This is a genomic window from Pseudaminobacter sp. Soil_N_29, from assembly GCF_057656055.1.
On the sequence record NZ_JBDGLC010000001.1, the window covers coordinates 1 to 56245 of the forward strand.

Here is a 56245-nt window from a genome sequence, read left to right on the forward strand (position 1 = left end):
TAGTAGGCCAACAGAAGAAGAGAACGTCAATGCAACTTTCGTTCGTTGCTCCCCATTGTCAGGAGATGGCCTACCTTCCCCTGGACAGATGGGGGAGCACCGCAGTGACGCTGGAAATGCGAGATTGATGGAGTGAGACCATGAGGGGCATTCAGTCGATTGTCTTGAATAGGCTGAACTGCGCGAACAGGGACGGCGTACCACCCGTATGGATGAGCGCGGCCGGCTCATCCGCCGAGATGTGGGCGACGAGGTCCACGAAGCCACCGAAGGTTTCGGCCGTGTAGACATGTTCGATCAGGATGCCTTCGGCACGCGCCAGCGTGATGATGGCTTGCTCTGATGCCGGCGGGGGCTGGCCATAGCCGGCACCAAGATGGTGGTAGTGGACGGGCACGTGATCGAGGTCCCAGACACTTGGGCCCGTGTGGCTGCGCAAGTAGTCGTAGATCCGGATAACGCGTGCCGCCAGTTCCTGTGTATATTCCACCCTGACCAAGTGGATCTCGAATGGTGTTCGTCATCGAGGTGTTCGAACGGTGGGGGCAGCCGCGCGGACCGCCGGACACATCGGGACCGAACCAGGAGAACGCACCATGACCCGGCATGGCGTGATCCAGTCTTCCGCCGCAGGCACTCAGCCTCCGACAACGAACCCAGCGTGCTGATGGCGGTCATCGAGGCCGACAGGGCCGCGCCCAGCCCACCGCCGGGCCCGCAAAGCCGCACCGAGGAGCAACGAAGCGGTCTGTTCGCACCCAAGTCTGCGCTTCCCGACGGCGGTCGCGCCATCGCCGACACCAGCCCCAAACCAAAATCCCCATAGGCATCGCCCGTGGGCCGCGGGTTCCTTCCTCGGGGACTTTCGTACGCCTGCCGGCGCCCGAAACTCTTCACGGAAGCCGTCAGTCCGCTTTCGGGGACGAAGCGCGATAGGCTGCCATCCGGCTTCTGACACTATGGCCGCCAGACTGCCGTCGACAGGCGCACCATGTCGAGCGCGCGCGCGACCTTGGCGGCGATATCTGCCCGGGCAAGGCGCGGCCGACGCTGGTTCAGCCCGTAGGCGACGTTGCGCGCCACGTTCATATGCGGGAACAGCGCATATGCGCGAAGAGAAAGTGTTCAGCCGAACCGATTTTCGCCGACTCGCCGCTGTGGCACCGGTCGTCACGGCACTGATGCGGCAGCAGTGGAGTGGACTGGCGCAGGACTTTACCGCACAGAAGGTGGGGCGCCCCGAAATAACAGGACAGGGCCTCGATCGTCTAACGCGCCGCGAGAGTGAAATCGTCGCCTTCATTCTCAAGGGGTATTCGGCTGAGGCGACCGGTCAAGCGCTAAACATCTCTACGGGAACTGTCCGCATTCATCGGCGCAATATCTATGCCAAGCTGGGAATTTCATCGCAGCGCGAACTATTCTCGCGTTTTTTGGCGGGTGTCGTTTCTTGAGGCGTACAATCGGTTTTCATGACAAACCGCTCTGTTCCTCAAGCCGGGTACGCCCTTTGCATGATCGTCTGATCATTTTTCAGTGCAAGGCGTCCACATAGGCAAGTTGACCGCACTTGGCGCTTTGACTTTCCTAGTCGGCGTTCTGCCACAGGACCAACTGGATGTCATTGTCGCCCGACATACAGGCGCCTTCCCGGTTCCGCGTCTTTCGCGGCCTGATCCTCAGGCGATTCTTCGAAATTCTCAGGATTCCCGAACTCTTCCTGTGCGGATTTCTCGGGGTCTTCCTTGTCGGCAAGTTCGTTCTGATGCGAAGCGCTGCGACGGACACGTTCCTGATCGCCCTGGTGCAGCACGATGCCGCCATCTTGGCCGCCCTGCTTCTTCTCTATACGCTCAACCTCTATTTCCAGCCCGGAGCAATGACCCGTCACCTGGCTGCCGTGACAAGGGCAGTATTCGTCTCAATATTTGCAATCTACGTTTTCGACGTTTTTGCTTACTTCTTCTTTGGGACACGGCTCTACATCAGTGACGCGGTCACCTTTTCGGGAGAGATGAACTCTTTCGGAACGCTACTTAGAACCGGGCTGAGCACAACGTTTGCCAGAAGAGGGTGGATTGTAGCTGTCGCCGCTATCGGCTTCGGGGCGATTATCTATTTCAGCCTTGCGTTCGTGGGCGGTCGTTCGACCTTAAGGCCCCGGGCGCTGCCGATCTTGTCGGCGGCAGCTCTCCTCGTGGCCTTTTATCTCGTTCCACTGCCTTCTTACGTATACGCTTTTGGCGACAAGCCGCTGTTTGAGAATTTCGCCGAACGAAACGCCAGCTTTTTCAGGCAGACAACATTCAGCGGCGACTTTCGCCGGATGCTTCTGTCCAAGCCCGCGACGCGCAGTTGCCACCCAGGAGACGCGAGGGCCCTGAACGTGCTTGTGGTGATGGTCGAGAGCCTGTCTGCATATCATTCCAAATACTTCTCGGGGATCGAGGATTGGACGCCGCGTCTGGACGCGATCGCGCAGAAGGAGACGGCGCTTACCAATTTCTATGCCAATGGATGGACGACGATCGGCGGATTGATTTCGCTACTCACAGGAACGTTTCCCTTCGTTCCCGAGCAAGCGAAATTCAACGAATGGGGCTCGCCTCGCCTGGATGACTTCAGCCACATTCCTGAGACGCTGCCCGGGCAACTGGCAAAACAAGGCTATCAGACGACTTTCGTGGGTGCGGGCGACCTTACGTTCCTCGGCCAGGCGGACTGGCTTAGAGCGATTGGCCACGAGAGGATAATCGGAAACGATGACCCGCGTTTTGACAAACAGGTCGTGCGCGGCCCGTTCGATTCCGTGCTGGACCAACTGCTTTATGAGGTCGTGTTGGACGAGATGGCCAACATGCGCCAAGACCGTCCTTACTTCATCACGGCACAGACTTTCTGGAGCCATCGGCCATTCATGGCCCCAGATGGGAGCGCACTCCATACCGAAGAGCACGTCATTCGCATGACCGACCAGATGATCGGCGATCTTTACGAGAATCTCCTCGACGCCGGCTTCTTCGATGATGGCATACTGTTCATTACCGGCGATCACAGGGCCATGGAGCCATATAGGAAAACAGAGATTGACAGGTTCGGGGCATCGGCAGCGGCGCGAATACCCGCCATCGTAGCGACCCGGGCGCTCGACCTCCCGCATGTGATAGCCGAGAACTATCAGCAGCGCGACCTGCAGGCGTCGATATTGGCTTTGGTCGGCAACGAGTATTGTCTCGATCCCTTTGAGGGAACGATGCTGGGGACGCATCGCAGGCCTCCCGCTTGTGTGATGCATGCTCGCGGCGACGATCGTGACCTGATCCTGGTGAAGTGCGCCGACCAGGAAGGTGTGGTCGCTGTTGCCGCGGACGCTACCGCAATCGCCAGCGGCGCACTGCCCCATGAAGGCGCGATCATAGATGCCATCAATCGAAACAGACTGCGCATCTTGACGACACTGGCAGACGAAGAATCATTGGCAGGCCATTGAGCGAATTTGGACGAGGACGAGAAGATACCTGTTCGAAGTGACCGACCATCAGCCCCGAAACTGGGAGGTTTAGGTGAGGATTGCCAGGCATTACCCTTCCACGGAGATTGAATTGGACCATTCGCCCGCCAAGCCGGAACCTTCCGTCCTCGCCCGATTTCTGCCGAACGCCATCACCGCATCGGCACTGTGCGCGGGCCTGATCTCAGTCCGTTTTTCCATCGACGGGAAATTTGATGCGGCGCTTGCGGCTATCGTCGCAGCAGCGATCCTGGACGGGCTCGACGGGAGGGTCGCGCGCAAGCTCCACTCAGCCTCGCGCTTCGGAGCGGAATTTGACAGCCTTGCCGATTTCCTGAGCTTCGGCATCGCGCCGATCCTGCTTCTCTATTTCTGGAGCGGCGAACATATGAACACGGCCGCCAGCCTCTGTCTGATGGTCTTTGCTCTCGCTTCGGCATTGCGTCTGGCGCGCTTCAATTCCACGCTTGAGGAGAAAGCTCCGTGGCAGCGCGCCTATTTCACCGGAATGCCCACCCCAAGCGCCGCGCTGGCAGTCTTGCTCCCTCTTTCACTGACTGAGCCGGATCCGACATCTGTCAAGGCAATCGGGCCTTACGCAATCTTTATCGCGTTCCTGATGATCTCCACGATCCCGACATTCTCAGGAAAGACCCTGAAAGCTTACAGCCATAGCAGCAAGATTTGCATTGAAGCAGCGGTAATTGTCTCGCTCATCACTTTCATGGTTTATCCGCGCGAGATCCTGGCCCTTGCCACAGCGGCCTACCTGGCATCTATCCCGCTCAGCTGGTGGCAATACAGAGTCAAGTTTCGCAACGACGACAGCTGACCTGTGGAGACCAGCCATAGCTGGAATTTTCCCGTTGCGGGCTTCGCAGTTCTTGGAAGGAGTGTAAACGGGCGACGTTTGTTGCAGGCTGCGGCTATCCTTGTCCCGATGAGCAAGGCGCCGCCCCCCTGGAGGGCAGGCCGAACGGCAGGTTCGGCCTATCTGCTTTTCCAAACCCATGGAACGAAGGAGGGCTATCCTTCGAGCAAGGCAGGCAAGGGCCTCAGAAATTGAGATGCGCCAAGACCTCGTGGGAGCCGCGGTAGATCATCTCCAGCGCGACATAAAGGATGATGGCGAGGCCGGCATAGGCGATCCAGCGATAGCGCTGCAAAAGGCGCGCGATGTATGTGGCAGCCAGGCCCATCATCGCGATGGACAGGGCGAGGCCGAATACCATCACAGACAGATGATCACGCGCGGCGCCCGCGACCGCGAGGACGTTGTCGAGCGACATCGATACGTCGGCGACGACGATCAGCCATGCCGCCTGGGCGAAGGTCTTGCGCGGGGCGCCGGCCGCAATCTCTCCATCAAGGTTGATGTCGCGGCCTTCGAGTGCTTCGGCCACTTCCACTTCCTGGCCCTGGCTGGCCTGCAGTTCCCGCCACATTTTCCAGCAAACCCAGAGCAGAAGCACACCGCCGGCAAGCAGCAGACCGACGATCTGCAGCAGTTGGGTCGTAGCGGCGGCGAAACCGATGCGCAGCACGGTAGCTGCCATGATGCCGATGAGGATCGCTTTGTTGCGCTGGTCCTTCGGCAGGCCTGCTGCGGCAAGGCCGATGACGATGGCGTTGTCGCCGGCCAGAACCAGGTCGATGAAGATGACCTGAAGAAGGGCGGAAAGGGCTTCCGGGGTAAGAAGTTCGCTCATGTGGCACCCATTGTTCGTTGGGGCGCCCGAATGTGTGGATCGACAGCATGTAACAGACGCCCGATCCGGCACTTCGTGCCGAGGCGGGTTGAGCTGCGAAGGCTACGGTCGATGAAATTCCACGAACACCAGGCCACCTGTTTGGATATCCAGTCCGACATCACGGTTCAGGGGAACCGCCAGAGGGGCCCGGTCTGGTGTGTCCCGTTTAACTGCATGGCCGCGGAAATTCAAGAGTGTCCGCGCCGCCGCCCGGCGCGCCACTTTCTGCGTTGCCGCGCGGCGTCGTTGCGTACGCGAAAATCGATGGCGTGGTTGTTGGCAAATTGCTCTTGAAAGTCGATTGCGCCGCCCCCAGATGCGGGACCCGGGCCGGGCCGCGCGCGAGACGGGCCTGGATCGCGCCAAGACCGCATTCATTGAGGAACTGCCCATGTCGACTTCGCCCACCCTCCGATTTGCAACCCTGTTTGCGGGCCTGTTCCTGGCATTTTCCATGACAGCGATGGATCACGCGGAGGCGCGGCGCGGCGGCAGCTTCGGCAGTCGGGGCACGCGCACCTTCCAGGCGCCGCCAACCACACGGACGGCGCCGGCGCAAACCGCTCCGGTCGAACGGTCGATGACGCCCAATCCCGGAACCAACACCGCGGCCCGCCAGCAGCCGGCCGGCGCGCAGCGCCCGGGTTTCATGAACGGCTTTGGCGGCTCGCTGATGCGCGGCCTGCTGCTTGGCGGCCTGCTGGGTGTTCTTCTGGGACATGGTTTCGGCGGTCTGGCTGGCATGTTCGGCTTTCTCCTCCAGGCGTTGGTAATCGGCGGTGCGATCATGCTGGCTGTTCGCTTTTTCCGGCAGCGATCCGCGCACGCTCAGACGCCGGCCATGGCCGGAGCGGGTTTCGGACGCGGTGACACGCATCAACGCGATGCCAATCCCGCAATGTTTGGCATTCCCGGTATGGGCTCGGGATCGGATCGCGAGACCGAGACGGTCGCGTCGGAGGAAATCGCGCTCACCCAGGCCGATCGCGAAACATTTCAGCAGTTGCTGACGGAGGTTCAGGAAGCGTTTGGGCGTGAAGACCATGGTGCGCTGCGCCGATTGGCGACGCCCGAAATGGTTTCCTACCTGTCGGAAGAACTGGCGGAAAACGCGCAGAATGGACTCCGCAATGATGTGTCGGATGTCACCCTGCTGCAGGCCGATATTGCCGAAAGCTGGCGTGAGGACGGACGCGATTATGCAACAGCTGCCTTGCGTTACTCCTCACGCGACGTGACCCGAGAGCGCGCCACGGGCAAGATCGTCGACGGCGACGCCGACGAGCCGACCGAAACAACCGAACTGTGGACCTTTGTGCGCCAGAACGGTGCGGAGTGGAAGCTTTCGGCCATACAGGAAGCCTGAGGCTCTCGCGCGGCGCGTGACAGCGCGTCGCGCGATCAACAAGCGGGAACCTGTGCGGCGATCACGCCGTTGCAGTGCCGATGAGCAGGTCGTCGCCAGTTATTTTCACGACTGTCTTACCCGCGCTGGTCGCGACCCTGTTTTGGGCCGGCACGGCGAAAGCCAAGCTGCCGGTACTGCCGCAGAAGGCTCCTGTGCCAAAGGTCTTCTCGCCGCCCGCAGGCAATATTCCACCCAAGAGACCTGGCGATACGCCGGTTCCCGAACCGCGCCCGGACGGCCACGGCAAGGCAGGCGAGGCAACGGCGCCGCATGAGAAAGAGCCCGTCACTCCCGACAAAGCCCCCTTGCCCGAGGCAAGGCCGCCGCCTTCCGGCACGGAAGGAAAGTCCCGAGAGAGCGAGAAGGCAGAGCCGCCGGACCCGCGTTCAAACGCCCCACGCTCGGCCACCATGCCGGCAGACGAGGCCGCCTGCCGCGCGAGGCTGAGTGCACTTGGGGTCGGCTTCGAGGAACGCCCGCCCGAAAGCAGCGAATCCGGTTGCGCCCTGCCTTACCCGATCTTCGTGAATACGCTCGGCAAAGACATCGATCTGGCACCAGACGCGCTGATGAACTGCAACCTGGCCGAGGCTTTGGCGCGATTTGCGGCAAGTGTCATCGAACTGGCCGCACGGAATGTCTATGGCGAAGAGTTGAAATCGGTGTCCCAGGTCTCGACTTACGTCTGTCGCCCGCGCAACGGCACCGCCAAACTGTCCGAACACGCGTTCGGCAATGCTATCGACATCGGTCATTTCAGCCTTTCAAAAGGCACCGAAATCGACGTCGCACCCGCTTCGGACGAGAAGGCCACAAAATTTATTGCTGAGATCCGCAATGCCGCCTGCGGTCCGTTCAAGACGGTTTTGGGTCCAGGCAGTGACGCCGACCATGCCCGTCACCTGCATTTCGATCTCGCTCCGCGCAAGGATGGCAGCACGTTCTGCCAATAGACCTCACTCGCCGCACCCAGAGTTGATCTCGATCACCCGGGACAGGCGATCAGTGGTCGGAAAAGAGCGCGCGCAGGTCATCGCGCGGAGGAACGCGCCACCTTTCTCCCTGAGGCAGTTCCTGCTCGGCGATCGCGTAGAGGAGATCGAAAACTTCCCAGTCCGGCGTCCTGGCTGCGGAGAAGCTTGCCGTTTTCTCGGCCAGCGCCCTTCCCGCTTCGTCCAGCGCCGGTCTGGTCGTCGCCTCGAGCACGGCCACGATTACGGAGCCACCTTCCGCAGCGGAGAAGTCCTGGCTGAACACCTTGTAGTGCGGATTGGCGATCGAGACACCGATCTGGAACGATGTGATCCTGCCGGAAGAGAATTGCTTGCCCAGCAACTCTGCGAGAGCTTCGGCCTCGTTCCCTGGCGCTGACAGGGGCAGGACGAACGTGGCTGCCGCGCCTGCGAGCCCGCTACCGGCGGCTGCCACGCGGCGGCAGGGATATCTGCTAAAGCCGCTGAAGGAACGGCGCATCTTCGCCGACCAGCGTGTCGGCTCGTCGACGAGCTCGCGATAGGCCGCGCTTTCGAGGACCTGGAGCGACTCCAGCTCGTAAAGCGTGAAGAACCTGCGCTCCGCGCCGCCGCCACTTGCGTAGCGCTTGCCCGAGAGAAAACCCGGCACGCTGAGCCGTTCCGGCACATGCTCGAATGTGTGCCAGCACTCATATTCGTCCAGCAGCGCCGGGTCGAAGCCGTTCCACAGTGCCAGGAAAGCTGTACCTTGCGAAGACATCGGCTTCTCAATCCTGCTGATGATGAATGACGACCTTGGAGGCTGCCTTGCCCAAGGCCAGGGCAAAACCCTTCTCGGCATTTGCCAGATCAAAGCGGTGCGTGATCAGTCCGCGCACGCGGTCCTGGTTCGCCGAGAGATAGTCCAGAACGCGATACCAGGTTGCGACAGGAGAGCGGTAGGAGCCTCGCACCTGCTGATGGTTGCGAACGAGTTGCGTGAGATCGATCTCGACCGGCCGCGGATGAATGCCCGCGATGACCAGAATCCCCCTCTTTTTCAGACAGGCGAGCGCTTCCGGCACCACCTGCGGGGCGCCGGTCGCTTCGATGACCACGTCGAACTTGCCGCGCTCCAAAAACGGCCGCAACGCCTCCGATAGCGTGGTGCCGGCGGTGTCGACGGTGTTGGCGAAGCCGAGCTCGTCGAGCGTCTTCAGCCGCGCCGCATCATTGTGCCCGCAGATCACCACTTCGGAAGCGCCGGCTGCCTCACAGAACAGCGCGATCCCCTGTCCTATGAAGCCGGGGCCGAGCACCAGCACTCGGTCGCCCTTCTTTACTTCGCCGGTATCGACCGCTTCCGCGCAGACCGTCATCGGCTCCGTCAGAGCGGCGATCTCGAAATCGAGCCCTTCGGGCAGCGCCACGCAATTGGCGAAGGGTACCGCAACATGAGAAGCAAAGGCGCCGTTGCGCCCGATGCCGATACCGCGGCGCCCCGTGCAGTTTTCCTCATCCTTCGCGCGGCACGCGTCGCAATTCCCGCACACCACCGAAGGCCGTACGGTCACCCGCGTTCCGACCAACCGGCTATCGACGGCAGCACCCGTGGAGACGATCGTGCCGGACAATTCATGGCCGAGCGTGACCGGCATCGCCGACTGCATGGATTCGTATCCTGGCGTCCATTCGGCGATGTGCAGATCGGTCCCGCAAATGCCGGTCGCCGCGGTTCGGATCAGCACCTCTGCGGGCGAGATTTCCGATATTTCAGGCAGGCTGCGCAGCTCGATTCCCGAGCCGGGCCGCACCTTCTGCAAAGCCAGCATGTTTCGATACTCTCGGTTGCCGGCGGCGCGGTGTTAGCCGCGCCAGCCGAGGAAACGCTTCTCGACGAGGCCGATCAGCCAATTCAAGACCAGGCCCATGATCGACAGGATCGCCACGCCGGCAAAAAGCCGCTCGAGATCGTAGAGCGCGCCCGCCTCGAGAATATAGGAGCCGACGCCATATTCGGCGCCGAGCATCTCGGCGGCAACCAGCAGGATGATGGCAATCGAGATCGACACGCGCAGGCCGGAAAGGATAGCCGGGAACGCGCCGGGCAAGACGATCTTGCGGACGATCGACCACCAGGAAAGCCCGAAGCTCTGGCCCATCCTGATCAGGCTGCGGTCGACATTATCCACCGCGCCATAGGTGGCCACGACGGTGGGCGTGAACGTGCCGAAGGCGATCAGCGCGTATTTCGAGGCCTCGTCAATGCCGAACCAGATGACGAAGAGCGGCAGGAGCGCGATCTTCGGTATCGGGAACAGGGCGGCCACCAGCGGCACGAGGCCGGCGCGGACGAGGCTGAAAAGGCCGATCAGGACGCCAAGCGAAATGCCTACAGCGATGCCGATGAAGGCGCCGACGAAAAGCCTCTGGAACGAGGGGAGCAGGTGTTTCCACAACAGACCCGTCTCGTAAAGCTGGATGAAGGTTTGCAGCACGGCGGAAGGGCGCGGCAGTGACAGCGCGGAAATTATGCCGGAACGCGTGCCGATCTCGGCGAGGCCGATCAGCACCACGAATACGATGAGGCCTATGCCCCGTACATGCTGCGGGGCGAAGCCGCGGCCGCGGAATTCGACGGGACGAACCCTGACATCAGACATCGAGCAACTCCTGGTCTGCGGCGGCGGCCTCCTCGCGCATCAAGTCCCAAAGCTGGGTGTGCTTGGCATCGAGCTCGGGGTTTCCCAACTTCCGCTGGTCAAGCGGCATGTCGATCTCGACGATCTCGCGAATGCGGCCGGGCCGGCGGGAGAGCACGACGATGCGGTGGCCGAGGCGGACGGCTTCGGCAAGATTGTGCGTCACATAGACGGCCGTGAAGGGCTGACGGGTCCACAGCGCGACGAGATCGTCCATCAAGAGCTCGCGCGTCTGGCTGTCGAGCGCGGAGAGCGGCTCGTCCATCAGCATGACCGCGGGGCGCACGGCGAGCGCACGGGCGATCGCGACGCGCTGCTTCATGCCGCCAGATAGCTGCTTGGGCAACGCCGTGCGGAAGTCCGAAAGACGGGTGCGCGCCAGCACGTCGGTGATGATCCTGTCAATCTCGGCGCGGCCGATGCCATGATCCTCAAGCACAAGGGCGATATTGCCTTCCACGGTGCGCCAGGGCAGCAGCGCGAAATGCTGGAAAACATAGGTCAGCGGGTTGAGCGAGTCCTTGGCCGGCTCGCCGACCTGCAGGACCGCGCCTTTCGTGGGCTTTTCAAGCCCGCCGAGGAAGCGCAGCAGGGTAGACTTTCCGCACCCGGACGGCCCGATAAGACAAACAATCTGGCCTTGGGGGATTTCGAGCGAGATGTCCCGCAACACCTCGACGGCACCATAGGTGTGGGTGACATTATCGATCAGCAAATCCATGGAATACTCCGGCGGAGGCCCCCGAGGGGCCTCCGTAATTTGAGAAGGTTGGAGTGGATCAGATGGTTTCGACGTAGGACGTGTCGAAAAGCATCTCGGGGGTGATGTTCCCCTTCACCATGCCTTCGGACTTGAACCATTCGAGCTGCTCGGTCACCGACTTCAGCGACAAAGCGAGGTTCTTGTTGATGCGCATCGAGCCCTCGACCAGGTTGGTCTTGGCCTGCTCGAACGGCAGATCGGCCTCAACATATTTGTGGCAGATCTTGGCGATCTCATCGACCTCGCCGGCATCGGCCGTCTTGTCGACGAAGGCCTTGTTGTAATCTTCCACCGCCTTGGAGTAGGCGCGGATGAAGGCCTGCGTCTTCTCGCGCTCCTTGGCCGCGTTGGCGGTCGAGGTGAACACGGTCGTAACCTGGTAATCCGGCGCATAGTCGGAGACCAGGCCGATCTGCTTGGCCGCGCCCTCGGCGATCATCTTCTTGCCGATGCTGGACTGGATCGCCCAGGAATCGATCTGGCCGGAAGACAGCGCGCCGACGACCGCGCCAACCTTCTGCAGCGGACGCAGCGCGATTTTCGACAGCGGGATGTCGTTGGCCTGGGCAATCTTGTGGGCCATGAAGTGGAACGAGGAGCCTGCGGTGGTGATGCCGAAGCTCTTGCCGGCCAGTTCCTTCGGGTGGGTGAGGCCAGCCTCATAGGCTTTGTTGGAGGCAAGGATGATGGCTCCGACCAGCCCCTTTTCTTCCGTCAGCGCGCCGCCGATGACCTTGACGGCCTGTTTCTCGGCCAAGCTGATCAGGCCGCCGCTCATGGCGGTGACACCATAATCGGCGTCGCCGGATGCGATGGCCACCGCCATCGGCTGCGCCGCCTCGAAATATTTCAGCTCTACGTCGAGACCTTCGTCCGCGTAGTAGCCCCGCTCGAACGCTATAAAGCTGGGAGCATGGCTGGCCAGGCGGATCACGCCGAGATTGACCTTGGTGTTGGCGCGCGCAGGCATACCAAGGCCGAGCATGGTGCCCGCGGCTCCGAGGCCGATAAGTGCTTGCCGCCGATTCAATGGAAACTTCATCATTCCGCTTTCTTCCTTCCCGGATTCTGGCTTCTCAGGGTGTTGTCAACTTTGTTGCAGCCGCAACCTCGTCATTCGGTGACCGTTCTATTCGCCAGTCATGCCATCATGGCATGACTGGCCGTGCGATGAGGCCCGGGTCGTCAAGCCTCTTATGCAGTATGTCAATAAGCTTCAGGCCGACCACGGGCTCGCCGTCCGGCGTCGTCTCGCGCGTCCGCACATCGTCCATTGCTATGCCCTCTCCAGGAACGGCAGAAGGTCGGCAAGGACATCGTCTGCAGCGCGTTCGGCAAGCAGGTGGCCGCCGCTCAGCCCCCGGCCGGAAACATCGCTGGCCCAATCCTGCCAGATATCAAGTGGCACTCGACCGCCGAAAGTCTTGCCCTCCTCCCAGAGGACGAGCACTGGACAATCGATTTTACGACCCCTGTTCCTGTCCTCCAAATCATGGCGCTCGTCGATGCCTGCACCGGCACGATAATCCTCGCACACCGCATGCCGCACCGCCGGATCGCGGAAGGCGCGGCGATACTCGGACAGAGCCGTCGGATGGAGATTATCGAGGCTACCCGCCATCTTGGTCAGCGTAAGATCGAGGAAATAATCCGGGTCCGATGCAAGAAGCCGTTCGGGCAGGTCGAACGGCTGCGCCAGCATGTACCAGTGGAAGGCCCCCATGCCGAATTTCTTGTCAGCGCCGGCCCAGACGTCGGATACCGGCACCACCGTCAGAGAGGCGAGTGCCGTCACCGCCTCGGGCATATCCAGCGCCATGCGATAGGCGGCGCGGGCGCCGCGGTCATGGCCGACAACGGCGTAACGGCTGTGGCCCAGCGCCGCCATCATCTCGTGCAGTTGGGCGCCCATCCAGCGCTTGCTGCCGGGATCCGCAGGCGCGCCGACGATCCTGCTGTCGCCATAGCCCGGAAGGTCCACCGCAATGACGCTGTATCGGTCGGAGAGCGGACCGGCAACACGGTGCCAAGCCGCCTTCGTTTGCGGGTATCCGTGAACCAGCAGAACCGGCGCGCCCGAGCCGCCGATGACAGCCGACAGTCGGGCCTGGGAGGTCTCGACCTCGACTTCCCGAAATCCCGGAAACAGCTCGGCGGTGGCGCTCATCGGAAATCCCATTCTTGCTCTTGCTGCGCTCAGGCGAGCGGAGAAAAATCCGTCGGCCTGAGGATCGACGATTTCAGCTCCACGATGGCATCGAGCTCCTTGTTCTTGGCGCTGAACTCGCTCCAGCGCGGATCGGCAGCCATTTTCGCGCGACGGGCGGCACGTTCGTCCAGGCTTTCATAGGCCCATATATGCACAACCTGGTTCGCGGTCCCGAACTCCGTGGTGAAGAAGCCCACCAGTTTGCCGAGATGCTCCTGCTGCACGGCAAGCGCGTGGCTTTTGTAGAGGGCGAGCCAATCCGCCATCCTTGTGGGCTTCAGCGTATAGGTACGCATCTCATAGATCATCATGCATATTCCTTCATTGAGACCGCTTGACGCAGCTTACGGCATCGAGCGCGGCGAGATAGCCGAACGTCAAAGCCGGGCCGAGCGTTATGCCGGGACCAGGATAGGTCCCGTTCATGATCGAATTCATGTCGTTGCCTGCGGCGTAAAGCCCCGGAATGGGCCGCCCGTCGCCGTCGAGAGCGCGCGCATTCGCATCCGTGCGGATGCCGGTTGCCGAGCCGAGATCGCCGGTGACGAGCCTGACGGCGTAGAACGGCGCCTGGCGGATGGGGCCAAGACAAGGATTGGGCCGATGGTCCGGGTCGCCCATCGAGCGGTTGTAGGAACTGGTTCCCCTGCCGAATTCGGGATCGTCGCCGCGCGCGGCGCTGGCATTGTAGCGCTCGATCGTATCCGTAAACGCGATCGGATCCACGCCTATCCGTTCGGCCAGCTCACCGATGCTCGCAGCCTCGATGAGATATCCGCTCTTCACCAGCGCCTTGTTGGATACTGGTGCCGGGCGTGCCAGGCCCATGCCATAGGCGCTCAGGGCGGCTGAATCGCAGACGAGATGGCAGGGCGAGTTCGGCTCGGGATCGGCCTGCATGGCAAGCACGAAGCGATGGTATGAATCGGCCTCGTTGACGAAGCGGCGCCCGCACCTGTTCACCGCAATGATGCCCGGCTTTGCCCGGTCCGTGACGAGATGCGGGAATTTCTCCTCTGAGCCATCCTCATGCGTCAGCACCGAGACCGGAGCCCAGTAGAAATTCGAGACCAGCCCCTCGCCGCGGACCGCCCCAGCAGCGATGGCAAGTGCCATGCCGTCACCGATATTTCCGGCTGGCGACATCGACCTATGCGAGGCATCGGTCTGTGGCCGCCACCGGGAGGCATCCTCCGACGCTCCGAAGCCTCCGGTTGCGAGCACCACGCCGGCGCGAGCGCGGACCTGCCGCTCGCCTGCCACCGTCCTCACGACGACACCACAGATCTGAGCATCTTCCTCGATCAGACGGCTAACCGTCAGACCCGTCCGGAGATCCACGCCCAGGTCGAAGGCGGAGCGGGCGAGACGGGCGATCAGCGCATTTCCGACAACCAGCCGCGTGCCGCGCGCATGGGAAAGCCTGTCCTTTGCATAGCGGCCAAGCAGCTTCAGGCAATGCTTGAGCGACGTCCACGAACGACGCGCGTTCAGGAAGTGCTGGACATCGGCCCGATTGACCATCATCCCACCGAAAAGCAGCATGCCTTCGGGCGGCTTGCGGAGCTCCCTGAAGCGATCGCCCAGCCTGCTTCCGTCATATTCCAGCACTTCCAGTGCGCGGCCGCCATCGGAAGAGCCTTCCAGTTCCATGTGATAGTCGGGAGAGAATGGCCGGACCTTGAACTTCAGCTCCGAGTTTTCCTCCAGGAACGCCAGCGCCTCGCCTCCCCGCTGCAGGAAGGCATCCACAAGCGTAAGATCGGCGCCTTCTCCGATCATATGGATAAGATAGGTTCGCGCCGTCTCCAGCGAAGCATCGAGCTTCGCTTCGGAGGCCTGCCGGTTGCCGGGAATCCAGATCGTACCGCCCGAGATCGCCGATGCACCGCCGAATTGCGCCTCCTTCTCCGCAACCAGCACGTTAAGGCCATGGCTTGCGGCGGTGACGGCGGCGGAGAGGCCGGCTGCACCACTGCCAAGCACGATCAGGTCGTAGCATTCTGCTATGCCGCTTGCATCCATTCCCCGCTCCTCCCCGCGCCGTCAGATGACGGCGCCCTGCCCTTCAAGCGTCTTTCGCAGCGTTGCAACGTCCGTGTGCCCCGCGACGGCGAGTGCTGCGGAAACGCCGGCCGCATGCCCGGTGGCGAACGCTGTGCCCATGACGCGGATCGAGCCATATGCCTTCGAGTCGGCGCCGATGACCCGTCCGGCCAGTCGAAGGTTGGCGATCTCCGCAGCCTCGATCGCGCCGGCGCGCACGTCGAAGAAGCCTTCCCCGCCGATATCCACGAAACGTGCCTTGCCCGGGGACTCGTGAACTTCCATGGGCCAGCTCGCGCGTGCGATGCCGTCCTCGTGCCGGCGGCCGTCGATAACATCCTGCTCGACCACGTCGGCCCGCGAGAACGGCCGCCGCGTCTCGCGGATCCCCATCTGCGGGCCGGTCGAGACCAGGTAAGCCTTCTCGAAACCGGGGTGGCGACGCAGGACTTCCAGGTTCAGCCAGGCGAGCTCGCGCGCCTTGAACTCGACCTCGGTCAGGCTCTTGCCGGTGATGCCGTCGGTTTCCAGGTCGATCGCCATCCACCACATGTCGTTGGTGAGCGGCAGGCGCGAGACCACGCCGCCGTCGGCCCGCAAGATCGGCATTTCGGCCGTCTTGTTATGCTCGACAATAAGCTCGGCCATGATCTTGCGATCAAAGACCACATCTTCGGGGACCCCACCGATGCGGATGGGAAAGGATGCCGCCTGGAGATGCGCGTCCGCGCCACCCGGCTGGCTCAGCCGCGCGCCGGCCAGCGTCGCAAGGGTCGCCTCGCCGCTGGCATCGACGAAAGCGCCAGCTTCGACGGTCGTGATGCCGGAATGGTCGACAAGCGTCACAGAGCGGATACGGTCGCCATCCACCTCGGCGCCCAACAAGCGCGTGTGCAGGCGCACATCGAGTGCGTTCCTCCGCGCCAGACGGTCGAAGCCGAGCTTGGTTGCTTCCGGATCAAGCATGATGATCCAGTAGCCGCTCTTCGAAACGATCGGGGCAATATCGATGCCCAGCGCCTTCAGCTCCAGGAGCAGGTCCTGGCCGACGCCTGACACCATCTGCCTTGCCGTTTCGCCGCGCGCGAAGAAGCCGCAATAGGCGAGAACCTGTGCGTTGGTGGCCGCTCCGCCCATGAAGCCGTAGCGTTCGACCAGAAGCGTCCTGGCGCCGGTGCGGGCTGCGCCTACGGCGGCGGCGATGCCGCCCGCGCCCGCGCCGACCACCACCACATCATATTTCTGAACCGTCTTAGTCATGAATCTCGTGCGATACGCCTTTGCTGAAAATCGTCTCGGGGCGCGCGTTAAATCACGCCCATATGGCCGCCTAGCAGCGCGAGTTGCGCCTTCGCCATCTGCGGCCCGGTCTGAATCTGGAGGCCGCGCGCCTTGGCGGCGGCAAGGAATGGCGTCACCTCCGGCGAGGTAACCACATCCGCGACGAGCGCCGACGCCTTGAGGCGGGCCAGCGCCTCTTCCACGAGCGGAAGCGGATCGCCTTGCTTCATGCCCAGCGGCGTTGCGTTCACGACCAGGTCGAGCATGCCGAGGTCGCCCGCCTGTGTGCCTATCTCGGTCGCCGGGAATTCGGCGCGCAGACGGCCGGCAAGGCGTTCCGCCCGGGCGGCATCGATGTCGGATATCGCAAGCGAGGCGGCGCCCGCTTCGCAGAGCGCGTGGGCAATCGCGCTGCCCGCGCCGCCACTGCCGATGACCAGCGTGCGCTTGGCCGCAGGCTCGAAGCCGTTTCGGCGCGCGGCCTCGACGAAGCCGAGCCCGTCGACCATATCGCCTGTCAGCCTGCCATCCGCCTCGCGCCTGACAACATTGGCGGCCCCGAGCAGCGCTACCCGCGGCGTGATCTCGTCAATGCCGGCCGCGACGGCCTGCTTGTGCGGTATCGTCACCACGAACCCATCCAGGTTCTTCCAGTGCCGTGCCAGCGACAGGAAGTCCGCAACGCCTTCCGGCGCCATGTCCATCGCGATCATCGCCACATCGCTGCCGGACTGTTCGAACGCCGCATTGAAATTTTCCGGCGACTTAACCTGCGCCACCGGCGAACCGATAATCGCGACGACGCGCGTGCTGCCCTTGATCATCCCTGCATCCCACGCGGCCGAAGGCATCACATGGCCTTGCCGCGGTTCAGAACATGACGGCCTTCCCTCTCGCGGGCCAATAGATTATGAGAGGCGACCTATAATGCGAAGTTATAGAGTTTCGCGCATTTCGGGACTGAAGTAATGGCCAGGCCGCTATTGAAGCAGAGGCAGATCGAGGTTTTCCGCGTCGTGATGGCGACGGGCTCGCTCACCTCGGCCTCGCAGCAGCTCGGCGTCTCGCAACCCAGTCTCAGCATGACGGTCCGCCGCTTCGAGGACGAGATCGGCGCCAAGCTGTTCGAGCGCATCGGCGGCCGGTTGGTTCCCACCGAGGAAGCGAAGCTCATTCTGGTGGAGGTGGAGCGGGTCTACGGCCAGTTCGACCGGCTTTCGGAAGCCATCCACTCGATCGCAACGGGCGACTCCTCCGTCTTCCGCTTCGGCACCACGCCCAGCATCGGCATGCGGCTGGTGCCGAAGGCCCTGAAGATTCTAAAGGAGCGCTACAGCTCGCGCACCTTCCATTGCGATTTCCTTTCACAGAAGGATATCCGCGACTACCTGCTCTTCGGCCAGGGATCCTGCGTGACCACGATCGCCGAAGCGAACGATCCGACGCTCGAGACGGCAGTGATTGGGAGAGGCAAGCTCGTCTGCCTGATGCCGCGCACCCATCCGCTGGCTCACCACAGCGCGATTTCGCCGCGCATGCTCGGCGACGAGGTGCTGATCTCCTTCGGCTCTGACACGCCCCATGGCCGCTATATCGATGCCACCTATGCGCGGGCAGGCGTCAGCCGCAAGACCGACGTGTTCGTTCATTTCGTCGAGGCGGCGATCTCCTTCGTCTACGAGAATATCGGCGTTTCGATCATAGACGAGTTTTCCGCCATGGATTGCGAGCGGATGGAACTGGTGGCCGTCCCGGTCCAGGACAGCGTGGAGATCCCCGCCTATGTGCATTGGTGCCGGTTTCGTCCTCGCCCGAAGGCGACCGACGAACTGGTCCAGGCGCTGACAGGCGTCGCCCGCTCGCGCGGTATAGGAACCGCCTGACCCGCTTGCCTCTATGGTCCTGGATGGCCCTGTTTCAGATGCCGCCCATGCAGAGGTATTTCATTTCAAGGTAGTCCTCGAGGCCGTGGCGGGAGCCCTCCCGCCCGATGCCGGACTGCTAGGCGGGATACGACGTCAGGTCCGTTGACATGGAGGACCTGTCGCAGGTCAGGAAGCAGGCCGGAGTGCCCGTCGCAATGGAAGGCTGCCACGTCGCCGCAGTCGACGGTTATTTCCTGGAAGGCCACGTGCCGCTTGAGGCTATTGACAAGCTTCTGAGCGAAAGGCCGGACGTCGCAGGCATCGCGGTCCCGGGCATGCCGGAAGGATCGCTTGGAATGGGCGATGATTCCAAGGCCACGTACAACGTCTACGCCGTACCGCGCGACAAGACAGTTCGCCCGTCTCTCTTCTACCGCGCGGGCGGATAGGACTGGGTGCGAGGGCGACAGCAAAGAATACGCCGCAGAGAAGAAGACCGCACTTGATCACACGTGCTCAGTAACTTCTTGCAGAACGGCCGCAATCACAGGAGGCGACGGTATCGTCCTTGCTCCTTCGAGTCTGGACAACCCTATTCCTTCACCGCGCCCGTCATGGACGAGACATAGTAATCGACGAAGAAGGAATAGAGGATGACGACCGGCAGCGAGCCGAAGAGCGCGCCCGCCATGAGCGATCCCCATTCGAAGACGTCGCCGCGCACGAGTTCCGTCAGCACGCCCACGGGCACCGTCTTGTTCTCCGACGACTGGATGAAGGTGAGCGCGTAGATGAACTCGTTCCACGACAGCGTGAAGGCGAAGATCCCTGCGGAAATAAGGCCGGGCACCGCGAGCGGAAGGATGATCTTGACGAGGATCTGCCAGCGCGAGGCACCGTCCACCAGTGCGCTTTCCTCCAGTTCGAACGGGATCGAGCGGAAGTAGCCCATCAGCAGCCAGGTGCAGAAGGGGATGAGGAAGGTCGGATAGGTGAAGATCAGCGCTAGCCGCGAATCGTACATGCCGAGCTTGAAGACGATGAAGGCGAGCGGGATGAACAGGATCGACGGCGGTACCAGATAGGCAAGAAAGACAAGCAGGCCGACGGAGCGCGACCCGGTGAAGCGCACGCGCTCGATTGCATAGGCGCCGAAGACCGAGGCCGCGAGCGACAGGACGGTCGAGCAGACGGCGACCAGCATGGTGTTCCACAGCCAGCCCGGATAGGAGGTTTCGAAGAGCAGGTACCTGATGTGATCGAGCGTCGCCCCGACGACCCAGAACGGGCTGTAATTGTTGTAGTCGGTGAGCTGCGCATTCGGTTTCACCGCCGTGATGGCCATCCAGTAGAATGGAAAGAGTAGCACCACGACGAAGACGGCCATCGGCAGGTAGAGAACGACCATGCGGCGCGGCAGGCGGTTCAGGTAGCTCATCCCCTCCTTGTCGTCAGTGAGGACATCATCCGCCGAGATCCTGGTTGTGGTGCTCATGGTCTTCCTCCCGATCTCAATCCTGGCCGCCCTGCTGCCATTTGCGGCGTTGCAGGCCGAAGAAGCTGAACATGATGGCGGCGAGCAGGAAGGGCACCATCGCCACGGCGATCGCCGCGCCCTCGCCCAGCTGCCCGCCCGGAATGCCGCGCTGGAAGGAGAGCGTCGCCATGAGGTGTGTCGCGTTCACCGGCCCGCCCTTCGTCAGCACGTAGATGAGCTGGAAGTCGGTGAAGGTGAAGAGGACGGAGAAGGTCATGACCACGGCGATGATCGGCGTCAGCATGGGCAGCGTCACATAGCGAAAGCGCTGCCAACTCGTGGCGCCATCGAGCGACGCCGCCTCCTGCAGCGAGGCGGGAATGGTCTGCAACCCGGCGAGCAGCGAGATCGCGACAAAGGGAATGCCGCGCCAGACATTCGCTGCAATGACCGAGGCACGAGCATTCTTCGGGTCGCCGAGGAAGTTGATCGGGCCGTCTATGAGGCCGAGCTTCATCAGCGACCAGGAGAGGATCGAAAACTGGCTGTCGTAGATCCACCAGAAGGCGAGAGCCGACAGCACCGTCGGCACCACCCAGGGGAGCAGAACGATGGCGCGGAAGAAGGACTTGAACGGCAGGTTTTCGTTGAGAAGCAGCGCCAGCCACAGGCCGAGCGCGAATTTCAGCACGGAGGCCACGGAAGTGTAGAGCAGCGTGTTGAAGACCGAGAGCCAGAAAACCTTGTCGTTTGCCAGGAACTCGTAGTTCTCCAGGCCGATGAAGATGCCGTCCCGCCCGATTCGCGTATCGGTGAAGCCAAGCCACACGCCAAGGCCAAGCGGATAGGTGAGGAAGCAGACGAGGAACACCGCCGCCGGCAACATGAAGAGGAAGCCGAGCACATTGTTGTTCTGCATCAGCGACACCACGGGGGATGGCGGCTTACCGGACGGCACGATGGACATCGACTTCTCCTGCTGGCCTGATCTGGAAGTCCCGGCGGCGCAGCGCCGCCGGGCTCTGAAGCACGCGCCCCGGTCAGACGCGGTAGTAGCGATTGGCGCGGCGCTCGGCTTCCGCTGCCGCCTCCTCGGGCGTCATCTGGCCGGTCACGGCTGCCGCGAACATGTCGACGAGCACATAGTCGGCCATCACGCCGGCGGAGGCATAGCCCAACGGACCGGCATGGCCGTTCGGGCGTAGCGTCTCCGAAGCACGCGCATAGGGCGCGTGGATCGGGTCGGCCGTCCATACCGGGTTGCCGGCGAAGGCCTTGAGCGGTTGGCAGCAATAGGCGCTCGCCCCCGTGATCCAGGCATTCATCTGGTCGGCTTCCATCATGAACTTGATGTAGGCCTTGGCCGCTTCCGGATACTTTGTGTGGCTGAAGAGCAGGAGCGAACTCGTCTGATGCAGCTCGACGCTCTCGCCGACCGGGCCGATCGGGAAGTTGGTCGTACGCATGTCCGCCGCGATCTCGGCGAGCGCAGGATCCTTCTTCGCCGCGTAATAGACCGAAACGCCGTTGGCGATCAGCGACACCTGGCCGGCCAGGAAGGCGCGGTTGTTGTTGATGTCCTGCCAGCTCTCGGTGCCGGGAATGAACGTCTCGTAGAGCGCCTTGGCATAATTGATCGCCTTGATCGTCTCCGGGCTGTTGATGGTAACGGCACCGCCCTCGTCGACCATCTTGCCGCCATGGCTCCACAGCAGCCAATGGGCGTAGTTGTTGCCGTCGCCGACGGCCTTGCCGTGCGGGAAGCCGGCGGGAGTGCCCTTGGCCTTCAGCGCCTTGCACAGTTCAAGGAAGCCGTCCGTATCCTTCGGGAATTCCTTGAATCCCGCAGCCTCCATGTGGCTCTGGCGGTAGACGACAGCATTGCCGATGGCCGTCAGCGGCATGGCGATGAACTTGTCGCCGCGCATCGCATAGCCCTTCATGCCATCGTACCAGCCGCCGTACTTGCCGCCGAGATAGTTGGCGAGTTCCGTCAGGTCGACGAGCTTGTCAGGATACTGGTGGGCATCATCGAACCAGCACATGACCATGTCCGGACCGGAACCGACATTGGCGGCGACTGCGGCCTTGGGTCGGATATCCTCCCAGCTTTCCTTGTCGACGCGGACCTCGACCCCGGTCGCCTCGGTGAACTTCTTGGTGTTGGCGAGCCAGGCGTCCTCGTCGCCCTGTACGAACGGTGTCCAGCGCAGGAGGCGAAGACTGGCGCCCTCCTCCGGCTTGTAGGTCGGCTCGGCCGCCTGGGCGAAGCTCGGACGGATGCCAAGGCCGGCAAGACCGGCCACGGCGGCGGATGCTGCAAGAAAATCGCGTCTTTTGAACGTCATCTGCACTCCTCCATGGATGCGGGCTTTGCTCGTTCAAACATTTGCCGTCCCGCTTCGGCGAATGTCTTGCACCGGTGCCCGGCCTGGCCGGGACCCATTCACCGTCGGCGCCTTCACGGCGCAGGCGGTGTTCAGTCGACGAGCCTCACGCCCGTCTCCGCATCGAACAGATGCACGTGGTTCGCATCGATGGCGATGCGGATCGTCTCGCCGACGCGGACATTCACCCGCTCGCGGAAGACGCAGGTGACCTCCGCGCCGCCAAGCCTGACGACCAGTTGCGTCTCGTAGCCGGTGGGTTCGATCACCACGACCTCGGCCGGCAGGCCGGCCGCGTCGAGGGCGATGTATTCGGGCCTGAGGCCATAGACGAGGCTCCGGCCCCTAGCCGCCGCCACCGGGCGGGCGACCGGCAGCCGCGCGCCATCCGCGGTGACGAACGCTTGGGCATCGTCAGGGTCGAGCCGGCCGCTGATCATGTTCATGGCAGGCGAACCGATGAAGCCCGCGACGAAGAGATTCGCCGGATTGTCATAGAGGTCGAGCGGCGCGCCGATCTGCTCCACGATGCCGTCATGCATGACGACGATCTTGTCGGCCATGGTCATGGCCTCGATCTGGTCGTGGGTGACGTAGACCGTCGTTGTCTTGAGGCGCTGGTGAAGTTCCTTGATCTCCGAGCGCATGGCAACGCGCAGCTTCGCGTCGAGGTTGGAAAGCGGCTCATCGAACAGGAAAACCTGCGGATCGCGCACGATGGCGCGTCCCATCGCCACGCGCTGGCGCTGGCCGCCCGAAAGCTGGCGCGGATAGCGCATCAGAAGCTTGGAAAGGCCGAGAATATCGGCCGCCTTCGCGACACGACTGTCGATCTCGGATTTCGGGCTGTTGGCGAGCATCAGCGAGAAGGCCATGTTGGCGGCGACGGTCATGTGCGGATAGAGCGCGTAGTTCTGGAACACCATCGCTATGTCGCGCTCTTTCGGCGGCAGCGAATTGACGACCCGATCGCCGATACGGATCTCGCCGGCGGTGATGTTCTCCAGCCCTGCCAGCATGCGCAGCAGCGTGGACTTGCCGCAGCCGGACGGGCCGACCAGGATCACGAACTCACCGTCCTCGATCTCGATGTCGACGCCTTTGATAACCGGAACGGCCCCGAAGGATTTCCTCACATCGACGAAGTCAACGCCTGCCATATACGTCCCTCCCAGAACCGATTTGTGGGGCCGGACCACGGCGAGCCCTCCTCAAGGCCTTGCACCATGGTCGACCCGCCACGATCTATCCCCGCCCGACGAGCGGCATTTTCGTCGCCATCACCGTCATGGTCAGCACCCGCCCGTCAGCCATGTCCGATGCGCCCCTGCAGCTCGTCCTCGATGTGGATGCGGATGATCTCATCGAATGTGCTTTCGGCCTTGAACCCCAGTTCGCTCGCGCGCTGCGCGTCGAAGTCGGTCGCCCAGCCTGCAACGATGCGGCGGATCACCGGATCCGGCTCACGCCGGATCAACGCAACCGTCTTCGGCCCGGCGATACGGGCGAGCGCTTCGATTTCCTCGCCTACGAGGGCTGAAAGGCCGGGCATCGTGAGATTGCGGCGCGGGCCGATGCGCGCCGTATCCATGCGCGCGGCATGGACGAAAAAGCCGACCGCCGAGCGGGGACTAGCGAACCAGTGACGCACGCTCTCGTCCACCGGAAGCACGGCCTCTTTTCCCGCAAGCGGTTCGCGCAGGATATTGGAGAAGAAGCCGGAAGCCGCCTTGTTCGGCTTCCCCGGACGAATGCATATGGTCGGCAACCGGATGCCGATGCCGTCGAGAAATCCCTTGCGTGTATAGTCGGAAAGAAGCAGTTCGCAGATCGCCTTCTGCGTGCCGTAGCTCGTAAGCGGGGTCGTAAAGAATGTATCGCCGATCTTTTCCGGGAAGGGCTCGCCGAACACTGCAATCGACGAAGCGAAGATGACCCTCGGCTTGTAGTGCGCCTGCATGCCCTCCTGCCGGATTGCCTCGAAGAGGAAACGCGTGCCGTCGAGGTTCACCTTGTAGCCAAGGTCGAAATCGGCCTCGGCCTCGCCCGAGACGATGGCGGCGAGATGGAAGACGACATCGGGCCGCGTTGCAACAAGGGTCGCGGCAACACCGGGGTCCGAAAGATCGAGCGCCAACGCAGACGCGACTGTCGAAAGCTCGGCCGGAACCTGCGGCTCGACGACATCCACCAGCGTCATTGCCTCGACCTCATAGCCGAGCGTGCCGGGGGCGGCTGCGATCTTCTCTACCAGCTTGCGGCCGATCATGCCGGCCGCTCCGATCACCATCACATGCATATGCGGCGGACCTCCTCCGTCGTGCCTGTCCGGTAGACCGGACCTTCAGTCCTGCTCTCCTCTCGAATCCTTCATGCGGCTGCCGGCGTGCGCAACCAGTTCCCTAGTGGTCGCGTAGATGCGCAGCAGATGTTTGTGGAACGCTTGCGTGACCGCCTCACGGTCACGCCGGCGCAAACCCTCCAGTATCTCCAGATGGTCGTGATAACTTGCGGCGATAGCGCCCGGCTGTGACATGGCCGAGCGGCGGAAATCCATCATGTAAGTGTAGAGATCGGTGACGAAATCGGCGAGCAGCGGGTTGCCACACGACCGGTAGATCGCGATATGAAACTCCCGATCGCAGATGAGGAAACGCATGGCGTCGTCGCCGCCGACGCGGTGAGCCTCCAGAAGGCCCTCGAGCTTGGCGATGGTTTGATCGTCGATCGCCTCGGCCGCGTCGCCCACCACCTTCAATTCGACGTGCAGGCGCGCCGCATGCACGGATTCCAGATCGTAGCTGTCGATGGCGTTCGACGAAACGATCGTCACCGGCAGGTGGCTGAGGTCAATGTTGCTGACGCGCGTGCGGCTGCCCTGGGCGACCTCGAGGATATTCCGGGCGGCAAGCTGCTGGATGGCGCCGCGCACGGTTTCCCGGCTCACATGCATGACATTGGCAAGCTCACGCTCGCCCGGCAGATCATCCCCCGGCCGCAGCAGGTTGGTCGCGATCAGGACCATGATCTTCTCGGCGATGAGGTCGCGGGCGGTACGTCGGTCGAGCGACTTTCCCACCTTCGGCATTTCGACCAGCACGGGGCGTTCGCCCATCGCCATTCCGGTCCCCTCCCGCTGATCTACTGGTTGGTCCAGTAGATCAGTTGCTAGCAAAGCCGGAAACGCAAAGTCCGTCAAGGCAGGTTCTTGCGTGCTTGCAGCGGCGAGAGGTTACTCACGCGCCGGCAGCGGGCAGCCTTCCCGGCGAGGAGCGGGTGCCAAGCCGCGCTCGCTTCCGGGAGGGACACATGGCAACCTCTCGGCCGGAATTCGGGATCAAACTTCTATGTCCCTGATACGAGTGGCGGCCGCTCGAAGATGCTTTACCAGCGCTTCGCGATTGTCCTGCATGCGGTAGATCGGGCCTGCGACGGCAAGCCCGTAGCGACGCCCGCCCGCCACCACGGGGACGCCCAACCCCATCACGTCCGGTGTGGTTTCCGCCGAATCCTCGCACCAGCCACGAATCATCGATGCTTCGAGATCGGCCGCCAGTTCCCGGGCATCTCTCTTGGTGGCGTTCTGGTAGGGGAAATACCGCAGCGCCTGCAGGATGCCTGCCCGTTCCGCCGGGTCATAGGTGGTGAGAATGGCCTTGCCGCTCGACGTCGTGTAGATGGGGCGCCGCTCGCCGATCTTGGCAAAGTAGCGGATGGGAGCGGTGGATTCCACGACATCGACATAGACGACGTCGTCTTGTTCGCGGGCAGCTAGCACCGCTGTTTCGCCCGTTGCTGCGGCGAGTGCTTCCAGTTGGCCATGGATACGCGCCGTCAACGGATCTCCGTCCATCATCGAACGCGCCAGTTCGAGCAACCTCTGGGTTGGATAATAGCCGCCTCGCGGCTTCGTCTCGTACAGGAAGCCACGGGTCACCAGCGTCTCGATGACGTTGAACGTGCTCGACTTGGGTATGCCCAACGCCTCGGATAATGCCGTCAGCGTCAGCGGTGATCGCTCCCGCGCATAGATTTCGAACAAGTCGAGGACGTTGTCGATCTGCCTGACGCGCATTGAGCCTCCACTAGCGCTCGGTGATACTGTCGAAACACTAGCGCAATAGTTCATGACTGTGAACTTCTTTGCTCAGTATTGAATTGACACCGGAAGAAAGGCCAAATAGCGTCAGTCCAAATGGGCGCAAGACCCAGCGGGAACATACCGGGAGGACTGATGGCCGATGACATAATCCTGTCTGCCAATGGCCTGACGAAGGAGTTCAAGGGCTTCGTCGCTGTCGATGGCGTGGACCTTAAGGTGCGTCGCGGCACCATCCATGCGCTTATCGGCCCGAATGGCGCGGGAAAGACCACCTGCTTCAATCTGCTGACCAAGTTCCTGAGCCCGACACGCGGGTCGATCGTCTACAAAGGGCAGGACATCACCAACCGCAAGCCGGCCGATATCGCCCGCCTTGGCCTGATACGCTCCTTCCAGATTTCAGCCGTCTTTCCGCACATGAGCGTGCTGGAGAACGTCCGTATCGCCCTGCAGCGGCAAAGGCGGGATTCTTTCAACTTCTGGAGATCGGAACGTGCGCTCGACGAGCTCAACGACCGTGCCCAGGAGCTTGTCGAAGCCGTCGGGCTCTCGGAGTTTGTGGATTCGGTCGCCGGCGAGCTGTCTTACGGCCGCAAACGCGCGCTCGAAATCGCCACCACGCTCGCGCTGGATCCGGAAATGATGCTGATGGATGAGCCGATGGCAGGCATGGCCGCCGACGATGTGGACCGCATCACCCAACTGATCCGCCGCGTCTCGAGAGACCGGACGGTGCTGATGGTCGAGCACAATCTGTCGGTCGTCTCGACCCTGTCCGACTTCATCACGGTGCTTGCTCGCGGCAAGGTCCTGGCCGAGGGCGACTATGGGACGGTCTCGAAGGACCCGCGCGTTCTTGACGCCTATATCGGTGCCGGCCATGCATGACGCTGCTGCAAGCCAATCTGCTTCGCCCTCCGCAGCGACGGAACCGCTGCTCGCCGTGCGCGACCTCAACGCCTGGTATGGCGAGTCGCATGTGCTTCACGGGATGGCATTCGACGTCTATCCGGGCGAAGTGGTCACGTTGCTCGGCCGCAACGGTGCGGGCAAGACGACAACGCTCAAGTCGATCATGGGCGTGATCGAGAAGCGCCGGGGCTCCATCCGTTTCCACGGCAGCGAACTGGTTGGCCTCGCCTCCCGCCAGATTGCCAGGAAGGGCATCGCCTGGTGCCCGGAGGAGCGGGGGATCTTCTCGAGCCTCGATGTGAAGGAGAACCTCCTGCTGCCGCCGGTCGTTGCGCCAGGCGGCTTTACCCTGGAGCAGGTCTTCGAGCTCTTTCCCAATCTCAAGGAACGTCTGCACAGCCAGGGCACCAAGCTTTCCGGCGGCGAACAGCAGATGCTGGCGATCGGCCGCATCCTGCGCACGGGCGCGCGCCTGCTGCTCCTCGACGAGCCGACCGAGGGGCTTGCGCCTGTGATTGTCCAGCAGATCGGCCACATGATCCGAAAGCTGAAGTCGATGGGTTTCACCATCGTTCTGGTCGAGCAGAATTTCCACGCCGCCGCGACCGTTGCCGACCGTCACTACATCGTCGAGCAGGGGCGCATCGTGGACGAGATTGCCGATGACCGGCTGGAGGCCAGCATGGGCAAGCTTCATCGCTATCTTGGCATCTGAGGGTTCAACACAAGGGAGAGAGGACAATGAAGGTCGCGAAACTAATCCTGGCCGCCGCCACGGCGGCTCTGATGACGGGCAGCGCGCTGGCCCAGGACAAGATCGATGTGAAGCTTGGCGTGCTGAACGACCGGTCCGGCACCTATGCCGACCTCTCGGGCGAAGGCTCGGTCGTCGCCGCGAGGATGGCGGCAGAGGATTTCAAGGCGGCGGACAAAGGCATCAATGTCGAAGTGATCTCCGCCGATCACCAGAACAAGCCGGACATCGGCTCGAGCATCGCCCGCCAGTGGTATGACCAGGACGGCGTCGATGTCATCCTTGACGTGCCGACCTCTTCGGTGGCGCTCGCGGTCAGCGAGATCACCAAGGAAAAGAACAAGATCTTCATCAATTCCGGCGCCGGCGCGTCCGACCTCACCGGCAAGGCCTGCTCCCCCAATACCGTCCACTGGACCTACGACACCTGGGCGCTGGCCAACGGCACCGGCGGCGCCATGGTCAGGGCGGGCGGCGACACCTGGTTCTTCCTGACCGCCGACTATGCGTTCGGCCATGCGCTTGAGCGCGACACCGCGGCGGTGGTCGAGAAGGCCGGGGGCAAGGTGCTCGGCAGCGTGCGCCATCCTTTCCCGGGCCAGGACTTCTCGTCCTTCCTGCTGCAGGCCCAGAGTTCGGGAGCCAAGGTCATCGGCCTGGCAAATGCCGGCGCCGACACCACAAACGCCATCAAGCAGGCCGCCGAGTTCGGCATCGTTCAGGGCGGCCAGAAGCTCGCTGGCCTGCTGACCTTCGTCACCGACGTCAAGGCACTCGGCCTGAGCACCGCCCAGGGCCTCGTGCTGACGGAAGCCTTTTACTGGGACCAGAACGATGGCACGCGGGAGTTTTCCAAGCGCTTTGCCGAGAAACACGGCGGCGCCATGCCGACCATGGTTCAGGCCGGCGTCTACGCCTCCGTTCTGCACTACCTGAAGGCGGTCGAGGCGACCAAGAGCAAGGATGCCGCCACCGTGATGGCCAAGATGAAGGAAACACCTTCCGACGACCCGCTGTTCGGCAAGGGTGAGGTTCGCGCTGACGGCCGCCACATCCACGATATGTATCTGTTCGAGGTCAAGAAGCCGGAAGAATCCAACGGCGATTGGGACCTCTACAAGACAGTCGCCACCATTCCGGCCGCTGAAGCCTTCCGCCCGTTGGCAGATGGCGGCTGCAGTCTGGCCGAGTAACATCGTAACGGCTTGCCCGGGAGCGTCGGCTCCCGGGCCACACCCTTACCGGAACAAGGTCCGATGGCTGAAATTCTTGGCATTCCCGCCGCCGCACTCTACGGTCAGCTGCTGCTCGGCTTCATCAATGGCGCTTTCTACGCAACGCTGAGTCTCGGCCTTGCGGTGATCTTCGGGCTTCTCAACATCATCAACTTCACCCACGGCGCCCAATACATGATGGGCGCGTTCGTCGGCTGGATGCTGCTCACCTATCTGGGCATCGGTTACTGGCCCGCACTTGTCCTGGCGCCGCTGATCGTGGGGCTTGTCGGCATGGTCATCGAACGAACGATGATTTCGCGGCTCTACAAGCTCGACCATCTCTACGGCCTGCTTCTGACCTTCGGCCTCGCGCTGATCATCGAGGGCCTGTTCCGCAATGCCTATGGCGTGTCAGGCCTCGCCTATGCCATCCCGCCCCAGTTGTCAGGCGGCATCAATCTGGGCTTCATGTTCCTGCCGCTCTATCGGGGCTGGGTGGTGGTGGCTTCGCTTATCGTCTGCCTCGCCACCTGGTTCGTGATCGAAAAGACCAGGCTGGGGGCCTATCTTCGTGCTGCCACGGAAAATCCGACACTGGTGCAGGCATTCGGCATCAACGTGCCCCTGCTCGTCACGCTCACCTACGGATTTGGCGTTGCCCTTGCCGGCTTCGCGGGCGTGCTGGCCGCGCCGATCTATGCCGTCAATCCCATGATGGGCTCGAACCTCATCATCGTGGTTTTCGCGGTCGTCGTCATTGGCGGCATGGGCTCCATCCTTGGCGCCATCGTCACCGGTTTCGCGCTCGGTCTTGTCGAAGGCCTGACCAAGGTCTTCTATCCGGAAGCCGCCGCAACCGTCATTTTCATCATCATGGCGATCGTGCTCCTGGTGAAGCCGGCCGGCCTGTTCGGAAGGGAGGCCTGACATGAGCGTTAAAGCAGAACCGGTAGCCGGCGCCGCTCTTGCCGAGCGGGCTGGCCGCGGCAAACGCCTGCACGTGATGATTTTCCTCGGCCTCGCCGCCTTTCTGCTGGTCGCGCCGGGCCTGCTTTACCCGTTCTTCCTGATGAAGCTGCTGTGCTTCGCGCTGTTTGCGTCAGCCTTCAACCTCCTGCTGGGCTATGGCGGGCTGCTGTCGTTCGGCCACGCCGCCTATTTCGGCATGGCAAGCTATGTCTCGGCACATGCCGCCAAGGTCTGGGGATTTTCGCCCGAGCTCGCCATACTCGCCGGCGTGCTCACCGCGGCCGTCCTCGGCCTCGTCTTCGGCGCCCTCGCCATCCGTCGCCAGGGCATCTACTTTGCGATGGTCACCCTGGCCTTTGCCCAGATGATCTATTTCTTCGCCTTGCAGGCGCCTTTTACCGGAGGCGAGGATGGCATTCAGGCGGTCCCGCAAGGATATCTATTCGGCTTGCTCGACCTCTCCAACACGATGACGCTCTACTATGTCGTGGCGGCCATCTTCCTGCTCGGGGTGCTCCTCATCCATCGCATCGTCCACTCGCCCTTCGGCCAGGTGTTGAAGGCGATCCGAGACAATGAAGCCAGGGCAGTGTCGCTCGGCTACCGCACCGACCACTACAAGCTGGCGGTGTTCGTGCTGTCGGCCACATTGTCCGGCCTTGCCGGCGCCACCAAGGCGCTCGTGGTCCAGCTGGCATCGCTCACCGATGTCTACTGGGGGATGTCCGGCGAGGTCGTGCTGATGACGCTGCTCGGTGGTATGGGAACGATCTTCGGCCCCATGGTCGGTGCTGCCATCATCATCACGATGCAGAATTATCTGGCCAGCCTCGGCGCCTGGGTCACCGTGGTGCAGGGCGTCGTTTTCGTCATCGCCGTACTGATGTTCCGCGAAGGCATCATCGGTGTGCTCTCGAAGTGGCTCAAGCGGCCGCTGTGACAGCGATCACCAGCGCCCCTGAAAGCGCGCACGCAGGGGTCCTTGTGCTGCCACAACTGCGTCCGAGGGTGGGCGGAATTGATCTCGGCTACATTCGATCCGGTGATCCCCGGAGAGCCTTGGAGGACGCATGGCGAAGCATCGCATCTATTCTGTCAGCGTGGCCAGCGTTTACCCCCACTATGTCGCGAAGGCGCAGAAAAAGGGTCGCACGAAAGCAGAGGTCGATGAAATCATCCGTTGGCTGACGGGATACAGCCAAGAGACGCTAAACGACCAGTTGGCGAAGAACGCAAGCTTTGAGGACTTCTTTGCGCAAGCGCCTCAGTTGAATCCCTCGCGTTCGCTGATTTTGGGAGTGATCTGCGGGGTTCGTGTAGAAGACATCCAGGAACCCCTGATGCGGGAAATTCGCTACCTGGACAAACTGATCGACGAACTCGCCAAGGGAAGGACGATGGAGAAAATCCTGCGGAAATAGCCTGGTAATGGCTATTTCCGCCGGGGCTTGAACGCTCGGTTCCGCAAGCGGCGCTTTACGACGACAACGCCTCTCGAATGGCCCTGACCGCCGCGAGCGCGGTGCGGGTGCGCGTGGTGCTGACGAATTCCGGCCAGCTGGAGAGGATGACGGCGGCGAAGTCCGCTTCCGGGTCGATATAGACCAGCTGCCCGAAAACGCCGCGCGCCATATAGGCGCGGCGCTTGCTGTCCTCGATCCAGAACTGGTTGTGATAGGCCCCTTCCGGCAGCACTTCGTGATAGACGCCGCCGAAAAGTTCCGGCCGGGCGCCGGTTCGCGTTTCCTCGATCCAGGCGGCGGGAACGATGCGCCGGCCGTTGATCTCGCCGCCGCCCAGATGCAGCAAAGCAAAGCGCGCATAGTCGCGCAGGGTCGCGTTGAAGCCGCCGTCGCCGAGCGCGTAGCCAGCCGGGTCGACGGTGAAATAGGCGTCTTCCTCCGCCCCCATCGGCGCCCACAATTCGCGGCTCACCAGTTCGGCGAGCGGCATTCCGGCGGCGCGCTGCAGGACAAAGGACAGGACGTCCGTCTCGATCGAGCGATAGCGGAAGGAGGCGCCGTGCGCGCACTCGGCTTCCTTCAGCGACAGGATCAGATCCCAGACATTCGACGGCCAGTTGGGGTCCCGGCGCTCCTTCCAGCCGCAGGCGGCGTCCATCTGCGCCATATGAGAGTCGAGCGCGGTGTAGGTCTCGTCGAAGACGACGCCGCTGGTCATGTCCAGCACATGCTGCACCGTCGCGCCGCGATAGGCGGTTGCCTCGAGTTCCGGCAGGTACTGGGTGACGGGCGCAGCCGGGTCGACCAGACCGCGGCCGATCAGGATGCCGGCGACCGTGCCGACCACCGATTTCGCCACCGACTGCGACAGATGCGGCGTGTGCGGCGTCATGCCGTTCGAATAGCGCTCGGCGATCACCTTGCCGCGATGCAGCACCAGCATGCCGTCGTTATAGCTGGACTGGAGGAAGCCGCCGATCGTGTCGCTTCGGCCGTCCAGCTCGAAGCCGATCGCGTCGATGTCCTGCAGGTTCTGGGGCAGCGGGCTCGCTGGCCCCTGCCCGCGCCACACCTGGGTCGTCGGCACCATGTCGCGCACATGCTGGAAGGTCCAGCGGTTCCACGGCGCGCGGTCCCAGTCCTGCCGGGGAATGATGGCTGCTCCCGGCTTGGTCGGGTCACGGAACGGGGAAATGCTGGTCATCGCTTGATTTCTTTCGCTGTGTTTCATTCGGAAGCCGCCGGCGGCTCAATCCTTCCGGCGCAGATAGCTGCCGCCTATGAACTCGCCCAACAGGCTGCCCATGTCGCTCATCATCGCGAAATTGTCCCTGGCCTTCGGCCCGAGCTTGGTCGCCACCGCATCGATCATCAGGTTGAGGACGGCGCTGAGGCTGGCCGTCGAATCCCAGAACGTCTTCACATGCGTGTGCGCCTCGAACACGAGACGCGTATAGGCGAAGGCCCAGTGGCTGAACTTGTCGGTGACGATGATGAGCGGCATTTCCATCGACTTCAGCTTTTCGGCGAGCTTGATGCCGCGGGCTGCATAGGCGGCGGTGTCCACCATCACCACCAGGCTCTGCTTTGGATCGGCGGTTATGATCTCGCCGAAGGTGCCCGTCGCATTGTCGACGAAAATGACGTTCGGTCGGGCCCAGAGCAGGCGGCTGGCAAAATCCATCGCAAGGCCCTTGGACGCCTGGAAGCCGACGACGTAGACGGTGCGCGCCTCGGCGAGTGCGCTCGCGGCTTCGTCCCAGATGTCGGTCGTGGTCAGTGCATAGGCCTTGACGATGGCATCCAGCTCGAGGCGCAGGCTTTCCTGCAGCGCCTGCTGCTGGCCTTCGTGCATCTGGAACCGCGCCATGTAATCGTCGATGTCGCTGTCCTTCTCGACAACCGAGACGCGCAGCCGGTTCTTGAGGTCACGCAGGTTCTCGAAGCCGAGGCCGCGAACGAACCGCGACACGGTCATCTCGCTGACACGAACCGCCTGCGCGATGCTCGAGCCGGTCTCGAAGGGCAGCGTCTGGATATTGTCGAGCATGTAGGCGGCAAGGTTCTGCTCGGACGGGGAAAAGTCGGGCATTCGCGCGCGAAGGATCGCCTCGAGGTCGATCTTTTCCTCGCTGCCGTTCGGCACCCCGGCACCCTTCCTGTTCCGCGCTTTTGCCACGATATCCCGCTCCTAGAAGTTGCCGACCTGTACCGCAGGCAGGCCCTGCCCCCAAATGCCCGCGCCGCACTCCATCTTTAGCAACTGGGCAAGGCCGGTGCCGTCATGGGTGACATATTCATCGAGACGCATTGTTCCAAACCGGTATTGAGACGGAAGCTGAGTTCACGGGCGCCAGTTGGGCCAGCGATCCGACGAGTTCCTGCGTGTAGGGATCTTGCGGGGCGGAAAGCACCTGCCGGGCCGGCCCGTTTTCGACGATGCGCCCGCCCTTGAAGACATAGACGCGCTGGCAGATGCCGCTGACAACGGAGAGATCGTGGGAAATATAGAGCAGCGTCAGCGCGCGCTCCCGTTGCAGCCGAAGCAGAAGTTCGAGGATCTGCGCCTGGGTCGTGACGTCAAGTGCGGAGGTGATCTCGTCGGCGATCAGCAATTGCGGCTTGAGCGCCAGCGCCCGCGCAAGCCCGACGCGCTGGCACTGCCCGCCGGAAAGCTGGCGCGGCTTGCGGTCGCGCAGGGCGCGCGGCAGCTCGACCATCTCCAGCAGTTCGTCGGCCTGCATCTGCGCCGTCCTGCGGTCGGCAAGGCCATGCCGCCAGATCGGCTCGGCCACGGCCTCGGCAATCGTCATGCGCGGGTTGAGCGAGTCATAAGGGTTCTGGAACACCATCTGCACGCGCCGGCGAAAAGCCGTGAGCGCATCGCCGCCGAGGTCATGAACGTCCTGTCCGTCGAGGCGGATCGCCCCGTCGCTCGGCCTGTTCTGGCGAATGATCGCGCGGGCCAGCGTGCTCTTGCCCGATCCGCTTTCGCCGACGATGCCGACCGCCTCGCCGGCGGCGATCTGCAGGTCGATGCCGTCGAGAGCAAGGAATGAGCTGCTCTTGCCCGCCAGGCCGCCGATCAGGTCGCGGCGGACGGGGAAGGATACCGACAGCTTTTCAACGCTGAGCAGCGGTGCGGCTTTTTCCGGCTCCGCCGTCGCGCCGGGATAGGTTTTGCGGCTCGGCTGGGAATCGACCAGCAGCCTCGTGTAGGGGTGCTGCGGCCGATTGATGACGTCGTCGATCGGCCCCTCTTCCACCACCTCGCCATTGCGCATCACCACCACGCGCGAACAGATGTCGGCGACGACGCCGAGATCGTGCGAGATGAGGATGATCGCCAGCCCGCGCTCCCGGTTGAGGTCCTTGAGCAGCCCGAGGATGCGGGCCTGCACGGTGACGTCGAGCGCCGTGGTCGGCTCGTCGGCGATCAGCAGCTTCGGCCCGCAGCCAATGGCGGCGGCGATCATGGCGCGCTGCTTCATGCCGCCGGAAAATTCGTGCGGATAGGAGCGGGCGCGCTTTTCCGGGTCGCGGATGCCGACATCGTCGAGCAGTTGGATCGCGCGGCGCATTCCCTCGCGCGGGCCGATGCCGAGATGCCGGACCATGGGAGCTGCGATCTGCTTGCCGATGCGGCGCAGCGGATCGAGATGCGAGGCAGGGTTCTGGAAGATCATGCCGATGTCGCGGCCGCGAATGGCGCACCAGTCGTCTTCGCCCAGCGTCAGCAGGTCGCGGCCCTCCAGCGTCACCCGGCCGCTGGCCCGCGCCGCACCGGGCAGCAGGCCCATGGCGGCGCGGCAGGTGACGGATTTGCCGGAGCCGCTCTCGCCGACGATGCCAAGGATCTCTCCCGGATGCAGGTGGAACGACACGCCTTTGACGGCGTCGAACTCGCCGAACCCGACGGTGAGGTTCTCGACCTCGAGCAGTGGCCGCATCATGTCTTCTGTCCTGCTCATGCCGTGGCCTGCCTGCGCTGCATCTGTCCAAGCCCGTCGCCCAGGAAGGCGAAGCCGAGGCCGAGCGAAATCGCCGCCAGACCCGGAAACAGGCAGATCCACCAGGCCTGCTGCACGAAGGCCTGCCCGTCGGCGATCATCACGCCCCATTCGGCGAGCGGCGGCTGCGCGCCCATGCCGAGGAAGCCGAAGCTCGCGCCGGCCAGCATCACCAGCACGGCATCGCTGACCGCATAGGCGATGATGGGGCCGATTGCGTTGGGCAGGACATGGCGGGTCAGGATCGCGACGGGCGAATAGCCGAGGCACTTGGCCGCCTGGATATATTCGCTTTCGCGGATCGTCAGCACTTCCGCCCGCACCAGCCGCGCATAGCTGACCCAGCCGACAAGCGTGAGCGCGATGACGAAATTGACCAGCCCGGGGCCAAGCACGCCGACGATCGCCAGCACCAGCACGAAGAAGGGAAAGGCGACGGTCAGGTCGTAGACGCGCATGAACAGGCTGTCGACCACGCCGCCGAAATAGCCGCTGAGCAGGCCGATCGTGGTTCCGATCAGAAGCGGCGGCAGGACGCCGATCACGCACAGAAACAGGTCGACCCGGCTCGCGAACAGGACGCGCGAGAAGATGTCGCGGCCGACCTGGTCGGTGCCGAACCAGTGCTCCGCGCTCGGCGGCGAAAGCATGTTCATGATGTCGATGGCGTCGGGATCGAAAGGCGCGATCACTGGCCCTGCCAGCGCAAGGAACAGCCATCCGCCGAGGATGGCGATCGCCACCGTCATCGAGAGTGTCATACGCCTGGCGCGCGGCGCGGTTTCGGGCAGTATCGAGGCATCGGCCATTTGCGGTCTCCTCAAAGCCGAACGCGCGGGTCGATGAAGGCGGTGAGCAGGTCGACGGCGAGCGTGACCAGGACGGTCGACAACGCAAAGACCAGCGTGAGGCCCTGCACGACATAGTAGTCGCGCCCCAGCAGCGCGCCTATCATCAGCGTGCCCAGGCCGGGAACGGCATAGACGGTCTCGACGATGATGGCGCCTCCGATCATGAACGCCACCATGACGCCGAGCAGGTTGAGCGTCGGCAGCACGGCGTTGGGCAGGATGGTGCGCCAGAAAATCTCGCGCTCGCTTGCGCCCTGCGCGCGGGCGGCGGTGACGAAGTCGGCCGTGGCCTTTTCGATCAGGGCTGCGCGCAGGCTTTGCGTCAGCACCGGCACCACCCAGATGGCCGTGGAAAGCGCCGGCAGGAAGAGGTGATGAAGGTGCTCGGAAAACCCGACACCATAGCCCGACACCGGGAACCAGCCGAGGCTGACGCCGAAGAAGCGCGACATCATGATGCCGAGCCAGAAGACCGGAATGGTCAGGCCGGCGATGCCGACGAGGCGGATCACCTGGTCGGCGGTGCCGCCGGGCTTGCGCGCGCTCAGGATTGCGAGCGCGACCGTCGGCGGTACGGCGAGGCACACCACATAGATGGTCAGGAACAGGGTCGGCCACATGAATTGATGGATGAGCTGGCTGACCGGCCGCTGGAAACGCAGCGATTGGCCGATGTCGCCAGCGAACAGATTCATGAGATAGGTGAGGAACTGCCGCCAGAGCGGCAGGTCCAGTCCGTATTGGGAGCGGATGACCGCGATGGTCTCGGCGCTTGCCCTATCGCCGGCAAGAAGCCGCGCCGGGTCGCCGGGCGCCGTGTGCAGCAGCAGGAACGTCACGACGCTGATCCCGAGCAGCACGCCGGCGAGTTGTATCAGGCGACGCGCGATGAGTTGCAGAAGGGCCAATCCGGTTCTCCGATTACAGCAGAGGCGACGCACTTTCGGGTGAAAGCGCGTCGCCTGTCTTGGCTCACTTCACGATTGAAGTGTCTTCCAGCGTCCACTGGAGTGTCGGGGTGAGCTTGATGCCCTCGATGCGCTTGGAATAGGCCACCGCATTCGGTGCATAGTAGAGCGGGATCTGCGCGACTTCCTCGGTGGTGATCTTCTGGATCTCCTTGTAGATCTCCGCGCGCTTGGCCGTGTCGGTCTCGGTTGTACCCTTTTCGACCAGCTCGTCCACCTTCGGGTTCTCGTAGAAGGTGTTGTAGGAGTTAGAGCCGCAGGAGCCGCACACCGCCCAGCGAACCGCCAGATCCGGATCGGGGGTTTCGTTGTACCACCAGTTGGCCGCCGCGTCGTAGTCGCCCTTGCCAGTGGAATCCCACCAGGCGCCGCCGTCGACATTGACGATGACCGGCTTCAGCCCGATCGCCTGCCACTGCGCCTGCAGCAGCAATGCCATCTGCTGCTCGGTCGCGCCGGCGGTGGCGAGGATCTTCACTTCATGGCCGGCCATGCCGGACTCGGCCAGCAGTTCCTTCGCCTTGGCGGGATCGTAGGGAATGCCCGGATATTCGTCGTCGTGGAAATCGATGCTGCCGGGCAGCGTGGTGTTGGCGGGCTCGGCGTAGCCGCGCGTGATGGCCTTGGCCAGCGCCTTGTTGTCGATGGCGTAGGCGGCGGCCTGGCGCGCCTTCATGTTGGAGAAGGGCTCGCGCTTGTGGTTGAGCAGCGTCATGTAGATGGTGGTGGAAGGCTCAAGCCGCATGTCGATATTCTCGACGGTCTTCAGATCGTCGATCTGCGCCCACGGCACCGCACGCATCACGTCGACCTCGCCGGCCTTCAGCATGGCGACGCGGGTTTCGGGCGAAGCGATCTCGATCAACTCGACGCTGGCGTCCGACTTCGGGTAGCCCTGGCGCCAGTAATGCGGATTGGGCTCCAGCACGAGCTTTTCGTTCGGCTTCCATTCCTTGACCGCATAGGGGCCGGAGGTCACGGGCGCGGTGGAGAACGCCTTTTCCTCGCCCTGCTTTTCGACATCGGCCTTGGACACGATGCCCATGTTCCAGATCTCGAGATTGCCGAGGAAGGGCGCGAAGGCCGATTTCAGCTTGACCAAGACGGTCTTCGGATCGGCCGCGGTCACCGACTCAACCGCGCCCAGAGGCGCCGGATAGGCGGACTTCTTGTCGCTGCGGATACGGTCGAGGCTGAAGGCCACGTCATCGGCGGTGATGGCCGAGCCGTCGGAGAACTGCGCGTCGCGCAGGTGGAAGGTGTAGGTGAGGCCGTCCGCCGAAATGTCCCAGCTTTCGGCAAGTGCGGGCTCCAGCGAGCCGGATTCGGGATCACGCCGCAGGAGGCGCGAATAGAGCTGGCCGTAAGTCTCGATGTTGCCGGCGGCAGCCGAGCGCATCGGGTCGAGCGTGGTGGTCTGGTAGGGCGAAACGATGCGGATGGTATCGGCGGCGAGCGCCGGAACCGCCGAGCCCAGCCCTATCGCCAGGAGGGCTGCGCCGCGCAACAACGCGCCCGACGCCTGCGCGCGGGAACTGCTCCAAAAACTCATCTTGTCCTCCTCCGGAACTGTTCATTGGGGTCCGCCAGGACCTTGGAGAAGGGTATGTGATATTAATCACATTGGTCAAGTAGTGTGTGAAGTTTTTAACATGACTGCATGAGCTAGCATGCGTTTGCGAGATCGGCCTTAGGGAACTGCCGACCGCCTCGACGAAGGGAACTGCTCCAGCACTCGCCGTCCCCCACCCGCTTGCATAGCAATTTTTTAGGAAACGGAAGGCTCGCTTAGCAAGCTTTTAGGAAGAGATGTCCGCGCCGGGGCCATAGAAGCTGCCGCCATAACTAGCAATCACGGAGCTTTTCATGAACCACGCACATCATCCCACCGAGGCCGTCGATCTCAATGGCCGCTACGACCTTTACGGCCCCATTCACAAAGGTCTTCGCAAGGCGCAGTGCGATCTTCTCGTCCGGCTGGGCAACACCGATTTTGCTGAATCCGGCGCGACGGCGCAGCTGCTGTCGGATCTGCGCGGCCTTCTGACCCTCGCAGCTGCTCATCTCGAGCATGAGGACGCCCATATACACAGCGCGCTGCGCGCCCGCGGCGTCGTCTCCACCGACCGTCTCGATCATCAGCATGACGACCATCGCGGCACTTTCGCCGAACTCGAGGCGCTCGTGGCGGCTATCGAGGCTGCAAAGCCGCACGAACGCTCCGCCCTTGGCCGCCGCCTCTATCTGGCCTTTGCCACCTATATCGCGCACGACATCGAGCATATGCACGAGGAGGAGACCGTGGCGGCGCCGCAGCTGTGGTCGTTGTTTTCCGACGCGGAGCTGATGGCGATAGAAAACCGTATCGTGGGTTCGCTTTCTCCGGAAAAGGCAATGGCCTTCATGCGGCTGATGATCCCGGCCATCCAGCCGGCAGAGCGCGCCGCCATGCTCGGCGGCATGAAGCAGCAGGCGCCGCGCGAAGCCTTCGACGCCGTGATCGAATTCGCCGCCAGGCCGAACCTCTCGGCCGAGGAATTTGCCGATCTTGCGCGCCGTCTCGACCTTGTGGCCTGACCCTACCAGGCATGTCGATCCGCAACGGGACCCGCGATGCCGGTGCTGGCTGCAGCCCGGCATCGTGGGGCCTGTGCGCGCACGCCACCACCTGACGAGAACGGAAATTCTGCTATCGTTCGATTGCCGGTGAATGGCTCGTCGTCGAGGCCCGGCCATGGAGGGACGCTTGCAGAGTGAAATCGTCGTCTATCACATTCCCGTCTGCCCTTTTTCACAGCGGCTGGAAATTCTGCTGGAGCTGAAGGGAAAGCGCGACGCCGTGCGCTTCTCGGTAGTCGACATCACGCGGCCGCGCGACCCGGCACTTCTGGAGCTGTCGCGCGGGTCCACGGCGCTGCCGATCATGCAGACGCCCCAAGGTGTGCTCAAGGAAAGCCTGGTCATTCTGCGCTTTCTCGACGAACTCTTCCCGGAAAAGCCGGTGGCGCGCTCCGATCCCTATGAGCGGGCGGTCGAATCGATGCTGATCGCCATGGAAGGCGATTTCACCGCGGCTGGATACCGCTTCGTCATGAACCAGGATCGTGACCGACGCGCGGCCTGCCGAGATGCGATGGTCGCACAATATCGTAGGCTGGACGCTTTCCTGGAATGGCAGAACCCCGCCGGCACCTATCTGTTCGGGCGCTTCGGCCTGGCGGAAGCGGTCTTCGCACCGCTTTTCATGCGCTTCTGGTTTCTCGACTACTACGAGGATTTCGACATAACCGCACTCGACCTGGAACGGGTACGCCGCTGGCGCGAAGCCTGCCTGTCGCATCCCGCCGCGCAGCAGGTCTGCAAGGAAGAGATCGTCAAGCTCTACTATGATTACGCGATGGGCGCAGGCAACGGAGCGCTGCTTCCGGACCGCAGGGTTTCCAGCTTCTCCTTCGAGCCGCGCTGGCAGGATCGGCCCTGGCCGCCGCGCGCGAAGTATGGCCGGCCTGCCACGGATTCCGAGCTCGGCCTCGCTTAGCACCAGTCCGCATCCGAGCGATTACCGGCGCATGTCGACAGCGCGAAACATGCACGGCCGATGTGAAATCCCCGGCCGGCCACTTGCCTGCCTTGCCGACATCCAGCTAACAGACATGCGCCGGCCGTGACTCGGCAGAAAGTCGGACGATCGCATGCTCCTTCCATCAAAATGTCCACCGCGGGGGCCTGAAGCATGACCAGGCGCTATTCGGCGTTCTCGCTGTTCAAGGAGGGCCTGGCCGGCCAGACCGGCTGGGAAAAGGCGTGGCGCTCGCCCGAGCCCAAGAGCTCCTACGACGTCATCATCATCGGCGGCGGCGGCCACGGCCTCGCCACCGCCTACTACCTGGCGAAGAACCACGGCATCACCAATGTCGCGGTTCTGGAAAAAGGCTGGATCGGCGGCGGCAACACCGGCCGCAACACCACGGTGGTGCGCTCCAACTATTACTACCCCGAAAGTGCGGCGATCTACGGGCTGGCGCACAGCCTCTACAAGACGCTTTCGACCGACCTGAACTACAACATCATGTTCTCCGCCCGCGGTATCCTGACGCTCGCCCACAGCGAAGCAGCCATGGAAACCGCGGCGCGCACGGTAAACGCCATCCAGGTCAACGGCATCGACGCGGAACTACTCTCGGCCGAGGAAGTGCGCCGCCTGGTTCCGATCTACAATTTCGCGCCGGACGCCCGTTATCCCGTCCATGGCGGGAGCTGGCAGGGCAGCGCCGGAACCGCGCGCCACGACGCGGTGGCCTGGGGCTACGCCCGGGCCGCGAGCGGTCTCGGCGTCGACATCATCCAGAACTGCGAGATCACCGACTTCATCATCGAGGGCGGGCGCTGCCGCGGGGTTGTGACCTCGCAAGGCACGATCCGCGCCGAGCGCACCGGCATGGCCGTGGCCGGCCATTCCTCCGTGCTGGCAGCCAAGGCCGGCTTCGAGCTGCCGATCAATTCCTATGCCTTGCAGGCATGCGTTTCCGAGCCGGTGAAGCCCATCCTCGACACCGTGGTGATCTCGCCCGACAGCGGCGTTTATGTCAGCCAGTCGGACAAGGGCGAGATGGTGATCGGCGGCGCGCTCGACCGCATTCCCTCCTATGGCCAGCGCGGCAACCTGCCGGTGCTGGAAGGGGTGATTGCGGGCATGCTCGAGATGTTTCCCATCTTCGGCCAGTTGAAGCTGATGCGGCAATGGGCCGGCATCGTCGATGTCGTGCCGGACTCTTCGCCCATCATCGGCGAGTCGCCTCTTCCGGGCCTGTTCCTCAATTGCGGCTGGGGCACCGGCGGCTTCAAGGCGATCCCCGCCGGCGGAACGCTGCTGGCGCACCTGCTGGCCACGGGCGAGCATCACGACATCAGCCGCCCCTTCGATCTCGACCGCTTCGCTCGTGGCCGGCTGATCGACGAGGCCGCAGGCTCCGGCATCGCGCACTAGAGGAACACCATGCAGCTTTTCCCCTGCCCTTTCTGCGGCCCGCGCGACGAAAGCGAATTCCACTATGGCGGCGAGGCCGGCAACGTTCGCCCTGACGGCAAGGATGTGACGGCCGACAACTGGACCGGCTACCTTTACATGCGAGCCAACCCGAAGGGGCCGACGCGCGAAATCTGGGTGCATATGACATGCGGCGAGTTCTTCGCCATGGAACGTGACAGCATGACCCACACGGTGGGCGGATCGCAGGCTCTCAATGCGACGGAGCACGCAGCATGAGCGCCTCGCGTCTTGACCAGGGCGGCAGCGAGATCGACCGCAGCCGACCGCTGAGCTTCAGCTTCGACGGCCGCCGCATCGAGGGCTTTGCCGGCGACACCATCGCCTCGGCGCTGTTGGCCAGTGGCCAGCGCATCGTGGGCCGCAGCTTCAAATACCACCGGCCTCGCGGCATCTGGGGCGCCGGCGTGGAGGAACCCAACGCGCTGGTGGACATCGAAGGGGCCAACGGCCGCATCCCCAACGCGCGCGCCACGACCGAGCCGGCGCTGGACGGCCTGACAGTGAGAAGCGTCAACGCCAACCCGAACGCGCAGTCGGATCGCAATGCGTTTCTGGACCGCTTCGCGCGCTTCATTCCGGCGGCCTTCTACTACAAGACGTTCATGTGGCCCGACTGGCTGCTATTCGAGCCGCGTATTCGCGCAATGGCTGGCCTCGGCGTCGTCGATCCGGAGTGGAAGCCGCTTTCCGCGGCCGATCAGATCAACCACTATTGCGACGTGCTGGTGGTGGGCGCCGGCCCGGCCGGACTGGCGGCCGCAGCAGCAGCCGCTGATGCCGGCCATTCGGTCGTTCTCGTAGATGACCAGGCGCATGCTGGCGGATCTCTGCGCCACCGCGCCGGCGAGATCGACGGCCAGCCCGCCCTGCAATGGGCGCAGGGCATCGTTTCCAGGCTGGAGCGCGACGGCCACAAGGTGCTGCCGCTGACCACCGCCTTTGGCGTCTACGACCACAACCTGGTGGGCCTGAACCAACGCCATGCCGACGGACGGCCCGACACGCTTTGGCGCATAAGGCCGCGCCGCATCGTGCTGGCAACAGGCGCAATCGAACGCCCGGTCCCGTTTGGCAACAACGACCTGCCCGGCATTCTCTCGGCCGATGCAGCCCTTGCCTATCTGCGCCGCCAGGGCGTGCTGGTCGGGCGTCAGGTCGTGGTCGCCACCAACAATGACAGCGCCTATGAGGTGGCCGAAGCCATGGCCGCAAGCGGCGCATCGGCGACGGTGATCGACTGCCGCGACAACTCGGACAAGAGCATTGCCGGTGTGAAGGTCATGGCCGCACGCACGATTTCCACCGCGCGCGGACGCGGCGCTGTCGAGGCCGTCGTGCTGGACGACGGCACAGTTCTGCCGGCCGACTGCGTGCTGGTGTCAGGCGGCTGGACGCCCACGGTGCATCTCTTCTCGCAGGCGAAGGGCAAGCTGGCCTGGAATGAGGAATTGGCGACCTTTGTGCCGGGCAGCGAGGGTACGGGCATCGGCGTTGCCGGCGCGGCGGCCGGAACCGCATCGCTTTCGGAAGCGCTGGCGAGCGGCGGGCCAGCACTGGGCGAGTTCCGCAACCCCGGCGCGGCCGCGCCCCGCAGCACCGGTCCGGAAATGACGCTGGGCGTGGTCGGCCTGTGGCCGAAACCAAAGACAAAGGGCCGCGTCTGGATCGACTACCAGAACGACGTGACAGCCAAAGACGTGGAACTCGCGGCGCGCGAAAACTTCGTCTCGGTCGAGCACCTGAAGCGCTACACGACGCTGGGCATGGCGACCGACCAGGGCAAGACATCGAATCTGAACGGGCTGGCCCTGCTGGCCGACATTACCGGCCGCGCAATCCCCGAGGTCGGAACCACCACTTATCGCCCGCCCTTCACGCCCGTTCCCTTCGCCAGCCTTGCCGGCAGCCGCCGCGGCAGCATGATGGCGCCGGTTCGGCGCCTGCCGCTGGAGAACGTGCATCGCGCCGACGGCGCCGTCTTCCAGGAATATGGCGGCTGGCTGCGGCCTGCCTGCTACGGCGCCGGCGACACTTCGGCCGTCATCCAAGAGGAGGCGCGGCGCGCCCGCCAGTCGGTGGCGCTGTTCGATGGCTCCACGCTCGGCAAGATCGAGGTGGTGGGGCCGCAGGCGGCCGAATTCGTGGATTTCATCTACTACAACACCATGTCGACGCTGAAGCCCGGCCGCTCCCGCTATGGCTTCATGCTGTCGGAGAATGGCGTCGTATTCGACGATGGCATCCTGATGCGGCTGGACGAGCACCGTTTCGTGGTTTCCTGCTCCAGTTCGCATGTCGCCGCCGTACATGCGCGGCTGGAGGAATGGCGGCAGGACCGTTTCGGACGCAAGGCGGTCTATATCCACAACGCCACGTCGAACCTCGCCACGCTCACCGTCTCCGGCCCGAATGCCCGCGGCCTTCTCGAGGCGCTCGACCTTGAGGTCGCGCTTGACGACGAAAGCCTGCCGCACATGGCGGTGGCGCACGGCATCTTCGCCGACGAAGCCGTGCGGATAGCCCGCGTGAGCTTTACCGGCGACCGTAGCTACGAAGTCTCGATCCGGGCCGATCGCGCCGAACTGCTCTGGAGCCGGATGAAAGAGGCCGGCGCCGCCTTCGATGCCGTGACCATCGGCGTCGAGGCGCTGATGATCCTGCGCGCGGAGAAGGGCTATATCGTCATCGGCAAGGATACCGACGGCACGACGCTGCCGCACGATCTCGGCGTCTCCGGCCCGCGTGTGAAGCGCGACACGGAGTTTGTCGGCCGCCGCTCCCTGTTCACCGAGGAGGCAAGCCGGCCGGACCGCAACCAGCTTGTCGGGCTCGTCGTCGCCGAGGGCGAGAAGCCCCTGCCCATCGGCGCGCATGGCATAGAGCGCCGCGGTGAGGGGAAGCGCAGCATCGGCTTCGTGACCTCGTCCTATTTCAGCCCCACGCTCGGCCGCCCCATCGCGCTCGCGCTGATCGAGCGGGGAGCCTCGCGGCACGGCGAGACGATCGAGCTTCAGCACCTTGGCATGATGCGGCGCGCCACCATCACGCCGGCTTGCGCCTTCGACCCAGCGGGAGAGCGTCTCAATGCGTGACCTTGCCGAGAAATGGCCGATCGTTCCGGATTGGAGCACGGCAAGCATCGAGACCGACGGCCTCTCGGTCCGCACGATCATGGGCCTGAACCAGATTCTGGTGAGCGGCGACCTGGAGACATGGGGCCGCGTATCCGGCATGCTGGACGGAAGCGTCGGTGCATTGTCGGTCGCACAGGGCAGCCGCTATGCAGTGCGCATTGCGCGCGACCGCATACTTGCCGTTTCTGAAACGCCGCTGGGCTTTGCGCCGGGCTGGCACGGCAGAGGCTTCGCCGTCAGCGTGATCGACGCCGGAATGCATGTGTTCGAATTGAGCGGCGCCGACGTACCAGAAGTGTTCGCCCGCGGCACGACGCTAGATCCCGAAGGCTCGACGCCAACGGCGTCTCTGCTGTTCGCCGGCGCCAACGCTCTGGTCTATCGCTACGGCAGCGCCGACCGGATGCGCATCCATCTGGACCGCGGGCTGGCGCCCTATCTGTGGCAGTGGCTCGAACAAACCACTTCACACCTGTAGCCACGGCTAGCCAAACGGATCGGCTGGCGATCCGTTTTTGGAGCACCCTCAACTTTGCTCTGATGAACGACCTGGGGAGCTTGCACCTCGCCCGGTCAGTTCAGTTGCTTGAGCATGGCCTCCGCCGTCCTCAGGCTGAGCGCGGCGATGGTCAGCGTCGGATTGGCCGTCGCCGAGGTGGGGAACACGGCCGAGCCGACGATGAACAGGTTCCCATGGTCGTGGCTGCGCAGCTCGGCATCTACGACCGAGGTCTTCGCATCCGTGCCCATGCGGGCGGTGCCGATGATGTGGCCGGCGCCGGCCGCTTCCGGCAGATGCTGCATGCCGGTGGTGCCGAGAGCGGCAAAAATCTCCTCATGCGCCTTTGACGCCGCCGCGAGCCCGGCCTTGACGTACTCGTCCAGCCTGTAGGTGATCTTCGGCAGCGGAACGCCATAGCGGTCGCGTTCGGACGGGTGCAAAGCGATGCGGTTTTCGGGGTCAGGCAGTTGCTCGACCAGCGAAGCCAGGCGGATATGGCGGGACGTCACGTCGCGCAGGGCCGCATCGAGGGCGGCGCCGCGCAGCCCCTGCTTCACAAGCTCGGCCGCCGAGGTTACGGGCGCGCCGGTTGGCCAGGAATGGCCGTCATTGCCGATCTCGATGCGGAACGCGCCGCGCTCTTTGCGGAAGGGTCCGTCGCTGAGGTTCTCGATGCCGGAGGTGGAAAGCGGGCCGCGATAGGGCCAGACCGGCTGGTTCGAGAACGCCCAGCTCAACTGGGTCGGATGGTCCATCAGGTTGCGGCCGACCTGGTCCGAGCCGTTGGCGACGCCGCGCGGCGTCCGATCGGACATCGAGTTCAGGAGCAGGCGCGGGGTTTCCATCGCATGGGCGGCGACGACGAACAGCCTGCCGACCGCCCTGCCCGTGCTGCCGTCGCGGCGAGTGAAGCGGATCGCCTCGATCGCGCCGTCCGGGCCGGTTTCGATGAAGGTCGCGACCGTGGCGGCGTGAAGCTGCGCGCCATGGGACTTCGCCCGCTCGACATGCACCGTCGCGTCATATTTGGCCTGCACGGGGCAGACGGGTATGCAGCTTGCGCTGCCGCAGCAGCCTGGCCTGTCGTCCCGCTCGACCGAATTTCGCGCCTGCGGCGTGGAGCTGACGCGGTATTGCGTGCCTTCCAGCGCCTTCGCGAACGTCTTGTCCAGATAAGTCTGCGGGATGGGCGGCATCGGGAATGCGGCCGAGCGATGGGCGGTCGGGGGCGATCCTGGCTCGCCGGACACGCCAAGCTCGTTCTCGGCCTTCACGTAGAAGGGCTCGAGCTCGTCATAGCCGACCGGCCAGTCGACGCCGCGGCCGTGGTCGCGGGCAAGGGTGAAGTCGCCCGGCGACATGCGGATCGCCGTGCCCAGCCAATGCCAGGTGGTGCCGCCGACTACCTTGACATAGGTGCTGCGGAACTTGTCGGGACCGTCCTGTCGATACCAGTAGTCGGGATCATGGGCGACGGGATGGTCCACGTCGGGACCGAGAGGATAAGCGGATTCCGGCGTCTTGATGAGCGCACCGTGGAACCGGTCGACGGCATCGGCGCGGTCGACCTCGTCGCCCGCCTCGAGGATTGCCACTTTCAGCCCTTCCCGCGCGAGCCTGTCGGCGATCAGCACGCCAGCGACGCCCGACCCGACGATGACGACGTCGGCTTCGATCTCTGCCATTTCTCTATCCTCACGCGCTCGGGGGTTCGGACCAGTAGCCGGTGTCGCCGCCGCACCAGCCCTGCGGCTTGGTGTAGTCGAGCGCGTCCCAGATGCGGGCGTCCGTATAGGTTGCGACCTCCTCGCCCTCTGCCGTGCGGTGCACACCCGAATACCAGTTGGTGATGATTTCCTCCTCCAGCGCCTTGTCGTCCGCGCCGCCGGCGAGCAGCGAGAGCGCCTGCATCCTGCCGGTCTGTTCGAAACCGGCGAGGTATTTTGCGGCGATGGCAGCATCGAGGGAGGACGCATCGGCCTGAAGCAGCCGCGCCGAAAGCTTGACAAAATCGTCTTCGGAGACGCCTTCCGCCGCCATCGACGGCAGTCCGGTCATCAGCGAAAGCGCGCTGGCGCCGCTGAGCGCCAACATCCGGCGCCGCGTCAGGCCGGGTGCGGCGGGATGCCTCATCCTGTCGGTCATGTGGTTCCTCCGTTGCATGTCCGACCGGGGCGACGGCCGACAATTGCGCACACAAATCGCAGAGAAAATGTTTATCCCGACTTAACGGCAGCCCCTCGGCCGGCCGGGTCACTTGCCTGCGGGCATGATTTGGGCTGGAATGGGCCGCTAGAACAATAAACAGCTTCCATGCGACCGGCGAATTGGGGCGTCGTGCATGGCGGCAAGGCATCCCAAGGGCCGGCAGCCGCGACAGTGGCGCGAGGCCCCGGGAAATTGGCAGCCGCGCCGAAATGCGGCTCCTCTGGGGGGGAGGTGTTAGGCGGATGGTGGATATCCTGATTGCCGAGGACGAGCCGGCTATTCTGGAATCTCTCAATTTCATCCTGGGTCGATGCGGCTGGTCGGTCGATTCCGTTCACGACGGAGACGCCGCAATCGAGGCCGTGCGGCGCCTGCGACCCGGGATGCTGCTGCTGGACATCATGCTGCCCAAGAAAAGCGGCCTGGACGTTCTCAAGGCGATAAGGTCCGACGCGTTCCTCAAGCACGTTCCGGTGCTGATCCTGACCGCGCGCGGGCAGCAATATGACCGCCAGATAGCCGCGGAACTGAAGGCGGACGGCTTCGTCACCAAGCCCTATGCCAACAATGACGTGATCCAAGAAGTGCGACGGCTGCTGGGCAGCCCGGCGCAGGGCTGACATGGCGAGCCAGCGCCCGCCGAGGGCGGATGACGACCGCAAGCGCGAGGACACGGCCCTCGCCATACCGCTCTTCGGCGCGGTGCTGCTGCTTCCTCCGTTCCTCAATCTCTTCGCCACGCGAACGCTGCTGTTCGGCGTGCCGATGGAGGTGCTTTACCTCTTTCTCGTCTGGATACTTCTGATCGTCGGCGCAGTGATGACCTCGCGCCTTCTCCCCGCGCGCACCGGCAAAACTCATCCGGGCGACGCCGGAGACGAGATCAGGCCGGGCCTGCCGCCGGAGGACGAGTGATGCTGTCTCCGGATTTCGTCATCCTGACAGCCGTGGCCTATGTCGGCCTGTTGTTCGTGCTTGCCTATGTTTCGGACGCACGGGCAAAGCGGGGCAACGCCGGCTTCCTGCGCTCGCCGTTCGTCTACACGCTCTCCATATCCGTCTACTGCACCAGCTGGACGTTCTATGGCGCGGTGGGCACCGCGGCCCGCAGCGGGCTGGAATTCCTGGCCATCTATATGGGGCCGACCCTCGTTTTCGTCGGCTGGTGGTTCATCCTGCGCAAGCTCATCCGCATCAGCCATTTGCAGCGCATCACCTCGGTGGCTGACCTTCTGTCCTCGCGCTTCGGCAAGTCGAGCCGCCTTGCGGTGCTGGTGACGCTGATCGCGGTGGTCAGCATCACGCCCTATATCGCGCTGCAGCTCAAGGCGATCACCACCTCTATCCAGGCAGTGTCCGTGGCCAAGGGCGGCGGAGACCATCTGGCGGGGCTGGACGATGTCACCCTCGCTCTCGGCGTCGCGGTCGGCATGGCCCTGTTCACCATCCTGTTCGGCACACGCAACGTCGACGCGCGCGAGCAGCATCACGGCGTGGTCGCCGCCATCGCCTTCGAGGCGGCGGTGAAGCTGGTGGCGCTGATCGCCGTCGGCGTCTTCGTGGTGTTCGGCCTCGGCGGCGGCCTGACCGAAGTCTACGCGCGCGCGGTCGAAGCAGGGCTGGACATTCACGAACGCAGCGAGTTCGGCAGCCGCTGGGTTGTGGTGCTCCTGCTTTCGGCAAGTGCCGCGATCTGCCTGCCGCGGCAGTTCCAGATCACCGTGGTGGAAAATTCCAACGAGGAGCATTTGCGCACGGCGGGCTGGGCGTTTCCGGCCTATCTGTTCCTGATGAGCCTGTTCACCATGCCGATCGCGCTCTACGGCCTGGCCACCATGCCCATCGGCTCCAACCCGGACATGTTCGTGCTTACGCTGCCTATGTCCACGGGCCACGACGGGCTGGCGCTCTTCGCCTTCATCGGCGGCTTTTCGAGCGCCACCTCCATGATCATCGTGGCGTCCATCGCGCTGTCGATCATGGTTTCCAACCATGTGGTGCTGCCAATCGCCCTGCGCCGCTCTGGAAATCTGGCCGATTCGGGCGAGCGCGGCATTGCGCGCCTTCTGCTGCGCAGCCGCCGCATTTCCATCGGGGTGATGCTCTTCCTGGGCTTCCTTTATTTCTGGCTGACCGGCGATTCCGATGCGCTCGCGCCGATCGGGCTGATTTCCTTTGCCGGCGTCGCGCAGTTCCTGCCGGCGATGATTGCCGCGCTCTACTGGCGCTCGGCCACGGTGCAGGGCGCGCTGGCCGCAACGCTGATCGGCTTCGCAATCTGGGCGTGGACCGTGTTCCTGCCCAGTTTCGAATCGACCAGCGACACGGTCGCGACGCTGATGGCGGAAGGCCCGTGGGGAATTGGCTTCCTGCGGCCGGAGGCGATGTTCGGCATGAGCGGCCTCGACCCGCTCGTCCACTCGGTGTTCTGGAGCCTGTTCCTCAACGTCACCACGCTGGTCTGCGTGTCGCTGGCAACGAACCAGACCGCGCTGGAACGCATCCAGGCGGCACTGTTCGTGGACGTGTTCAAGCGCAGCCCCGGCGCCCAGCCGCACATCATCAGGGGCTCGGTGACCACTACCGAGCTGTTCTTCGTCGCCGAGCGCGTGCTGGGGTGGAAGCGGGCCAGGGAGCTGTTCGACACTTCCGACGTTCCGCGCGGCGAGGCAGCGGCGCGGCTAGGCGTTTCATCCGAATTCATCGCCAAGCTGGAACGGGAGCTGGCCAGTTCCATCGGCTCAGCCTCGGCGCATATCCTGCTCAGCAAGGTGGTCGCCGGCGACATGATCACGCTGGAGGAGGTGATGCAGATCGCCGACGAAACCCAGCAGGTCATCGAATATTCCCACAAGCTGGAACAGACGTCGCAGGAACTGCGCTCGACCGCGCAGCAATTGCAGGAGGCCAACGCGCTTCTGCACGAGCTTCACCGGCAGAAGGACGACTTCCTTTCGCAGGTGAGCCACGAGGTGCGCACGCCGATGACTTCCATTCGGTCGTTTTCGGAAATTCTGCTCACCGACGCCGAGCTGACCCAGGGGCAGAGAACGCGCTTCGTGACCACGATCCACAACGAAAGCGTGCGCCTGACCAAGCTGCTGGACGAGATTCTCGATCTCAGCGCGCTGGAACATGGCGAGCGTGATTGGGAAGACGTGCCCATCGACGCCGAGCAGGTGCTGGACCGGGCCGTGGCGGTTTGCGAGGCGCTTGCCCGGCAGCGGGCATTGTCGGTGGAATATGGATCAAGGGCGGAGCGCGGCCCGGTTTCCACCGATGCCGACCGGCTGAGCCAGGTGTTCATCAACATCATCGCCAATGCGATTTCGCACAACGACTCGCCCGCACCGCGGGTGCGAATCGAGAGCCGGATCAAGGCTGGCCGCTATGTGGTCGAAATCTCCGACAACGGCTCCGGAATACCCGAAGAGTTTCGCAGGAGCATCTTCGACAAGTTCGTGCGTGCCGGACGGGTGGAGCCCTCCTCCGTCGCCACACGCGGGCTGGGGCTTGGGCTGAACATCAGTCACAAGATCGTGGAAAAGATGAATGGCTCGCTGGAACTTGTCCAAGGGCCGCTTCCCGGTGCGTGCTTCCGTATCACGCTTCCGCTGCGCCGCGAGGCGGTCGCGGTCGCCGAATAGGCCCTCAGGTCGCGGCCATGGCGGCCGTTTCCTGCCGATGCGCGCAATCCTGCCGGGTGCAAAGGCGACAGGAAGGCCCCACCAGCTTCGGCTCGTACGACAGGTCGAGCCCATGGCCATAGACGGTGCGATCGGCATGCAGGATGTCGCACGCCAGCATGACGGAGAAGACCAGCGGCTGTTCCTGATAGGCCGAAACGCGCTTGGTTACCGCCTTGGCCAGAAGCAGGTAACGCCCGCCATTGGTGAATTCGCAGACCTGCCTGACCACGCCCGAGGCCCCGAACGCGTCATAGATCGGCCAAAGCAGGCAGCCATGCCCTGACCCCGGCAGCGTCAGCCCCGGCAGCGGGAAACGCTTTGTCAGGCGCCCTGCCCGATCCGCGCGCAAGAAGCCGAAGGGGACGCCCTCGCCACCCTTGCGCCGAAGCGTCACCAGCCGGTGCGCCGCCTGCTCGAAACTTGCCGTGTAGAGATGACCTAGCAGTTCGATGTCGTAATGCCGCTCCTCGGCATCGCGCAGGAATTCCGCATAGGGCATGACAATGGCGCCGGCCATGTAGGAGGAAAGCGCGCTGCGCATGAGCTGCCGCGCTTCGTCGGAGGTTAGCTCCATCGCGACGGACTGGCGCTCCAGCACATCGCCCGCGGCATGCAGCGCGTAGATGCGGCTCATCTGGAACTGGCGGGTGGCGGCGGTCGTCGAAGCGCGGAACCACAGCACCGCCGCCTCCGGATCGAACCTGTAGTGCTCGGACATTCTCTCGCGTTCAGGCCATTTGCGGCACGAAATGCCGAAGCGGCGCTGCAAGGCTTCGGCAAGGGCCGCCTCGCCGAAGGCACCATGCGCTTCCACTTCCCGCCGCAGGTTTTCGGCGGCATCTTCCAGCGCAGGAAAGTGATTGTTGGCCGTGATGATCGCCTCTTCGACCTCCCGCAGGGGCGATCCGGCTTTTTGTCCAGAGGCGGACTGATCGAAATAGGAGGCGAGATTGCGCACGATTTCGGTCAGGTCGTGCGCCTCGTGACTGATCATGCCGGTAAAACGGATACGGTCTGCCTCGGCAAGGTCCGGCACGCCATCAAGTATCTCCGCACTGGAGCGCATGGCGGCGATGCGGTTGAGAACCTGATGCAGCATCTGCGATAGCAGCGGGTCGGACCGGAGGCGGTTGGCGTAGGCTTCCATGCCGGCGCTGGTTTCCGAATAGGCGCGGTAGAGCCGGGTAAGAGCGGTTCCCGCCTCGGGAAAGCGCGCCACCAGTTCGCGGACTTCGCTTCGCTCGATTTCTATGCCGCGCATGACCGGGTCGGCCAGCAGCTCTTCCAGCCCCTGGATCATGCGTTGCTCGCTGAGGCCGGACAGCTCGTCCATATCCAGGCTCAGCCGTTCGGCAATCCGCATCAGCAGCTTGCCCCCGATCACACGCTTGTTGTTCTCGATCAGGTTGAGATAGCTCGGCGATATTCCGGCCGCGCGCGCGAGGGTCGCCTGCGCCAGGCCGAGCTGCAATCGTTTGCGCCGTATTCTGATGCCAATGGGTGCCCGCATGCGCCCTCCCCCTGAACGCTGTGTAAGACATTTACAAACCTGACTTTACACAAACATCATTGTTTACAAAAAAATCCATAAATATCAATTTGCTATTGCTCTATTTTCCACTTCGTTGACTCTTCAGGCCGAGGAGAACGGCGGCGCACGCCGCATTCAAGGAGGAGTGAAGCATGACGTCGCGTTTCAACAGGAGAAGCGTGCTCAAGGGCGCAGGCGCAGGCCTGGTGACCGCTCTGGGCGCACCTTATGTGTTCAGCAAGGGCGCCTGGGCGCAGGACTTCTGCAACAACCCGGCCAGCGGCAGCGCCATTTTCGGCTTCAACGTGCCGCAGACCGGCTCCTATGCCGAGGAAGGCCTGGAGCAGCTCAAGGGCTATGAATTGGCCGTCAAGCACATCAATGGCGAGGGCGACGGCGGCATGCTCAAGACGCTCAAGCCTATTGCGCTGAAGGGCAATGGCGTGCTCGGCCGCAAGGTCGAATATGTTACCGGCGACACCCAGACCAACACCGACGCCGCCCGCGACGGCGCACGCCGCATGATCGAGCGCGACAAGGCCATCATGGTCACCGGCTCCGTCACCTCCGGCGAGGCGATCGCACAGCAGAGCCTGTGTCAGGAAATGGGCGTGATCTACATGTCCGGCCTGACGCACTCCAACGACACCACCGGCAAGGACAAGCGCCGCTTCGGCTTTCGGCACTTCTTCAACGCCTTCCAGTCGGGCGTCGCCATCGCGCCGTTCCTGGCCAAGGAATACGGCACCGACCGCCGCGCCTATCACCTGACGGCCGACTACACCTGGGGCTGGACGCAGGAAGAATCGATCAAGAACGCCACCGAAGCGCTCGGCTGGGAGACGGTCGCCACTGTGCGCACGCCGCTCGGGCTCGGCGATTATTCGCAATACCTGACGCCGGTGATGAACTCCGGCGCGGACGTGCTGATCCTCAACCACTATGGCCACGACATGGTCAACTCGCTGCCGCAGGCGGTGCAGTTCGGCCTGCGTGACCGCCAGGCCAACGGCAAGAACTTCGAGATCGTCGTGCCGATGTTCTCCGAACTGATGGCCGTGGGCGCGGGCGAGGCCGTGAAGGGCATCATCGGCACCTCCAACTGGCAGTGGTCGCTGGACGACGAAGGTACCAAGGCGTTCACCAAGTCCTATGGCGAGGCCTATGGCGCTCCGCCGTCGCAGTCGGCCCATACCGGCTATGTGCAGGCGATCCTCTATGCCGACGCAGTCGAGCGGGCAGGAACCTTCTATCCGCCGGAAGTCATCAAGGCGCTGGAAGGCTTCGAGTTCGACGGCATGGGCAACGGCCCGACCCTCTACCGCGACACCGACCACCAGTGCTTCAAGGAAGTGCTGGTCGTGCGCGGCAACGAGAACCCGTCGAGCCGCTTCGACGTGCTGAACGTGATCGGCAAGGCCACACGCGAGGACGTCACCTACGATCCGTCGATCTTCGGCGGTGAGCTGGGCCCCTACGAACCCAACCAGTGCTGACATCCTTCCGACCCGGCGCTGCCAATGGCGCCGGGTCGACTGCTTTTTCCAGTCATAACGATCGGGGGTCAAACCCCGTGCGGGGAAAAATATGAACGCGTTCTTCGCGCAACTGCTCAATGGGCTGGACAAGGGTGGCGCCTATGCGCTGATCGCCCTTGGGCTAACCCTGGTTTTCGGGACGCTTGGCGTCGTCAATTTCGCGCATGGCGCGCTTTTCATGCTCGGCTGCTTCTGCGCCGTCACGTTCCGCTTCCTGATCACGATGGAAACCGTGACGCTCGATCCCGAGAAGCTCTCGCCCTGGGGGACGCCGGTGGAAGTGCGCACGCCGCTGGTGCAGAACTGGTTCGGTGACTTCGGGGCGCTTCTGGTCGACTATTCAGTGCCGATCTCGATCCTGCTGGCCGTCCCTGTGATGCTGGTGATCGGCATCGCCATGGAGCGCGGGCTTATCCAGCACTTCTACAAGCGCACCCATGCCGAGCAGATCCTCGTCACCTTCGGCCTGGCCATCGTGCTTCAGGAAATCGTGAAGAGCTTTTTCGGCGCCAACCCCATTCCCCAGCCAATTCCTTCGGATCTGCGCGGCGCGGCCGACATCGGCGCCTGGTTCGGCGCCGACCCGCATGTGTTGACCTATCCGTGGTGGCGGCTCATCTATCTCTTCTTCTCACTGGGGGTGATCGGCGGCGTCTTCGCCTTCCTCCAGTTCACCACCTTCGGCATGGTGGTGCGCGCCGGAATGGCTGACCGCGAAACGGTGGGCCTGATGGGCATCGACATCGACCGGCGCTTCACCATCGTCTTCGGCCTCGCCGCCGTGGTCGCGGGCGTCGCCGGCGTGATGTACACGCCGCTGCTGCCGCCCAACTATCATCTCGGCATGGACTTCCTGGTGCTCAGCTTCGTGGTCGTGGTTGTCGGCGGCATGGGCTCCCTGCCCGGCGCGGTCGCAGCCGGCTTCCTGCTCGGCATCCTGCAATCCTTTGCATCCATGACCGAGGTCAAGTCGCTCATTCCGGGCATCGACCAG

General features: G+C 63.5%; 53 protein-coding genes (1 of these 53 cut by a window edge). 24 read left to right on the top strand and 29 right to left on the bottom strand.

The window, feature by feature from the left end; genetic code table 11:
* Positions 1-151 precede the first annotated feature (151 nt).
* Both AC3A4H_RS00005 and AC3A4H_RS00010 read right to left on the bottom strand, forming a co-directional pair.
* Positions 152-499 carry a hypothetical protein gene (locus AC3A4H_RS00005; RefSeq protein WP_487764857.1) on the bottom strand — a complete coding sequence of 116 codons (348 nt, stop codon included), beginning with the start codon at positions 497-499 and terminating at the stop codon, positions 152-154.
* A 458-nt stretch (positions 500-957) separates the two neighbouring features.
* Positions 958-1089 carry a hypothetical protein gene (locus AC3A4H_RS00010; protein WP_487764858.1) on the bottom strand — a complete coding sequence of 44 codons (132 nt, stop codon included), beginning with the start codon at positions 1087-1089 and terminating at the stop codon, positions 958-960.
* A 17-nt stretch (positions 1090-1106) separates the two neighbouring features.
* Between AC3A4H_RS00010 and AC3A4H_RS00015 the strand changes: the two genes are divergently transcribed.
* The 3 genes from AC3A4H_RS00015 to pssA all read left to right on the top strand — a co-directional run bounded on the left by AC3A4H_RS00015 (position 1107) and on the right by pssA (position 4343).
* On the top strand, positions 1107-1454 hold the full coding sequence (locus AC3A4H_RS00015) for a helix-turn-helix domain-containing protein (RefSeq protein WP_487764859.1): 348 nt from the start codon (positions 1107-1109) through the stop codon (positions 1452-1454).
* Between the two features lie 164 nt (positions 1455-1618).
* Positions 1619-3490, top strand: a complete 1872-nt coding sequence (locus tag AC3A4H_RS00020; protein WP_487764860.1) for an LTA synthase family protein — start codon at positions 1619-1621, stop codon at positions 3488-3490.
* A gap of 112 nt (positions 3491-3602) precedes the next feature.
* Positions 3603-4343 carry a CDP-diacylglycerol--serine O-phosphatidyltransferase gene (gene pssA / locus AC3A4H_RS00025; RefSeq protein ID WP_487764861.1) on the top strand — a complete coding sequence of 247 codons (741 nt, stop codon included), beginning with the start codon at positions 3603-3605 and terminating at the stop codon, positions 4341-4343.
* 223 nt (positions 4344-4566) lie between these two features.
* On the opposite strand, the gene AC3A4H_RS00030 is transcribed toward pssA, so the two are convergent.
* On the bottom strand, positions 4567-5220 hold the full coding sequence (locus AC3A4H_RS00030) for a TerC family protein (protein ID WP_487764862.1): 654 nt from the start codon (positions 5218-5220) through the stop codon (positions 4567-4569).
* A gap of 433 nt (positions 5221-5653) precedes the next feature.
* Here AC3A4H_RS00030 and AC3A4H_RS00035 point away from each other — a divergent pair, with 433 nt between their 5' ends.
* Positions 5654-6628: a Tim44 domain-containing protein gene (locus tag AC3A4H_RS00035; protein WP_487764863.1), complete on the top strand. Its 975-nt coding sequence runs from the start codon at positions 5654-5656 to the stop codon at positions 6626-6628.
* An 80-nt stretch (positions 6629-6708) separates the two neighbouring features.
* Positions 6709-7623 carry an extensin-like domain-containing protein gene (locus tag AC3A4H_RS00040; protein ID WP_487764864.1) on the top strand — a complete coding sequence of 305 codons (915 nt, stop codon included), beginning with the start codon at positions 6709-6711 and terminating at the stop codon, positions 7621-7623.
* A gap of 49 nt (positions 7624-7672) precedes the next feature.
* On the opposite strand, the gene AC3A4H_RS00045 is transcribed toward AC3A4H_RS00040, so the two are convergent.
* From AC3A4H_RS00045 to AC3A4H_RS00090, 10 genes are all read right to left on the bottom strand, one after another.
* Complete coding sequence (locus AC3A4H_RS00045) at positions 7673-8404, bottom strand: hypothetical protein (RefSeq protein WP_487764865.1); 732 nt, start codon at positions 8402-8404, stop codon at positions 7673-7675.
* A 7-nt stretch (positions 8405-8411) separates the two neighbouring features.
* On the bottom strand, positions 8412-9455 hold the full coding sequence (locus AC3A4H_RS00050; RefSeq protein WP_487764866.1) for a zinc-dependent alcohol dehydrogenase: 1044 nt from the start codon (positions 9453-9455) through the stop codon (positions 8412-8414).
* Positions 9456-9488: 33 nt separating this feature from the next.
* The gene (locus tag AC3A4H_RS00055; RefSeq protein ID WP_487764867.1) at positions 9489-10286 is read right to left on the bottom strand and encodes an ABC transporter permease; all 798 of its coding nucleotides are present in this window, start codon (positions 10284-10286) and stop codon (positions 9489-9491) included.
* Entirely contained in the window at positions 10279-11046 is a 768-nt protein-coding gene (locus AC3A4H_RS00060; RefSeq protein ID WP_487764868.1) for an ABC transporter ATP-binding protein, read from the bottom strand. The genes AC3A4H_RS00055 and AC3A4H_RS00060 overlap by 8 nt, the downstream gene beginning before the upstream one ends.
* A 58-nt stretch (positions 11047-11104) precedes the next feature.
* A complete protein-coding gene (locus AC3A4H_RS00065) occupies positions 11105-12130 on the bottom strand; it encodes an ABC transporter substrate-binding protein (protein ID WP_487765864.1) in 1026 nt (341 codons plus the stop codon).
* Positions 12131-12364: 234 nt separating this feature from the next.
* Entirely contained in the window at positions 12365-13255 is an 891-nt protein-coding gene (locus AC3A4H_RS00070) for an alpha/beta fold hydrolase (protein WP_487764869.1), read from the bottom strand.
* 29 nt (positions 13256-13284) lie between these two features.
* Positions 13285-13608: an NIPSNAP family protein gene (locus tag AC3A4H_RS00075; RefSeq protein ID WP_487764870.1), complete on the bottom strand. Its 324-nt coding sequence runs from the start codon at positions 13606-13608 to the stop codon at positions 13285-13287.
* 10 nt (positions 13609-13618) lie between these two features.
* Positions 13619-15322: an FAD-dependent oxidoreductase gene (locus AC3A4H_RS00080; protein WP_487764871.1), complete on the bottom strand. Its 1704-nt coding sequence runs from the start codon at positions 15320-15322 to the stop codon at positions 13619-13621.
* Between the two features lie 21 nt (positions 15323-15343).
* Positions 15344-16603 carry an FAD-dependent oxidoreductase gene (locus AC3A4H_RS00085; protein WP_487764872.1) on the bottom strand — a complete coding sequence of 420 codons (1260 nt, stop codon included), beginning with the start codon at positions 16601-16603 and terminating at the stop codon, positions 15344-15346.
* A gap of 47 nt (positions 16604-16650) precedes the next feature.
* Entirely contained in the window at positions 16651-17448 is a 798-nt protein-coding gene (locus AC3A4H_RS00090; RefSeq protein WP_487764873.1) for a shikimate dehydrogenase family protein, read from the bottom strand.
* A gap of 144 nt (positions 17449-17592) precedes the next feature.
* On the opposite strand from AC3A4H_RS00090, the gene AC3A4H_RS00095 reads away from it, so the two are divergent.
* Together AC3A4H_RS00095 and AC3A4H_RS00100 are read left to right on the top strand one after the other, a co-directional pair.
* A complete protein-coding gene (locus AC3A4H_RS00095) occupies positions 17593-18507 on the top strand; it encodes a LysR family transcriptional regulator (RefSeq protein WP_487764874.1) in 915 nt (304 codons plus the stop codon).
* A gap of 149 nt (positions 18508-18656) precedes the next feature.
* Complete coding sequence (locus tag AC3A4H_RS00100; protein WP_487764875.1) at positions 18657-18938, top strand: DUF411 domain-containing protein; 282 nt, start codon at positions 18657-18659, stop codon at positions 18936-18938.
* 143 nt (positions 18939-19081) lie between these two features.
* On the opposite strand, the gene AC3A4H_RS00105 is transcribed toward AC3A4H_RS00100, so the two are convergent.
* The 7 genes from AC3A4H_RS00105 to AC3A4H_RS00135 all read right to left on the bottom strand — a co-directional run bounded on the left by AC3A4H_RS00105 (position 19082) and on the right by AC3A4H_RS00135 (position 26428).
* Entirely contained in the window at positions 19082-19984 is a 903-nt protein-coding gene (locus AC3A4H_RS00105) for a carbohydrate ABC transporter permease (RefSeq protein ID WP_487764876.1), read from the bottom strand.
* A 16-nt stretch (positions 19985-20000) separates the two neighbouring features.
* Positions 20001-20933: a carbohydrate ABC transporter permease gene (locus AC3A4H_RS00110; protein WP_487764877.1), complete on the bottom strand. Its 933-nt coding sequence runs from the start codon at positions 20931-20933 to the stop codon at positions 20001-20003.
* A 73-nt stretch (positions 20934-21006) separates the two neighbouring features.
* Positions 21007-22314, bottom strand: coding sequence for an ABC transporter substrate-binding protein (locus AC3A4H_RS00115; protein ID WP_487764878.1), 1308 nt, complete (start codon positions 22312-22314; stop codon positions 21007-21009).
* Positions 22315-22445: 131 nt separating this feature from the next.
* The gene (locus tag AC3A4H_RS00120) at positions 22446-23513 is read right to left on the bottom strand and encodes an ABC transporter ATP-binding protein (protein WP_487764879.1); all 1068 of its coding nucleotides are present in this window, start codon (positions 23511-23513) and stop codon (positions 22446-22448) included.
* A 146-nt stretch (positions 23514-23659) separates the two neighbouring features.
* Positions 23660-24652: a D-erythronate dehydrogenase gene (gene denD, locus AC3A4H_RS00125; RefSeq protein WP_487764880.1), complete on the bottom strand. Its 993-nt coding sequence runs from the start codon at positions 24650-24652 to the stop codon at positions 23660-23662.
* A 45-nt stretch (positions 24653-24697) separates the two neighbouring features.
* Positions 24698-25468 carry a FadR/GntR family transcriptional regulator gene (locus tag AC3A4H_RS00130; protein WP_487765865.1) on the bottom strand — a complete coding sequence of 257 codons (771 nt, stop codon included), beginning with the start codon at positions 25466-25468 and terminating at the stop codon, positions 24698-24700.
* 222 nt (positions 25469-25690) lie between these two features.
* Positions 25691-26428: an IclR family transcriptional regulator gene (locus tag AC3A4H_RS00135; RefSeq protein WP_487764881.1), complete on the bottom strand. Its 738-nt coding sequence runs from the start codon at positions 26426-26428 to the stop codon at positions 25691-25693.
* A gap of 159 nt (positions 26429-26587) precedes the next feature.
* Between AC3A4H_RS00135 and AC3A4H_RS00140 the strand changes: the two genes are divergently transcribed.
* From AC3A4H_RS00140 to AC3A4H_RS00165, 6 genes are all read left to right on the top strand, one after another.
* On the top strand, positions 26588-27343 hold the full coding sequence (locus tag AC3A4H_RS00140; protein WP_487764882.1) for an ABC transporter ATP-binding protein: 756 nt from the start codon (positions 26588-26590) through the stop codon (positions 27341-27343).
* Positions 27336-28082 carry an ABC transporter ATP-binding protein gene (locus AC3A4H_RS00145; RefSeq protein ID WP_487764883.1) on the top strand — a complete coding sequence of 249 codons (747 nt, stop codon included), beginning with the start codon at positions 27336-27338 and terminating at the stop codon, positions 28080-28082. Before AC3A4H_RS00140 ends, AC3A4H_RS00145 begins: the two co-directional genes overlap by 8 nt.
* Positions 28083-28108: 26 nt before the next feature.
* On the top strand, positions 28109-29314 hold the full coding sequence (locus AC3A4H_RS00150) for an ABC transporter substrate-binding protein (protein ID WP_487764884.1): 1206 nt from the start codon (positions 28109-28111) through the stop codon (positions 29312-29314).
* Between the two features lie 63 nt (positions 29315-29377).
* Complete coding sequence (locus AC3A4H_RS00155) at positions 29378-30265, top strand: branched-chain amino acid ABC transporter permease (RefSeq protein WP_487764885.1); 888 nt, start codon at positions 29378-29380, stop codon at positions 30263-30265.
* A 1-nt stretch (position 30266) separates the two neighbouring features.
* Positions 30267-31247 (top strand): branched-chain amino acid ABC transporter permease, encoded by a 981-nt coding sequence (locus AC3A4H_RS00160; RefSeq protein ID WP_487764886.1) that lies wholly within the window; start codon positions 30267-30269, stop codon positions 31245-31247.
* A gap of 130 nt (positions 31248-31377) precedes the next feature.
* Positions 31378-31728 carry a DUF2200 domain-containing protein gene (locus AC3A4H_RS00165; protein WP_487764887.1) on the top strand — a complete coding sequence of 117 codons (351 nt, stop codon included), beginning with the start codon at positions 31378-31380 and terminating at the stop codon, positions 31726-31728.
* A gap of 55 nt (positions 31729-31783) precedes the next feature.
* On the opposite strand, the gene AC3A4H_RS00170 is transcribed toward AC3A4H_RS00165, so the two are convergent.
* The 6 genes from AC3A4H_RS00170 to AC3A4H_RS00195 form a co-directional block, all read right to left on the bottom strand.
* Positions 31784-32974, bottom strand: coding sequence for a serine hydrolase domain-containing protein (locus AC3A4H_RS00170; RefSeq protein ID WP_487764888.1), 1191 nt, complete (start codon positions 32972-32974; stop codon positions 31784-31786).
* 45 nt (positions 32975-33019) lie between these two features.
* Positions 33020-33949 (bottom strand): MurR/RpiR family transcriptional regulator, encoded by a 930-nt coding sequence (locus AC3A4H_RS00175; protein WP_487764889.1) that lies wholly within the window; start codon positions 33947-33949, stop codon positions 33020-33022.
* A gap of 118 nt (positions 33950-34067) precedes the next feature.
* Positions 34068-35741, bottom strand: coding sequence for a dipeptide ABC transporter ATP-binding protein (locus tag AC3A4H_RS00180; protein WP_487764890.1), 1674 nt, complete (start codon positions 35739-35741; stop codon positions 34068-34070).
* Complete coding sequence (locus tag AC3A4H_RS00185) at positions 35738-36589, bottom strand: ABC transporter permease (protein WP_487764891.1); 852 nt, start codon at positions 36587-36589, stop codon at positions 35738-35740. Before AC3A4H_RS00185 ends, AC3A4H_RS00180 begins: the two co-directional genes overlap by 4 nt.
* A gap of 11 nt (positions 36590-36600) precedes the next feature.
* The gene (locus AC3A4H_RS00190) at positions 36601-37539 is read right to left on the bottom strand and encodes an ABC transporter permease (RefSeq protein ID WP_487764892.1); all 939 of its coding nucleotides are present in this window, start codon (positions 37537-37539) and stop codon (positions 36601-36603) included.
* A gap of 64 nt (positions 37540-37603) precedes the next feature.
* Positions 37604-39151 carry an ABC transporter substrate-binding protein gene (locus AC3A4H_RS00195; RefSeq protein WP_487764893.1) on the bottom strand — a complete coding sequence of 516 codons (1548 nt, stop codon included), beginning with the start codon at positions 39149-39151 and terminating at the stop codon, positions 37604-37606.
* Positions 39152-39465: 314 nt separating this feature from the next.
* Here AC3A4H_RS00195 and AC3A4H_RS00200 point away from each other — a divergent pair, with 314 nt between their 5' ends.
* From AC3A4H_RS00200 to AC3A4H_RS00225, 6 genes are all read left to right on the top strand, one after another.
* The gene (locus tag AC3A4H_RS00200; protein WP_487764894.1) at positions 39466-40176 is read left to right on the top strand and encodes a hemerythrin domain-containing protein; all 711 of its coding nucleotides are present in this window, start codon (positions 39466-39468) and stop codon (positions 40174-40176) included.
* A 169-nt stretch (positions 40177-40345) separates the two neighbouring features.
* Entirely contained in the window at positions 40346-41137 is a 792-nt protein-coding gene (locus tag AC3A4H_RS00205) for a glutathione S-transferase family protein (RefSeq protein WP_487764895.1), read from the top strand.
* A 195-nt stretch (positions 41138-41332) separates the two neighbouring features.
* The gene (locus AC3A4H_RS00210) at positions 41333-42586 is read left to right on the top strand and encodes a sarcosine oxidase subunit beta family protein (RefSeq protein WP_487764896.1); all 1254 of its coding nucleotides are present in this window, start codon (positions 41333-41335) and stop codon (positions 42584-42586) included.
* Positions 42587-42595: 9 nt separating this feature from the next.
* Entirely contained in the window at positions 42596-42865 is a 270-nt protein-coding gene (locus AC3A4H_RS00215) for a sarcosine oxidase subunit delta (RefSeq protein WP_487764897.1), read from the top strand.
* Positions 42862-45741, top strand: a complete 2880-nt coding sequence (locus tag AC3A4H_RS00220) for a sarcosine oxidase subunit alpha family protein (RefSeq protein WP_487764898.1) — start codon at positions 42862-42864, stop codon at positions 45739-45741. Before AC3A4H_RS00215 ends, AC3A4H_RS00220 begins: the two co-directional genes overlap by 4 nt.
* Positions 45734-46261 (top strand): sarcosine oxidase subunit gamma family protein, encoded by a 528-nt coding sequence (locus AC3A4H_RS00225; protein ID WP_487764899.1) that lies wholly within the window; start codon positions 45734-45736, stop codon positions 46259-46261. Before AC3A4H_RS00220 ends, AC3A4H_RS00225 begins: the two co-directional genes overlap by 8 nt.
* A gap of 95 nt (positions 46262-46356) precedes the next feature.
* On the opposite strand, the gene AC3A4H_RS00230 is transcribed toward AC3A4H_RS00225, so the two are convergent.
* Positions 46357-47970, bottom strand: coding sequence for a GMC family oxidoreductase (locus AC3A4H_RS00230; RefSeq protein WP_487764900.1), 1614 nt, complete (start codon positions 47968-47970; stop codon positions 46357-46359).
* Between the two features lie 10 nt (positions 47971-47980).
* The gene (locus AC3A4H_RS00235; RefSeq protein WP_487764901.1) at positions 47981-48430 is read right to left on the bottom strand and encodes a sugar dehydrogenase complex small subunit; all 450 of its coding nucleotides are present in this window, start codon (positions 48428-48430) and stop codon (positions 47981-47983) included.
* Between the two features lie 305 nt (positions 48431-48735).
* On the opposite strand from AC3A4H_RS00235, the gene AC3A4H_RS00240 reads away from it, so the two are divergent.
* Genes AC3A4H_RS00240 through AC3A4H_RS00250 form a run of 3 tightly spaced genes read left to right on the top strand, consistent with a single transcriptional unit; the run spans position 48736 to position 52140 of the window.
* Positions 48736-49113: a response regulator transcription factor gene (locus AC3A4H_RS00240; protein WP_487764902.1), complete on the top strand. Its 378-nt coding sequence runs from the start codon at positions 48736-48738 to the stop codon at positions 49111-49113.
* 1 nt (position 49114) lies between these two features.
* Entirely contained in the window at positions 49115-49408 is a 294-nt protein-coding gene (locus AC3A4H_RS00245) for a hypothetical protein (protein WP_487764903.1), read from the top strand.
* On the top strand, positions 49408-52140 hold the full coding sequence (locus AC3A4H_RS00250; protein WP_487764904.1) for an ATP-binding protein: 2733 nt from the start codon (positions 49408-49410) through the stop codon (positions 52138-52140). The genes AC3A4H_RS00245 and AC3A4H_RS00250 overlap by 1 nt, the downstream gene beginning before the upstream one ends.
* Positions 52141-52144: 4 nt before the next feature.
* Here AC3A4H_RS00250 and AC3A4H_RS00255 read toward each other — a convergent pair whose 3' ends face one another.
* The gene (locus tag AC3A4H_RS00255; RefSeq protein ID WP_487764905.1) at positions 52145-53692 is read right to left on the bottom strand and encodes a helix-turn-helix domain-containing protein; all 1548 of its coding nucleotides are present in this window, start codon (positions 53690-53692) and stop codon (positions 52145-52147) included.
* Positions 53693-53865: 173 nt separating this feature from the next.
* On the opposite strand from AC3A4H_RS00255, the gene AC3A4H_RS00260 reads away from it, so the two are divergent.
* Positions 53866-55209, top strand: a complete 1344-nt coding sequence (locus tag AC3A4H_RS00260) for a substrate-binding protein (RefSeq protein ID WP_348778515.1) — start codon at positions 53866-53868, stop codon at positions 55207-55209.
* A gap of 91 nt (positions 55210-55300) precedes the next feature.
* Positions 55301-56245, top strand: the 5' portion of a protein-coding gene (locus AC3A4H_RS00265; RefSeq protein ID WP_487764906.1) for a branched-chain amino acid ABC transporter permease. It continues 84 nt past the right edge of the window; the window shows 945 of its 1029 coding nt (coding positions 1-945); the start codon lies at positions 55301-55303; its stop codon lies beyond the right edge, outside the window.

Coding starts and splice junctions, on each gene's coding strand:
- AC3A4H_RS00010 (WP_487764858.1), bottom strand. CDS start 1,089: ATGAACGTGGCGCGCAACGTCGCCTACGGGCTGAACCAGCGTCGGCCG.
- AC3A4H_RS00015 (WP_487764859.1), top strand. CDS start 1,107: ATGCGCGAAGAGAAAGTGTTCAGCCGAACCGATTTTCGCCGACTCGCC.
- AC3A4H_RS00020 (WP_487764860.1), top strand. CDS start 1,619: ATGTCATTGTCGCCCGACATACAGGCGCCTTCCCGGTTCCGCGTCTTT.
- AC3A4H_RS00030 (WP_487764862.1), bottom strand. CDS start 5,220: ATGAGCGAACTTCTTACCCCGGAAGCCCTTTCCGCCCTTCTTCAGGTC.
- AC3A4H_RS00035 (WP_487764863.1), top strand. CDS start 5,654: ATGTCGACTTCGCCCACCCTCCGATTTGCAACCCTGTTTGCGGGCCTG.
- AC3A4H_RS00040 (WP_487764864.1), top strand. CDS start 6,709: ATGAGCAGGTCGTCGCCAGTTATTTTCACGACTGTCTTACCCGCGCTG.
- AC3A4H_RS00045 (WP_487764865.1), bottom strand. CDS start 8,404: ATGTCTTCGCAAGGTACAGCTTTCCTGGCACTGTGGAACGGCTTCGAC.
- AC3A4H_RS00050 (WP_487764866.1), bottom strand. CDS start 9,455: ATGCTGGCTTTGCAGAAGGTGCGGCCCGGCTCGGGAATCGAGCTGCGC.
- AC3A4H_RS00055 (WP_487764867.1), bottom strand. CDS start 10,286: ATGTCTGATGTCAGGGTTCGTCCCGTCGAATTCCGCGGCCGCGGCTTC.
- AC3A4H_RS00060 (WP_487764868.1), bottom strand. CDS start 11,046: ATGGATTTGCTGATCGATAATGTCACCCACACCTATGGTGCCGTCGAG.
- AC3A4H_RS00065 (WP_487765864.1), bottom strand. CDS start 12,130: ATGAAGTTTCCATTGAATCGGCGGCAAGCACTTATCGGCCTCGGAGCC.
- AC3A4H_RS00070 (WP_487764869.1), bottom strand. CDS start 13,255: ATGAGCGCCACCGCCGAGCTGTTTCCGGGATTTCGGGAAGTCGAGGTC.
- AC3A4H_RS00075 (WP_487764870.1), bottom strand. CDS start 13,608: ATGATGATCTATGAGATGCGTACCTATACGCTGAAGCCCACAAGGATG.
- AC3A4H_RS00080 (WP_487764871.1), bottom strand. CDS start 15,322: ATGGATGCAAGCGGCATAGCAGAATGCTACGACCTGATCGTGCTTGGC.
- AC3A4H_RS00085 (WP_487764872.1), bottom strand. CDS start 16,603: ATGACTAAGACGGTTCAGAAATATGATGTGGTGGTGGTCGGCGCGGGC.
- AC3A4H_RS00090 (WP_487764873.1), bottom strand. CDS start 17,448: ATGATCAAGGGCAGCACGCGCGTCGTCGCGATTATCGGTTCGCCGGTG.
- AC3A4H_RS00095 (WP_487764874.1), top strand. CDS start 17,593: ATGGCCAGGCCGCTATTGAAGCAGAGGCAGATCGAGGTTTTCCGCGTC.
- AC3A4H_RS00100 (WP_487764875.1), top strand. CDS start 18,657: ATGGAGGACCTGTCGCAGGTCAGGAAGCAGGCCGGAGTGCCCGTCGCA.
- AC3A4H_RS00105 (WP_487764876.1), bottom strand. CDS start 19,984: ATGAGCACCACAACCAGGATCTCGGCGGATGATGTCCTCACTGACGAC.
- AC3A4H_RS00110 (WP_487764877.1), bottom strand. CDS start 20,933: ATGTCCATCGTGCCGTCCGGTAAGCCGCCATCCCCCGTGGTGTCGCTG.
- AC3A4H_RS00115 (WP_487764878.1), bottom strand. CDS start 22,314: ATGACGTTCAAAAGACGCGATTTTCTTGCAGCATCCGCCGCCGTGGCC.
- AC3A4H_RS00120 (WP_487764879.1), bottom strand. CDS start 23,513: ATGGCAGGCGTTGACTTCGTCGATGTGAGGAAATCCTTCGGGGCCGTT.
- denD (WP_487764880.1), bottom strand. CDS start 24,652: ATGCATGTGATGGTGATCGGAGCGGCCGGCATGATCGGCCGCAAGCTG.
- AC3A4H_RS00130 (WP_487765865.1), bottom strand. CDS start 25,468: ATGGGCGAACGCCCCGTGCTGGTCGAAATGCCGAAGGTGGGAAAGTCG.
- AC3A4H_RS00135 (WP_487764881.1), bottom strand. CDS start 26,428: ATGCGCGTCAGGCAGATCGACAACGTCCTCGACTTGTTCGAAATCTAT.
- AC3A4H_RS00140 (WP_487764882.1), top strand. CDS start 26,588: ATGGCCGATGACATAATCCTGTCTGCCAATGGCCTGACGAAGGAGTTC.
- AC3A4H_RS00145 (WP_487764883.1), top strand. CDS start 27,336: ATGCATGACGCTGCTGCAAGCCAATCTGCTTCGCCCTCCGCAGCGACG.
- AC3A4H_RS00150 (WP_487764884.1), top strand. CDS start 28,109: ATGAAGGTCGCGAAACTAATCCTGGCCGCCGCCACGGCGGCTCTGATG.
- AC3A4H_RS00155 (WP_487764885.1), top strand. CDS start 29,378: ATGGCTGAAATTCTTGGCATTCCCGCCGCCGCACTCTACGGTCAGCTG.
- AC3A4H_RS00160 (WP_487764886.1), top strand. CDS start 30,267: ATGAGCGTTAAAGCAGAACCGGTAGCCGGCGCCGCTCTTGCCGAGCGG.
- AC3A4H_RS00165 (WP_487764887.1), top strand. CDS start 31,378: ATGGCGAAGCATCGCATCTATTCTGTCAGCGTGGCCAGCGTTTACCCC.
- AC3A4H_RS00170 (WP_487764888.1), bottom strand. CDS start 32,974: ATGACCAGCATTTCCCCGTTCCGTGACCCGACCAAGCCGGGAGCAGCC.
- AC3A4H_RS00180 (WP_487764890.1), bottom strand. CDS start 35,741: ATGAGCAGGACAGAAGACATGATGCGGCCACTGCTCGAGGTCGAGAAC.
- AC3A4H_RS00185 (WP_487764891.1), bottom strand. CDS start 36,589: ATGGCCGATGCCTCGATACTGCCCGAAACCGCGCCGCGCGCCAGGCGT.
- AC3A4H_RS00195 (WP_487764893.1), bottom strand. CDS start 39,151: ATGAGTTTTTGGAGCAGTTCCCGCGCGCAGGCGTCGGGCGCGTTGTTG.
- AC3A4H_RS00200 (WP_487764894.1), top strand. CDS start 39,466: ATGAACCACGCACATCATCCCACCGAGGCCGTCGATCTCAATGGCCGC.
- AC3A4H_RS00210 (WP_487764896.1), top strand. CDS start 41,333: ATGACCAGGCGCTATTCGGCGTTCTCGCTGTTCAAGGAGGGCCTGGCC.
- AC3A4H_RS00215 (WP_487764897.1), top strand. CDS start 42,596: ATGCAGCTTTTCCCCTGCCCTTTCTGCGGCCCGCGCGACGAAAGCGAA.
- AC3A4H_RS00220 (WP_487764898.1), top strand. CDS start 42,862: ATGAGCGCCTCGCGTCTTGACCAGGGCGGCAGCGAGATCGACCGCAGC.
- AC3A4H_RS00225 (WP_487764899.1), top strand. CDS start 45,734: ATGCGTGACCTTGCCGAGAAATGGCCGATCGTTCCGGATTGGAGCACG.
- AC3A4H_RS00230 (WP_487764900.1), bottom strand. CDS start 47,970: ATGGCAGAGATCGAAGCCGACGTCGTCATCGTCGGGTCGGGCGTCGCT.
- AC3A4H_RS00235 (WP_487764901.1), bottom strand. CDS start 48,430: ATGACCGACAGGATGAGGCATCCCGCCGCACCCGGCCTGACGCGGCGC.
- AC3A4H_RS00240 (WP_487764902.1), top strand. CDS start 48,736: ATGGTGGATATCCTGATTGCCGAGGACGAGCCGGCTATTCTGGAATCT.
- AC3A4H_RS00245 (WP_487764903.1), top strand. CDS start 49,115: ATGGCGAGCCAGCGCCCGCCGAGGGCGGATGACGACCGCAAGCGCGAG.
- AC3A4H_RS00250 (WP_487764904.1), top strand. CDS start 49,408: ATGCTGTCTCCGGATTTCGTCATCCTGACAGCCGTGGCCTATGTCGGC.
- AC3A4H_RS00255 (WP_487764905.1), bottom strand. CDS start 53,692: ATGCGGGCACCCATTGGCATCAGAATACGGCGCAAACGATTGCAGCTC.
- AC3A4H_RS00260 (WP_348778515.1), top strand. CDS start 53,866: ATGACGTCGCGTTTCAACAGGAGAAGCGTGCTCAAGGGCGCAGGCGCA.